Source organism: Paractinoplanes aksuensis (assembly GCF_024137025.1).
Taxonomy (GTDB): Bacteria; Actinomycetota; Actinomycetes; order Mycobacteriales; family Micromonosporaceae; genus Actinoplanes; species Actinoplanes aksuensis.
This window is the reverse complement of record NZ_JAMYJR010000062.1, coordinates 1-52,586: the sequence shown is the minus strand read 5'-3', so window position 1 is coordinate 52,586 and position 52,586 is coordinate 1. Positions and strand designations below refer to the sequence as shown.

Sequence of the window (52,586 nt, the reverse complement as noted above, 5' to 3'; positions counted from 1 at the left end):
TGGGGCGGGAAGGAGACGACCTGCTCGCGCATGTCGACCTTGCTGCGCACCGAGTCGACGAACGGCACCAGCAGGTTCAGGCCCGGGCTCAACGTCGTGCGGTACCGACCCAGTCGTTCCACCACGTCCATGCGCTGCTGGGGCACGATCTTGACGGCTTTGAGCAGGGTTATGACGATCAGAAGAGAAATTACGGCGACGACTGTGCCGACAACTGGGTCCATGCGTGTGCCACCCCTTACGAAGGAATTGGTCGATCGAGGCCGGAGCCGACGGCATCGCCGGGTAGGCCTTCACGCCACACCAACGCGGTGCCGTCACTGACATCGACGATGCGTACCCGCTCACCGGGTTCACACGTGCCCATTCCGTCGAGTGTGCGCGCCTGCCACAGTTCGCCGTCGATCCTCACCATGCCGCGGCCGGCGTCCACCTGCTCCACCACGACCGCCGAAGCACCCTGCATCGCCTCCATACCGATGCCAGGGCCGGCCGACCGGCTCAGCCGCCGCCGCAGCGCCGGCCGTACCGAAACGAGCGTGAGAGCCGAGACCGCGACGAAAACACCGGCTTGACCCCACACACAGGCGCACCCAGCCCGGCCGCGCCCGCCGCGGCAGCGGCTCCGGCGGCGAACATCAGCAGAAACAGGGTGGTCGTATAGATCTCAGCGACGGCGAACGCCACTCCGAGAACAATCCACACCACTACGTCCATAGTTCGATGGTCACCGTTTCAGTCGGCGGAAACCACGACAGTTTCATGACTATCCGGCGCGGCGATCACCCGCCCGCCACGACCGGCGCAGGGAAGATGGCAGCGGGCGGTAGACCGGATTCCTTCCCCGTTCACAGGGCTGCACCACGGGGAGAGTCCGTTCCGAGGGCACCGCACGGTTGAAGGAGCAGGGGGCGGGTACGCCGTCACGATGCCACTCGATCCCCAGCCGCGCGGCCGTCGCGGCACTGTTGGTCACGCGTACAGTCCGCTCAACCTACGCCTGGCGTTGGCCGCCTTCGGTCTGGTTGTATCCGTCGTGTTCGCCGTTCTGCTGCTACGAGCTGGTGCCGCGGTTTTCGGCTGGTTGTTCGTCGCGCTGGCCGTCGTCGCCGCGGTCGATCTGGTCGTGGTGCAGCTCCGGCGCCGGTCTCGCCGTCGCGCCGAGGGTGACGGACATTCGCTGTTCGAGTAACCGCCAGGCCGGTCGGTCGCGGCCCGGCAGCCGGCCCTGATTCGGGCTGATGGACCAGGCCGGGACTTCACATGTCCGTCGAAGCCGCCGGCGACGTCGGTCGAGGGAATACGACGGGACAGGTTCAGCCATCGCCGCGCTGGAGACAAGACTCATCGGTCTGACGGTGACTGGGGGTGGAGAGCCCGCAGGGCCTGATTCCGATCGCTGTACGTGGCGAAGGACCCATGGAGGCCGGCACCGGCCAGAGTTCGGCGCACCACAGCTGCGGGCGCCGCGAGACACATGCGACGGCCCCGGCGGTCGGCCAGCTCGTCGGCCTGAACCAGCGTCCCCAGCGACGCGCAGTCGATCAGTGTCACATCGGTAAGGTCGACGACCACGTCGGCGCCGCGCTCCAACCGGGAGGTGACGCAGTCGCGTAACTGCTCGACGACAGCCAGGTCGATATCGCCGTGGAGTTCGACCACCGCGGTGTCATCGTGTCCGGCGGCCGGCGTGACGATCTGATCGGCGGCTGTACCAACCAGGGTTGATGTACCCATCCTTCGCTCCACCTCTCCATCGTCGAACGACGTTCAGCGTCAGACTGACTCGCGGCGATGGCGGAATGCTTGCGGTGGCACGACAGGTCAGTGACAAGAAGTGACGGCGTCATGACCTTGGGGCCCTGGTCTATCGCACGAGGAGCAGATCGAACCTCGCCAGGCGACTGGCGAACTCCACGGAGCAACACAGCGGTCTCGCCGCACAGTGCTGCAGCACATCACGACCCTGCTTCCACGGTAAGCGCCCCATGACAGCGCAGCAGGACGGTTCCCATCGGACTCGTGCCGCATCGACGACCGGGCGGTGCCCTTGGCCGACACCGCCCGCGCCGGAACCGTGGAAGCAGAGCTGGGCGACGTTCCTGGTGCAGCACTGGCTCGCGCCGGAGGCCTGCCCCGCCGGTACGTCGACCGTCTTCCCGGCGACGGGTTCACCTCCCTCAACACGGTGTCGACGGTCGGCTCGCTCGAGTAGGCCACGTCGTCCCCGCCGTAACTGCATAACTTCGACCGGATCTTTCAGATCCGTTCCGATTGGCCGCTTCGTGAAGTTCCCCGAGATCGCCGCCGGACGCGAAAATCCCGGCGGCCCGCCCGAGGGCGGCGCCCGGCCGCTGTCGGAGGATTCGCACGGCAGCGCGCGTTACCGGGACGAATCCGGGAAGAGTGCGACTGATTCCTCGTGACCAGACCGTCCAGGTCGGCGGCTCCGAAGGCGGAGAAGATGCAGCCGCTCGGCCTGCCGGACGCCTGATCTCGAGGCCGGTTCCGCGAACGCACGCTCGGCCCAGCCCGGGGACTGGTCCGGTCCGGCCCCTGCCCGGTCGGGAGAATCGCCGGTCGTGACGTGGACGACCGTGCCGAGGCTCTCCCCGTCGGCGTCGACCACGCACATGCCGACGTGAACCTTCCCGATGGGACCGCGTCGCGCAAAGTGCCGTCCGCTTCGGTCCACGCTGACGGCCGGGTGTGGCACCGTCCGCGCGGCCCCATGACGGAGGCGTGACATCCCGGGCGAGCACCAGCGAACAGCGGCACCGTGCTGACACAGAACTGTCATGGGTAGGGCGGCACAGGGTGGGGATGACTTCCAGAGAGTTCGATCAGATGGAGGAAACCATGCCGAACATCCAACAGCCCGAGATGCGTCGAAGCGGTGAGACCCGCTTGGTCCAGGACAGCGACGGTCCCGACGGAACCACCGGTAAGAGCCCCCGCGCCGAGCATCGCAAGGTGCCGGCCGACCAGCAGTCGCCGTACGGTCCCGGCGCCACCACGGGCGGCAGTCCGCAGGAGCCCCGCGGACGCGAGGCCGAAGGCGAATAGACCCCGACCACACCTTGCCGGACCATCGAGAGGACCAGCACATGCAACTGGGAATGGTGGGGCTCGGGCGGATGGGGGCGAACCTCGTCCGCCGGCTGACCGCGGCCGGTCACGACTGTATCGTCTTCGACACCGACCCGGAGGCGGTCCAGGCGCTCGTCGCTGACGGCGCCACCGGGAGCAACTCGCTCGAGGACCTGGCTGATCGGCTCGAGCAGCCGCGAGCCGTCTGGGTGATGGTGCCTGCCGGGGACCCCACCAGCGCTGTCGTCGACCACCTGGCCCGCGTTCTGGCCCCCGGCGACACGGTGATCGACGGCGGCAACTCCTACTACCGGGACGACATCGCTCGCGCGGCGGCGCTGGCCGAGCGTGACATCGACTACCTCGACGTCGGCACCAGCGGTGGGGTGTGGGGCCGCGAGCGCGGCTACTGCCTGATGATCGGGGGCGACACCGCGGCGGTGCAGCGACTTGCCCCCGTGTTCGCCGCGATCGCCCCGGGCGTCGGCGCCGAGCCGCGTACCCCCGGACGGGGCCCCGAGCCGGTCGAAGCCGAACACGGCTATCTGCACTGCGGCCCCGCCGGTGCCGGACACTTCGTCAAGATGGTGCACAACGGCATCGAGTACGGCATCATGGCTGCCTACGCCGAAGGCCTCAATATTCTGCGCAACGCCGGCATCGGCGCCACCGCTCAACAGGCTGACGCTGAAACCGCGCCCATGACCGACCCTGAGTTCTACCGGTACGACCTCGACCTCCCGGCTGTGGCCGAGGTGTGGCGCCGGGGCAGTGTCATCTCTTCGTGGTTGCTCGACCTCACAGCAGCCGCCCTGGTCGAATCACCGGACCTCGAGGATTTCTCCGGTCGCGTGTCGGACTCCGGTGAGGGCCGCTGGACCGCGATCGCCGCGATCGAGGAGGGGGTCCCGGCCCCGGTGCTTCTGACCGCGCTCACCTCACGGTTCAGCTCCCGTGGGCTCGACCGGTTCGCCAGCAAGACCTTGTCCGCCATGCGCGAGCAGTTCGGCGGGCACGCCGAGAAGCCGGCATGAATCGCGCCCGTCCGGAGTCGTCGGCCCCGAGAGGGCCGGCGCGACGTCCGGTGGGTGCCGGGTGATCGGCGGTCCACCATGGCCGCTGCTGCCCAGCACGATCGCCCTGGTCGTGGCCCTGGCCGTGATCATGTCGGTTGGACGGCGGCTCGCCGGCCACGGCAGATGTTCTGGCCGACCGCACCGGCATGGGCGAGGCCGCGGCCGGGGCCTTGCTGCTCGGTGCGGTGACCTCGCTGCCGGGCATCGGTACCACTGTGGTGGGCTCGCTCGGCGGCGACGCCCAGTTCGCCTTGGCGAATCCGCTGGGCGGGATCGCTGTCCAGACCGTGTGGCTGGCCATCGCCGACCTGCTGTACCGGCGGTCGAACATCGAGCACGCGGCGGCCTCGCTGGAGAACGTGCTGCAGTCGCTGGTCCTCATCGCGCTACTGGCGATCCCGGTGGTGGCCTACGCCACGCCGACGCTGCGGCTGGGCTGGGTGCATCCGGCCAGCCTGGCCATCCCGCTGATCTATCTGTATGGGTTACGGCTGTTTAGACGGCTCCGGAAGGAGCCGATGTGGACGGCCAAGGAGACCCCCGACACCCGCCGGGACGAGCCGGACGAGGCGGGCGACCAGGCGAGTACGGCGATGCTGTGGTGGCGGCTGGCCGCGCTGGCCGCCGTCGTGGCCGGCACGGGCTTTCTCATCGGACAGGGTGGGCTCGGCGTCGTCGCAGCGACCGGACTACCCAGCGGCCTGGTCGGCTTCACCCTCACCACCGTCATCACCTCGTTGCCCGAACTTGTCACACTCATCGCCGCGGTCCGGATCGGTGCTCTGAACCTCGGCATCGGCAACATCATCGGCGGCAATGCCTTCGACGCCCTGATGATCTTCCTCGCGGACGCCTCGTACCTGCGGGGTTCGGTGTATTCGGACGCCTCTTCGGAAGCGCTGCTGCTCGCCGGGTCAACGACTCTGATGACCGTCGTCCTGACCGCCGGACTGATCATGCGAGACCGGCGCGGGATCGGGTTCGAGGGAGTGACGATCCCTGTCATCTACGTGGCCGCCGTGATCCTTCTCCTGGTCCGGGCGGCCTGATCAGATCCGGCGGCAGGCCTCTCCGCTCCGGCTCGAAGCGCTGGCGCCTCGTGCATGTCACCGTCGGCTTCCGGCGGGCCGCCGCGCTCGACTGCACGTCAGCGGAGACCTCGACAGCGACATTGCCCCGCAGCTGACCGGTGCGTTCACCACCGCGATGATGACGTTACCCGCCGTCGTAGAGATGAACCTGGCCGACGTGACCTTCTTCGACGCGGCTGGAGTCCGCTGCCTGCTGGCGTGCCGAGAAGCGACGGACTCGGCTGAAGCGGCCTTGCTGCTGTGCGATCGAGCGCAGTCAGATGATTTTCCGAACGGAACGGTGAGTACTGGTCAAGCCTGGCTGGTCGGTGGCAGTGCGGACAAGTTGCCTGCCTGCGCCGAGGAGATGACGCTGAAGCGGCCGTCGGTCTCGAGCACCACGGCGGCGACGTCGGTGAGGTCGCCGATGCCCTGCGATCGCACCGCCTGCCGGATCTCGCTGTCGGTCACCCGCTGTGCGCGCATCGCATCACGTAGCATCACACCACCGGAGAACAACACAGTCGGCTCGGACTTGAGCATCGCGCGCACCGTCCGGGATCGGATCGACAGCCACGTGGCCAGCAGCTGCAACAGGACGAGCAGGGCCAGCGCGATCAAGCCTTCGATCAGCGCAACGTCACGCGACAGCAAAATCGTGGCCAGGGTCGAGCCGATCGCCACCGTGACGACGAGGTCGAAGGCGTTCATCTTGGCCAGCGTCCGCTTCCCGGACACCCGGAGAACCGCGATCAGGTAGACGTACGTTATTGCTCCGACCACGGCGATCCGCCACAGATCGGTCCAGCTTTGAAAAAACATGCCGTAGGCGTACCCGCACCGGCGGCCGGCATTCGGCATCACCGATCACTGTAAATATGCGCCGTCAGTGCATTAACATCGCCGGATGGCTGTCGATCCGGACCGGGAGTTCCTCGCTACGTTTCTGGCCGACGAGCCGGACCATCCGGTCGTCATGCTGAACCTGCTGCGGTTCGCGCCCGGCGGCCGCGAGCTCTATCGGCAGTACTCGACCGCCTTCGCCGACAAGATCGCTCACCGCTTCGGAGTGCAGGTCGTCTACGCCGGCGACGGCCGCGAAGCGATCGTGGCCGAAACCGGTCAGCAATGGGACGCCGTCCTGCTCGTGGCCTATCCGAGCCGGCGAGCGCTCGCCGAGATGGTCACCGATCCTGAATACGTGAAGATCAGTCCACTGCGCTCGCGGTCCTTGAGCGAGGCGGTCCTGCAACCGACACGGCCGTGGGGGCGGCTGCTCCCACCCGTCCAACCGGAGCCATGACGGCAGCCGTCGTCACCGGGGCTGCGTGTGTTGCGCTCCGGGTCCGGCCGAGGTACGCGTGGCCGCGCCGCTGAGCAGCCGGGCCGAGTTGACCAGGCCGACCAGGCTGAACGCCTGCGGTGTGTTGCCGAGCTGGCGGCCGGCTACGGCATCGTACTCCTCCGCCAGCAAGCCGACGTCGTTGCGTAGTCTGAGCAGACGCTCGTACGTCTGCTCAGCCTCGGTGCGACGGCCGATCATGTGCAGGGCGTCGACCAGCCAGAACGAGCAGGCCAGGAAGGCCCCTTCGGCGCCGGGCAGGCCGTCGACGTCGTCGTGATCCGGGCGGTAGCGCAGAACGAGACCGTCCGCGCAGAGATCGTGTTGCACGGCGGCGACCGTGCCGGCGACCCGGGGGTCGTCGGCGGGCAGGAATCCGACGCGGGGAATGAGCAGCAAGGCGGCGTCCAGGGCGGTCGAGCCGTACGACTGGGTGAACGTGCCCAGGGCCGGGTCGTAGCCCTTCGCGCACACCTCGGCGTGGATGTCGTCGCGGATGGCCCGCCACCGGTCGGCGGGGCCATCGAGGCCGTGTTGCTCGACGGCGGTGACGGCACGGTCGAAGCCGGCCCACGCCATCACTTTGGAATGCACGAACTGCCGCCGGTCACCGCGGACCTCCCAGAGGCTGTTGTCCGGTTGCCGCCAGTTGCCCTCCAGGAAGTCGAGCAGCGCCCGTTGCAGGTCCCATCCCGCGTCGGTGGCGGCGATCCCGGCCTCCCGGGACAGGTGCATCCCGTCGAGCACCTCACCCCAGACGTCGAGTTGCAGCTGCCCGGCCGCGGCGTTGCCGACCCGGACCGGTCGCGATCCCTCGTACCCGCTCAGCCAGTCCGCCTGGTACTCCGGCAGGCGGCGGGTGCCGTCGAGCCCGTACATGATCTGCAGATCGGCCGGGTCGCCGGCGACGGCCCGGAGCAACCATTCGCGCCAGGCCCGTGCCTCGGCGACGTACCCGGTGCCCAGCAACGCCTGCAGGGTGAACGTGGCGTCGCGCAGCCAGCAGTACCGGTAGTCCCAGTTGCGTGGGCCGCCCAGTTGTTCGGGCAGGGAGGTGGTGGCGGCGGCGAGGATGCCACCGGTCGGGGCGTACGTCAGCGCCTTGAGCAGGATGAGCGAGCGGCGCACCGCTTCGGGCCAGCGGCCGTCGTAGTCGCACCGGCTCATCCAGTCGCCCCAGAACCGCTCCGTTTCGGCCAGTGCGCGGAAAGCGTCGACCGGCTTCGGCCGGGGCAGGTGGGACAGCTGATGGGTCAGGACGAACGGCACCCGTTCCCCCGCCCGGACGGTGAATTCCGCAGTCGTGACGCGGTCTCGTCCGTGCAAGGGGACGTCGGTGCGCAACCAGACCGCGTCCGGGCCGGCGACAGCTGCCAGGTCCCCGCTCCGGCGGCGTACCCAGGGCACGACGCGGCCGTAGTCGAAGCGCAGGACGAGTTCCATCCGCATCGGCACCGCGCCGGAGACGCCCTCCACGATGCGCACCACGTCGGCGGCCTCGCCGCGAACGGGCATGAAGTCGATCACCCGAACGGTCCCGTCGGGAGTCCGCCACTCAGTGCTCAGGATGAGCGAGTCACCCTGGTAATGGCGGGTCGTCGCGCCGCCGGCCCCGGCCGGCGCGATGCTCCACCGTCCCGCTTTCTCGTCGTCGACGAGCGCCGCGAAGCAGGCCGCCGAATCGAAGCGAGGCAGGCACAACCAGTCGATGGAACCGTCGCGGCCGACCAGCGCCGCCGATTGCAGGTCGCCGATCAGGGCGTAGTCCTCGATCCGTCCGGGCATGACGGCCCTCCTCAGGCGGTGAGGTCGAGGACGACTTTGATGTCGTCGGGCCGGGCGTCGAGGGCTTCGGCGAACCGGTCGAGCGGCACCCGCCGGGTGATCAGCCGGGACAACCACTCCACGTCGGCTTTGGCCAGCGCGTCCGCGGCGGCGGCGTAGTGACTGAGGTTCGCGTTCACCGAGCCCAGGACGACGTCGTTCTCCAGCACCATGTCCCGGTTGACCGCGCCCAGGTCCACGGAGATCTTGCGGCCGACCGGGGAGACGCCGGTCAGGCACACGATGCCGTACGACGCGGTGTTCGCCATGGCGTCGAACACCACCCGCGACGCCCCGGTCGCCTCGATGAGGATGTCAGGCTGGGCCCCGGCCACCACATCGCTGATGCCGGTGCTGTGGTACTGCGCGCCCAGCGCCGCTACGGCCTGCGGTTTCGGGCCGTCGGAAACCAGGTCGAGCACGTGCACCTCGAGGCCGCGTTGCACGCCCAGCAGGGCCGCGAGCAGCCCGATGGGCCCGGCGCCGGTCACCAGCACCCGCCGCGGCTCGAACCACGAGCGGGCCCCGACCCGCTCGATCTGCTCCCACGCTTTGGCCACTACGGTCGTGGGTTCCATCAGCACCCCGACGCCGGCCAGCGCGGGGTCCAGCTTTACCGCGTACGCCGTTTCGACCGTCCACAGCTCGCTGCCGTACCCGTCGATCTGTTTGATTCCGCGTTCGGTGTAACTGCCGTTGCGGCACATGTCGAACTCGCCGTGTGCGCAGGCGCCGCAGGGCACCGGGTCGGGGCGGCGCACCACCCCGACGACCAGATCACCGGGTGCGAAGCCGGAGTCCGCCGGAGCCGTCCGGACCCGGCCCAGGGACTCGTGGCCCAGCACCAGCCGGTCCCGGCCGGGTGGGGCCCAGCCGTAGTCGCCGGCCACGATCTCGCGGTCGGTGCCGCAGATGCCCAGGGCCAGCCCTTCGACCAGCATCTCACCCGGACCGGCCTGCGGATCCGGCACGTCACGGACGTCGGCCGAGCCGGACTCGAGCGGTTTCACGGTCACAGCACGCATGACAGGACTCCTCAGTGCGGCAGGTGGATCAGCTCGGGAGCGTCGGTGTCCAGCGGCACCGCCGGGCCCGGCACGAGGCTCAGCTGCACCGCGGGACGGGAGCCGAGAGCGGTGAACAGCCAGTCAGCCGCGGTGCGCCAGCGGTTCGCCGGCAGCGCGGTGAGGTGGTAGCCGCGGGTCACGACGCGAGCGGGCAGGCCCGACAGCGGCACGTGCAGCGGGTTCGCCGCGGCCTGCCACCCGCCGAGGTCCACGACGAAGCCGAGGTCGCGGTGGTCATACGCCCGGCGCCGGCCGACACCGTACGAGGCGGCGATGTTGTGGCCGGCCAGCCGGCCCTGCCGGACGGCGTGCTGGGCCGTCATCGGGGTGATGGCGCCAGGCTCGGCCGGGTCGGGCACCGCCGCGGCGTCGCCGCAGGCCAGGATCTCCGGACGTCCGGGGACGGCGAGGTATTCGTCCACCTGCAACCGGCCCTTCGTCATGGGCAGACCGGTGCTGCCCGCCAACGGGTCCGGCCGCACACCGACACACCAGACCAGGGTGCGCGACGCGACGAAACGGTCGTCGGTGAGCTTGACTCCGGTGGCCGTCGCCTCGGCCACCGACGTGCCCAGCTCCACTTCGACGCCCCGCTCGCGCAGCACGCGCTCAGCCGTCCTCGACAGCCGGTCGTCCATCCCGGGCAGCACCTGGTCGGCGGTGTCCAGCAGCAACCAGCGGGCGCGGACGTCCGCCAGCCGCGGATGCCGGCTCAGCACGTCGCGGGCCAGCAGCTGGATCTGCGCGACTACTTCCGTGCCCGTGTAGCCGGCGCCGACGACCACGAAGGTCAGCCGGGCCGCCCGCTCCTGCGGATCGTCGGCCGCGTCGGCCAGTTCGATCTGCCGGATGACGTGGTCGCGAAGGTGCAACGCCTCGGGGATGCCGCGGAAGCCGTGCGCGTTCTGCGCCACCCCGGGAATGGGCAGCAACTTGTTCACGCTCCCCGCCGCCAGCACCAGGCGGTGGTAGCCGAGCGTGCCCTGCTCGCCCTCCGGGCCCGACCACGACAGGGTCCGCGCGTCGATGTCGATGTTCTGCACCTGGCCGAGGACGAGCCGGGCCCCGGGCAGGTTGTCGCCGAGCGACACCGTCACCCGGCGTGGGTCCAGCACGCCGCCCGCGACCTCGGGCAACAGCGGAAGGTAGAGGAAGTAGTCGGTGGGATTGATCAGCACCACCTCGGCCGCCCCGCGGGCCTTACGGATCAGGGTCCGGGCCGCCTCGAAGCCGGCGAACCCGGCCCCCACGACAACGATTCTCGCGCGCGACATGGCGTCCTCCGGCCTGCGGTCCGATCCTTACCTTGGTCGCCTACCCCGACAAGAGAGCGGGAAACGAGGAAGAGGTCAGCGGCGAGGGCTGTGACGAAACACTCGGCTGTCAACGATCACGACACCAGCCAGGACCTCTTACTTTTGCCGACGGATGCGGCTCGGCTGGGAATAGGCCCGGACCGGGCTGCGCGGATGACGCTGGTTGTAGTACGTCTCGACGGCGACGGCAGCGGCCAGACAGACCAGGAGGACGACTCCCCAGCCCGCAGCCAGCCCGAGGACGGTCAACGCTGCCCACAGCGCTCCGGCGGCGGCGAAGAGCGCCGTCCGGACACCGCGCATGTGACCCCTCTCGTCCCGCGGCGTGGCCGCCATTTCCGCCTCGAGGCGGGCCGCGATCTCGTCGAACGCGAGCCTGTCCCGGTCGTCCGCGCTTGCGGAGGCCCTCCGCATCGCTTCGATGTCGGGGCCGGATCCGTCGTCTTGTGCCGGGGTCGTCGCCATGGTTCCGATCCATTCATCGTCGTGGGCCAGTCGAGATCGACGCCTTCACTCAGCGCGAACGAAGCGCCGAAACAAGCCATGGGATCGATGGTCGTACGTTCCGTTGGCGAGATGTCCGCGAGGAGATGACAGTCCCGTGACACCGCGCCGGGGTACCACCGGCCGGCCCCGGGTGGACAGGCAGTCATCGGACTGCGATGCTCCGGCCACCCGCGAGACTTCGCAGCCCTTCAGGAGCAGCACCGTGCCGACCGAAACCCATGACCAACGCGACGAGCCGGCCGAGCACGACGACTCGGTGCCCCGCCGCTGGCGCGCCGCCCTTGAGCACCTCGCCACCTCCACCCGGCAGATCCTGCGCAAGAAAGTCGTGCGTCGCGCCGGGCTCAGCGCGATGGTGGTCCTGGTCGCGTTCACCGGCATCTACGCCGGCCTACTGGCGGCCGGCCCGACCCGGTCGGATCTCGGCCCGTTCAGCGCCAGTTTCTCGCTCACACCGTCCTGGACCGGCGACACCGCCCTCGAAATTCCCCCGCTCGGCGCCATCGGCCTCGACAGCCACGACGGCCCCGCCCACCTGACCGTGCGGCTCGACGCGCTCGACCAGGACCGCACCTTCGCGCTGGCCAGCGACAGCAGCGGCCTCGAGACGGCGAGCCAGACCGCCGCCGCCGACGTCCGCCGCGGACTGATCGAACTGGGGCTACGGACCCTCGTCGCCGGGCTGCTGGGCACCCTGGTCGTCGCCACCCTCGCCTTCCGCAACTGGCGCCGGGTGCTGCTGAGCCTGGGGGCAGCCGTGGTCACCATGGTCGCGACCGGCTCGCTGGCCGCCACCACGTTCCGGGCCGACTCCATCAACGAGCCCACGTATCAGGGACTTCTCGTCAACGCACCGTCGGTGATCGGCGACGTCCAGCACATCGCCGCCCAGTTCACCCGCTACCGCGACCAACTGCAACGCATGGTCGGCAACATCAGCAAGGTGTACGCGACCCTCTCGACGCTGCCCGCCTACCAGGCGACCCCGGGGACGACCCGCGTGCTCCACGTCTCCGACCTGCACCTCAACCCGGCCGCCTGGGCCGTCATCGACGCCGTCGTCCGGCAGTACGACATCGACGTCGTAATCGACACCGGCGACATCAACGACTGGGGCAGCTCGATCGAATCGTCCTTCGTCGACCCGATCGGCTCCCTCGACGCCCCGTACGTCTACGTCCGCGGCAATCACGACTCGGAACTGACCGCGGCGGCCGTCGCCGCCGAGCCCAACGCCGTCGTCCTGGACAACCGGACCGCCACCGTCGCCGGCCTGACCATCGCCGGAATCGGAGATCCCCGCTTCACCCCTGACAAGCAGGGCGACAACGACTCCGCCGGCATGCTCGAGGCCTCCGGATCGGAGCTGGCCGCCACCATCGGAGCCGCCGGCGTCCCCGTGGACATCGCCCTGGTGCACGATCCCGCGTCGGCCGGACCGCTCAACGGAACCGTCCCCCTGGTCCTCGCCGGGCACCGGCACACGCGCGAGGTCAGCATCATGGACCCGATCCCGGAGCGGCCCCGGACCCGTCTCATGGTCGGCGGCTCCGCCGGCGGGGCCGGCCTGCGCGGGCTCGAAGGGGAGGCGCCGACCCCGCTGGAGATGTCGATCCTCTACCTCGGCCAGAGTCGCGTCCTGCAGGCGTACGACGAGATCACCATCGGCGGGACCGGGCAAGCCGAGGTCACCGTCAAGCGGCACATCGCCGATGACGACCTTCCGCCCCCGTCCAGTCCGCTCCCGACGGCCCCGGCAAGCCCGCCCGCGGAACCGGCCGTCAGCGCCCCGGTCAGCGCATCGCCGTCGTAACGCTCCGGGATGTCACACAACCGTCAAAGACCTGAAGCCTCGGTGCCGGGGACGGCGACCAGCTCAGGTCGGCGCTCATACACAACTGGCCGCGGTCAGACAGGAGCGCGACGCCATGACGACGACTACTTCCGACCGACTCGCACGGTGGTAACGAGCCAGCGGCCTGCCGTTGACGGCGATGTCCGTCGCGTTCCTCGCCGTCCACGCCATCCCCGTCCTCGCGCCCGGCCTCTCCGCCTCCGTACGACAAGCATGCGAGGTCGCCAACATCGTCATCTGGGCAGGGTTCGGGCTCGAATACCTCATTCGGCGCCCCGGCTGCCCTCGACGCCGAGCGGGGCGCACCCGACAGCTCCATCAACACCTACCCGGAGGCCCTGTGGTGGGCCGTCGTCACGATCACGACCGTCGGATACGGCGACTACTCCCCCGTCACCATCGAGGGCCGGCTGGTCGCGCTGACCATGATGATCGGCGGGATGGTCTCATCGGTTTCGTCACCGGCTCCCTGGCCGGCTGGATCGTCGGACGCATCGCGGCCGACGAGTCGACCGACCGGACGGCCGTGACCACGTCGGACCTGGCCGACCTGCGTGACGAGATCCGCCGGCTCCGAGCGGAGCTGGCCGGGCTTCGCGCCGAGCGTGATCCCGTCCCCGGTCCGGGCGATCCCTCGGCTGCTCCGGCCAGTCAGAGCTGAAAGACACGAACCTCTCACGCGAGCGGGCAGGTGCCGCGCGCAGTGATCGTCACAGCGGCCGGAGAGATTGAACGAAGACGTCGTGAGTCGCGGCCTCCCACCACCCACTACCACCACACCACACACACCGCACCCGAAAGGGCCTGTGTCGACTTCCTCCTCACGCCTATAGCTATAGACGGAGGATTCCCTGGGTCACCCCAGGGGTTTCCTGCTTCACAGGCGACTGCCCGTCCGGACATTCGTCCGTTGAGGTCTTACACCGCCTCCACAGGCAATCTCCGCCGGTCCACGCGGGTGGTGGGGTCAGCCGTCGTCGTACCGGTTGACCCTCATCATCAGCTGGTCCGCTTGCCGGGCGCCTCAGTTCAGCGGACCGTCCAGGCCGGCCGATTCCACACAGAAATCACGCCCGCGTTCGCAGGCGCGTCCTACATCATGCGCACCGACGGGGACGCCGCCTTCATGACGCCCCCTGACCGACCTCGACGCCGACTTGGCGGCATGCATACGGGAGGACCTCATGCATGCCGCCGAGAGCTGCCGACATCTCGTTGTCGACCTGAACGGCGTCGAGTTCATCGACTCCACCGCGCTAGGCATGCTGGTACGGGCGGCCCGGCAGGAGGCGTTGCCCGCGGTCCAGTCCATGCTCGGCCCGCCGCAGCGCTCACAACCGGCCGGTAAGGCGGGGCACGAAGTTTCGTTGACGGAGCCGCTCGGGATCGTCAACGCACTGAGACGGGACGGTGCACCAGCCGCACTACTGCCGGCGCACCTTCAGGAGTGAGGCTTCGCTCCGCAGAGCCTCGCTCCTGATCCCGGACACAGACAGGCGGTTCAGCAATGAGTGACAGTATGGACTTGGACATCACCCGCAACGGCAGCGTGCACATCGGAGTCGCCCAGCGCACGATCGGCACTTACGACGACTACTGGTCAGCCGTCGGCGATCTCGATCGGTTGCGGGGCAGTGACTTTCCCGTCGAACGGGTGACCATCGTGGCTGGCGGTCTGCACACTGTCGGTCAGGAGCAGGGGCAACTCTCGACGGCCGATGTGACGCGGCGCGGGGCCATCTCGGGAACTGTGATCGGCGCGGCGACGGGCTGGATGCTCGGACTGTTCGACCTGACCGAGACGTCACTGGGCCTGCCGTGGTTGATCGTCAACGCCGCGATCCTCGGAGCGGTCCTGGGCGCCGCCGTTGCGCTGCTCGGCTATGTCATCACGCGCGGGCGTCGCTCGTTCGTGGCGAACGTGCCGGTCCGCGCCGACCGGTACCACATCGTGGTGGACGCCGATCTCGCTGATCGCGCCGTCCGTATGTTACGCGAGGGCAAAGGCAAGCCGGACGAGTCGCCAGGCGCGTCCTCGCCGCGGACGGCCAGGGCCTGAACTGCCCACCGGCCAGGCCTCGTCACGGGCTCTGCTCTTACGTGAACCACGGAGGCGAACCCCTTGGGCCCGAATCACGTCGCCGCAGCCTTCTCCCGCATGGTCAACCTGAACCGCAGGAACGACAGGTACAGGGCGAAAGGACGGGCTATGAAGATCGCTAGCACGGCGAACAGCCAACCGGTCCAGAAGATGCCGGGGAGGCCCGCGGGATCGGTGCGCCGAACACCAGCAGCGCAGCCAGTTTGAACAACTCCGCGAGGTTCTCCGCGAAATACTCGAAAGCTTCCCATTGCCGATCAAGCCGGTGACTTTCCAATGCCTGACCGCCGTCGTCCGCGACGGGTATGAAATCGGCTTCCGAGTGTTTCGCCACCGCCGGCCTGAGCCGCGTCGCGGAAGCTGACGACTTGCGACGATCCACGGCGGCCGTCGTCACGGCTCTGTGATCCGGCTGCCGGACGCTCGCCATTCACCTCCGCAGAGACTCGGGTGAAAACCGCGCCAAGACACGACAGTTCTGCGACGCTGCCCCTCGCGCCACGACGACGCGGGTTTCATCCGATGACAGTTGCGTGACGCCCAGGGTTTCGCCGGACTGCCCGTCCGGAACGCGGGAACATCGTGGGAGACAGCCACACCGTGCCAACTCCGGAGTACACCGTCCGGGGAGATGGGGAGAGTGGTTCCCGTGCGAAATCGCCGTAGTCCGACGACCCTCGGCCGGGCACTGAGCGTGGTCGCGGTCGGCGGCCTGGGCATCGCGGGCTGTACCGTGCCCGCCGAAACGTCTGAATCCGCCGTAACCACACCGACTACGCGCCCCTCGGTCACCGCCTCCTTGATGACTCTGCGCAGCCTCGAGGTCGGCGACACCCTCACGACCACGGCTGCCGTCCAAACGATCCTGGCCGCATCGGCGTTCACCGTCGAGGACGCCGACCTGCCCGATCAGGGCATGCTGATCCTCGGCGAACGCCCGCAGGGCCTTCGCCCGCACAGTCTGGTCACCGTGAAGGGCACGATCGAGCGATTCGACTTCGAACGATTTTCCGGCACCTATCAACTCCCGTCGCCCGAGCCGTTCGAGAGGTTCGGCAACCGGAAGATCGTCGTCGCCGAGCGCATCCGCCTTTCCTGAGCCGCCGGCGGAAGAGGTTCCGGTAACCTGGGTCGTGGATCAGCGACGCCGAAATGTCGGACGAATACATCGCCGATGAGGGGCCTCATCGATCTCATGGTCGTGGTCTTCGCTCTGGTGCCGGTACTGTGGATCATTTCATTGTCGTTCAAGACGACCAGCACCCTGACCGATGGCCGGTTCATTCCGCAGGAATGGACCTTCGACAACTACCGGACGATATTTGCCACCGATCAGTTCGTGCGCGCTCTCGTCAATTTCATCGGCATCGCGCTCATCGCCACCTTCATCGCGGTTCTCTTGGGCATGCTCGCCGCGTACGCGATCTCGCGCCTGACCTTACCTCCGGGGCGCTGCGCATCGACGGGCAACGTGTCAACGACACGGCGCCCAAGGGCCGTGACATCGCCATGGTCTTCCAGTCGTACACGCTTCACCCGAACATGACTGTCGGCGAGAACATGGCGTTCCCGCTGAAGCTGGCGAAGATGCCGAAAGCGGAGATCGACTCCAAGGTGCGGGAGGCGGCGAAGGTCTTGGAGCTGACCGAGTTCCTGGATCGCAAGCCGGCCAATCTGTCCGGCGGGCAGCGCCAGCGGGTGGCGATGGGCCGGGCCATCATGCGTAGCCCCAAGGCCTTCCTGATGGACGAGCCGTTGTCCAACCTCGACGCCAAACTCCGCGTCCAGATGCGTACGCAGGTCTCGCGATTGCAGAAGCAGCGCGGCACGACCACCGTCTACGTGATGCACGATCAGACCGAGGCAATGACCCTGGGCGACCGCGTCGTGGTCATGCGCCGCGGCGTGGTACAAAGATCGGCGACCCGCAGGTCCTGTACGACGACCCGGTCAACTTGTTCGTGGCTGGCTTCATCGGTTCTCCATCGATGAATTTCCTCCCGGTCCAGGTCGAGGAGTCGGCACTGCGCACACCGCTGGGCGACCTGCCGTTGACCGAGCGCCTCCTCCGCCTGCTGTCGCAGGCCTACGCACCGCGGCAACTCATCCTGGGCGCGCGGCCGGAACACTTCGAGGACGCAACCGTCCGTTCCCCGGGCCGAACCCAGCCGGCGCTGCGCATCCTCTCCAGCCGATCCGTCACACTCGCCCTGAGCACCCGCTCTCAGTTGTCAACCGGCCGGACACAGTCAGGCGGGCCCGATGAGATCGGCGTAGTCGGAAGCCCTCAGCGGGTCCACGGCCAGGGTGCCATCGGCGCGGGGTACCTGCAGTCGCCTTCCGTCGCGGGTGAAGGCGACGCGCAGGACGTCAACCCGGGCGGTCAGAGTGCACACTATCTGCCCGTAGGCCAGCACTTCGTCGCTTCGGGCGCTGCCTTCATCAGGCTCTGTGACCTCTACGGTGACGGTCGATCCGGAACGATCCCTTGCGGCCAGATCCAGCCCCGACAAGGCGGTGGTCAGGCCTTGGTTCTGCTCGGCGCGGGTCGGGCCCGTGACGAGTTCGTCAAGTTGCTGTTGCACGCTCGGGAACGTGGCCACCCGGCGCACTGACTGGATCAGCCGGCCGTCCCGGACCATGCACACGACCTCACCGAATCCGCCCTGAGCGGCCTCGGGCGCCTGGTCGGCCGTGGGCTGCGCCAAAGGGTTGCGCGGCAGTTCCACGGCATGCGGCTCGTCCTGGGCCGGCACGCCGCACGCGGCAGACGATCCGATGACAAACAACGCGGTCAGCGCCAGCACCCGGATCCTCATCGCAGACACCCTTCGAGTTCGACGCGGAACCGTGCGCCACCTCCGGGCCGAGCACCGATCGTGACCTGGCCGCCGTGGGCGGAGGCATGCTGAGCGACGATCGCCAGCCCCAGTCCTGTTCCGTCGCCGTCACCACGGGAGTGCGCGGCCGGCCCGCGCACGAAACGATCGAAGATCGAGCTGCGGAACTCCTCGGGCACGCCGGGGCCGGCGTCGTCGACCTCGAGATAGCAGTCGTCGCTGTTGCCAAGACGACCACCGCGGATCGCGACCGGACCACCGCCGTAGCGGATCGCATTCTCCACCAGGTTGCACAACAACTGCTCCACCCGGCGCGGGTCCACGTACCACGAAGGCGGAGTGCCGGGGACGATCTCGACTATGCAGCCGACCACCGCACAGGACCGCGCGGCCCGCTCAGCGAGTGCGGCAATCTCGATCGTTTCGCGTTGCGCCGGCTGGTCACTACGGGCGAGCTCAAGAAGGTCGTTGACGAGAACCTGGAAGCGAGCGACCTCGGCGGCAATCATGTCGACTGCGGCCGCGGTGCGCTCGTCGAGGCCGTCGCGCCGGCGGTGGATCACGCTGACCGAGGCGGCCAGGGTCTGCAGGGGCGACCGTAGCTCATGGCTGACATCGGCGGCGAAGCGGCGGTCGCGTTGCATCCGGCGGTCCAGCTCGTCGGCCATGTGGTTGAACGACGTGGTCAGCCGGACCAGATCGGGTTCGGTGCGGGGATCGAGCCGGGCCTGCATGTCGCCGGCGCCGATCTCCTGAGCGGCGTCGGCCACCGCGGCCAGTGGTCGTAGCGCGTGACGGGTCACGTACCAGCCGACAGCGGCGCCACCGGCCGCGACCATGATCGCGACCGCCGTCAACACCAGGGCCAGCGCCTGCAGGGTGTTCTCCAGCTCCGCCAGTGACACGATCTCGTAGAAAACCGCTCCGTCGGCCAACGGCACCGCCACCACCAGGGCCGGGCCCTCGCCTCTGACGATGCGTTGCGCACCAGCCTGCCCGGCCGCGGCCATGTCCTGCGAGCCTCGCGGTACGGCCGCGCTCGCCGCCGGCTCCGCACTGCGGGAGTACCACTGACCGTCCCTGTACAGAAGCGCGTAGCGGTCGGCGCCGACGTCGACCGAGCGCAGCAGATCACCGACCTCGGGGTCAGCCCCCCGTAGGCCGGCGTTGACCACGGTGGCGTCGAAGTAGGTCGCTCGCACCGCCGTGCGTTCCCGTTCACGGAAAAGGGTGTTGCGACTGAGCTCGTACGACACCACCGTCACGCCCGCCGACAACACGAATGCTCCGACGGCGAAGGCTGCGCTCACCCGCGTCCGCAGGCCGACCGGTCTCACGGCAGCAGCTCGTAGCCAAGGCTCCGCACAATCACGGACCTCTCCCATCAGGTTGTCACGCATCCGTTGTATCGCTGCGCCGTAGTCGGTCCGGTCGCCGTCGTCGTCATCAGCGCCCGGCGAGAACGCCGGGGTGGACTACGTCAACGTAAAGGTGCCGACTCCGAGCCCGACCCGGAACCGCGGACGGGGCTCGATGAGCGCGATCGAGGTGCGCGATAACGTTAGAACCTCAGTTGCGCAGTGTTCACACAGACATGTGTCGGTTTCATGACCTCGCGCCGGGCCCGCCGCCGCCGGGCAAATATCACCAGCGACGAGACTTATGACAGTTCGTTGACAACCAGGCCGATCACCGCCCGCCACCGTTTTCCGGGCCCGCCGACGGGTAGGTCGTCCGGCAACGCCCTCGCGGTCGAGTAACCGAGGAGGTGACGAGGTGCGGATCCTGGGAGAGCGTTATCGCCTCGAGCGTGCGGTCGGATGCGGTGGCATGGCTGCCGTGTGGCAGGCGCAGGACCTCGTGCTGCACCGTAGGGTCGCGGTCAAGGTACTGGCACCGGGACTGACCGGGGACGCCGATCTGACACGGGCCGTCCTGGAGGAGGCGCGGGCCGCGGCCCGGCTTTCCCATCCCCGCCTCGCCGGGGTGCACGACTACGGCGAAACCACCGACGGTGATCGCCGGCAGCCGTTCGTCGTGATGGAGTTCATCGACGGGACGACGGTGGCTGATCACCTGGCGGCCGGCGGAGCGATGCCCTGGGCCGAGGCGCTGGCCGCCTGTGCCCAGGTCGCCGACGCGCTCACCGCCGCCCATCGGGCCGGCCTCGTGCACCGCGACGTGAAGCCGGGCAACGTCATGCTGACGCCGGACGGGGTCAAGCTCGTCGACTTCGGCCTCGCCGTCGCGGTCGGGCAGCTACCCGTCGATCCGTCCGGACGGCTGTGGGGTACCGCGCGTTACCTGCCGCCCGAGCAGCTCAGGCGTGAGCGTGCGGTCCCCGCCGGGGACGTGTACGCCCTGGGTCTTCTGTTGTTCGAATGTCTGGCCGGGAATCCGGCCTGGCCCGCTGACGGGATCGACGCGCTGCTGGCGCAACGACGTCGGACACCTGAGCCGATCCTGCCGGCGCCGGACGGGTTGCCCGCCGCCGTCGACGATCTCTATCGCTGGTGCCTGCGGGCGGATCCCGCCGACCGGCCGTCCGCGGCCGAGGTCGCGCGGCTCCTGCACGCGGCGGCACCGGCCGGCGCTTCGTCGCCGGCGACGACGGGGAGCCTTCGAGCCGAAGTCCCGGCCGTGCCGCCGACGCGGCCCCGACCCCCGCGCCGGTTCTCCCGGCGGATCGTGGCGATGACCGTCGCTCCGGCCGCCGTTCTGGCCGGTACGCTCGGCGCCAACCTCGTCACCTCGGCGGGTGAGGAGGCCGCGCAGGCCGGGGCCACCTCGGACGAGCAGGCGACCTTGTGCACGGCGAACTACTCGAGCAGCCGGCGCGCCGACGGTTCGTTCACCGCCCAGTTGCAGATGGCCAACACCGGTGAGGCACCGCTGACCGGCTGGTCTGCTCGTTTCACCGTCCCGGACGGCCACCACGTCACACGGATCTCCGGGCTCGAATGGAAACAACGCGCGGACCGAGTGACCGTGAGCGCGGACGACGTCTTGCGACCCGGTACCGCCGCCACTGTCACCGTCATGGGCACATTCGACCGCGCCGAGGACGCCACACCCACCGGATTCAGCCTCAATGGCTCGGAATGCGCGCGCGCCGTCACCCAGGTGCGCTCGTCGGACGACAACACCGTGGCGCCGGTAACGGCCGGACGCGACCGGCCCCGCGCCACAGAGGCTCGCTCGTCGAGGACCCGAGCTGCCGCCACCTCCTCACCCCGCACGAAGGCACCGGCCACGTCATCCACCGTTCCTGTCCGGCCGACGTCGCCCTCGCCGCTACCCACCTCGCCCGCACCGGCGACGAGCCGGCCGTCCGGCACAGCGCCGCCGTCGGCTCCCACCGGCGAGCCCCCGCGCGAAACCAGCGGCGAGCCGACGCCGACGCCGACGCCGAAGCACAGCGAACCGACCGAGCAGACACCGGACCCGACGCAGCCGACACCCGAGCCGACCATCGACCCGAGTGACGCCGATGCCGAGCCGACGACCACCGCGGACCCCTCGGACGGTTCGCTGGACCCGCCGGGCGAGATCGTCTGACCAGCCGCCGCGACGCTCAGGTCGGACGCGCGCGAGGTTGTGTGAGGCACCACCGATGTCGGCCATCATGGACGCGCTACCCGGCCGCATGGCCGGATAGCGCGTCACCGGTTTCGGTCAGGCCAGCCGGCGCCCCAGCGAGGCGGTCACCCGGTCCAGATAGATCGCCAGGACGACCACCGCGAGACCGCCCTCGACACCCCGGCCGATGTCGAGCTGGGTGATGGCCCGCACCACGACGGCGCCAAGGCCGCCCCCGCCGACCAGCCCGGCCACCACCACCATGGAGAGCGCCAGCATGATGGCCTGGTTCACACCGGCCATGATCGACGGAATGGCCAACGGTAGTTGGACATCGCGCAGGATCTGCCGGGGGCGGGCGCCAAAGGCCGTAGCAGCCTCGACCACCTCCGCCTCCACCTGCCGGATCCCCAGATCCGTCAGACGGACTGTCGGCGGCACCGCGAAGATGGTGGTGGCCACGACACCCGGCACCACGCCGATGCCGAAGAAAAAGACGGCCGGCAGCAGATAGACGAAGACCGGCATGGTCTGCATGAAGTCGAGCACCGGCCGCACCACCGTCCGCAGGCGGTCGCTGCGGGCGGTGAGGATGCCCAGCGGGATGCCGAGCGCCACCGCGACCGCCGAGGCCACCAGCACCACCGACAGGCTCTGCAACATCGGCGTCCACAGATCCATGGCCTGCACGAGAAGCAACCCGGCGGCCGCCACCGGCAGAGCCAGCCACCGGCGCAACGCCAGACCGGCCAGGGCGACCAGAATCGCGGTCAGCACCAGCGGATGCGGCAGCACCAGGACGTGGTACATGCCGTTGAGCAGCTGTCGCAGGAATTCCGCGACGGCGTCGAACAGACCAGCCAGGTGGGTCCGGAGCCAGTCGATGACGGAGGTCACCCACACGTCGATGGGAATGTCAGGCACCATGTCCGGTCCCGTCCGCGCGCAGGTCGGCGACGAACGCCGCCACGTAGTCGTCGGCTGGGTGGGACAGGATCTCCTCGCCGGTGCCGCTTTGTACGACCCGGCCGTCCCGCATGATCATAATGCGGGTCCCCAGCCGCAGGGCTTCGACCAGATCGTGCGTAACGAAAACGATCGTCCGGCGCTGTTCCGCCTGCAGGGACAGCAGCAACTCCTGCATCTCCCGGCGGATCAGCGGATCCAGAGCTGAGAACGGCTCGTCCATCAGCAGCACCTCGGACTCGGTAGCCAGGGCCCGGGCCAGGCCCACGCGCTGACGCTGGCCGCCGGAGAGCTCCGACGGGCGCGCGTCACCGCGATCCTGCAGTCCCACCTGGGCCAGCGCGGCGTCGGCCCGGGACAGTTGCTCCGCCTTGGCGGCCTTGCGTACGCGCAGCCCGTAAGCGGCGTTCTCCCGGACACTGCGGTGCTCGAAGAGACCGAAGTGCTGGAAGACCATGCCGACCGTACGGTTACGCAGCTCTCGCAGGGCGCTCGCGTCCATGTCCCTGATCGCCTGGCCACCGACGCTGATTCGTCCGGCGGTCGGCTCGATGAGCCGGTTCAGCATCCGCAGCACGGTGGACTTGCCGGATCCGGACAGCCCCATGACCACGAAGACCTCACCCCGCCTCACCTCGAAGCTCACGTCGTCGGCACCGAGGAAACCGCCCGCCGACCGGACAGCAGCCCGCCGGGCCTCGGCGTCGGCCCGGTTCCGTTCCACGAGCCCGGCCGCCTCGGCGTCGCGTAACCCGTACACCTTGGTGAGCTGGGAGACCTCGATCATGACTGGAGGACCGCGTCCGCCGCCGGGTCACCGGAGGTGGTCTTCACGCCGTTCAGCCAGGCCCGTACGGTGTCGGGATTGTCGGCGATCCAGGCCGACGCGATCTCCTCCGGCTTCTGCTTGTCCTTGTCGACCTGATCGATCCAGCGCGAGGCCGTCGCGGTGTCGACGGTGATCTGGGAGAGGAAGGTCTTGAGGTTGGCGTCGTCGCCGGCCAGACCGGCGCGGGTCAGCACCCTGATCTGGCCGGCGCCGGGCCAGACGTTGTCTGGATCGTCGAGGAAGGTGAGCTTCCACTCGATCGTCATCCAATGGGGACTCCAGCCCAGGAAGGCCACCGGCTGCTTCTTGGCGGCTCGCCGGTCGACCTCCGCGAGCATGGCCTCGGTGCTGGAGGGAGTGAGCTTCCAGTCACCCAGGCCGTACGCGTCGTCCTTGATGGCGTGCTGGATCGTCGCGTTGCCGGGGGCGCCGGGCTCGATGCCGAGGATTTCCCGGCCGAACTTGTCGCCGTGGGCGTCGAGGTCGGCCAGAGACTTGATGCCCAACTGCTCGGTCACGTACCCCGGCACGGCCGGCGCGTACTCCGTACCGGTCAGGATGGTCCCGGTCACCTCGGCCCGGCCGTCGTCGAGGATCGGCTGGAAGGTCTCCTTCTGGCTGGGCCACCAGTTGCCCAGGTAAGCGTCCGCCTGTCCAGTCGAGAGGGCCTCGGCCGCCAGCGGCACCGACACCTCCTGCGTGCTCGTCCGGTAACCGAGCCGATCGAGGATCTGCATGGCGATGCGGGTCTCGACCACCAGGTCCGCCCAGGGCTGCTGGACGAAACGGGCGACGTGCTCGCCCTCGGTCGTTCCTGCGAAGTCGTCGCCCGTCTCACCACTGCATCCGGCGGCGCCGCCCAGAAGCAGGGCAGCGGTCATCGCAGCGATAGCTTTCTTCCACATGTCTGGTCCACCCTCGGGGGATTCGATGACTACGGCGGCGGCCGGAGCACTGCCGGCCAGGCCACCGAGCGGGCGCCGCGCCCCCATGGCGGCACTGTTCAGACTTCGGCTGACCGGTGCGAACCTGGGGCTGCGGGCGCAGCCGCCTCCTTGTTTCTCGTCAGCTCCATGACATCACGCCACACAACACGAGCCAGTCATCGAACAGAGGTTTCCGCCCGCATAAAGGCGATATAAGCGGGCATTCTTGACACTGTTCTTCAGGTAAGTTGGCGCGAACGACTGGTAACAGTCATAAGATCGTCATATCGGACGTCGAATTACCGGCAGAGCTTCCGGCATGCGGCACCGGCATTCGTCGCTGGCAGCAGATAGGGTGCCCCGGTGAGCACCGGGTCCGACCGCTACCTCAGGGGAACCCTGCTCCCCTCGAGCCGGCCCAGCCCCGTACGAATCATGGGCATACGACTCGGGCTGGCGGTGGCTGCCGTCGTGGTCATGAGCGGCACCGTACTGCTGGACCGCGGGGGTTACACCGATAACCAGGACGGGCACGTCTCGGTGCTCGACGCGCTGTACTACGCGACGGTAAGCCTGTCCACGACGGGGTACGGCGACATCGTGCCGGTCTCGGTCACCGCGCGGGCGGTGAACGTGGCGGTGATCATGCCACTGCGGGTGTTCTTTCTGGTGCTGCTGGTCGGCACGACATTCGAGGTACTGACGGCCCGCACACGCCGGCAGTGGCAGCTGAGACGTTGGAGGAAACGGTTGCGCGAACACACCGTGGTCATCGGGTACGGCAACAAGGGACGCGCCGCCGTCAAGGCGATCCGCGAGGGCACCGAGGCCCAAGGTGAATTTGTCGTCATCGATACCGCGCCCCAGACGGCCGAGGAGGCCGCCGAAGACGGCCACGTCGCGGTGATCGGCGACGCCACGCGGGCCTTGATCCTGGGCCGTGCGGGAGTGGAGAGCGCGTCGCGCATCATCGTCGCGGCGGACCGCGACGACACGGCCGCCCTTGTCACTCTGAGCGTGCGCAAGCTGAACCGGGATGCCGTCATCGCTGTCGCCGTCCGCGCGTCGGAGAATGTGCCGCTGCTGCGGCAGAGCGGGGCCACGACCGTGATCACCTCCTCGGAGGCGGCGGGCCGTCTGCTGGGACTGGCCGCACAGAGCCCGGCCACGGGCGACGTGATCGGCGACCTGCTGATCCAGGGCCGGGGCCTGCACCTGATCGACCGACCGGTCCGGGCCGACGAGATCGGAACCACCCCCTCCGAGAGCGACGACCTGGTCCTGGCCGCCGTGCGCGCCGGCGAGGTGGTGCGCTACGACCGGATCGGCGTGTTCGCCGTCGGCGACCGGCTGATCCAGGTCAACACCCGCTCCTGACGGCGGTGAGGGTCGTGGTTCCGTGACAAGGTGATCGTCATGCCGTCGATTCGTCAGGGGTGGAATGTTGCCGCCGAGGTGTGGCGCACACAGCTGTGGCCTGTGCCCACATTGTGTGTCGTCCTCGCGGTGGGCCTGGGTGTCGTCCTGCCCCGCGTGGATGCCCGCATCGACGACGACCTGCCGGATGCACTGACCGCGTATCTGTTCAGCGGCGGCCCCGAGGCGGCCCGCACCGTGCTCTCCGCGGCCGCCGGTTCCCTGATCACGGTCACCTCCCTGACGTTCTCCCTGACCGTGGTGACGTTGCAGCTGGCCAGCAGCCAGTACTCGCCCCGGCTGCTGCGCACTTTCACCCGCGACCCCGTCGTGCACCTGTGTCTCGGCCTGTTGCTCGCGACGTTCACCTACGCACTGACCGTGCTGCGGACCGTCCGCGCCTCCTTGTCCGAGCAGACGGCCTTCGTGCCGCAGATCTCGGTCACGGTGGCCTTCGCGCTGACGCTGGCCAGCGTGCTGATCCTGGTCGGGTTCCTGGCTCACCTGTCGCGCCAGCTACGGGTGGAATGGATGCTGCGTCAAGTCCATGCCGAGACGAACGGAACCATCCGACGCGTGCTGCCCGGCAACGACGGCGACCCGGCGGCCCCGGCCGCACCGCCGAACGCTGCGCTGCTGTGTGCCACCAGTTCCGGGTTCCTGACCTCGATCGACGAACCCGGCGTGCTGGCCGCCGCGGCCCGGACCGGCACGGTGGTGGTGATCGACCGCAGGCCCGGCGACTCGCTCGTCGCCGGGACACCGATCGCCTCCGCGTGGCGCGACGACGGTCAGAACGTGAGCGAGGAGCAGAGGATCACTCTGACGACCTGCCTCGGCACGGCGGTACGCACCGGTTTCGAGCGGACCGCCACGCAGGACGTCGCCTTCGGAGTACGTCAGCTGGTCGACGTCGTCGTCAAAGCCCTGTCGCCCGGCGTCAACGACCCGACGACCGCGGTCCACGGGTTGGGCCACGTCGCAGCGGTGATGTGCGAGCTGGGGGTCAAGGACTTGGGGCCCCGACTGCTGCGGGACGACGAGGGGCAGGTCCGGGTGGTGTTAAGCCGACCGGACTTCGACGAGTTGCTGGAACTGGCGGTCGCGCAGCCGTGCCGCTACGGCGCCGCCGAGCCGGCCGTACTGTCCCGGTTGCTGGCCATGCTGCGCGAGATCGCCTGGACCACCACCGATCCGGCGCGCCGGGCGGCCGTCGGCCGGCAGCTCGACCGGCTGGCCGGCGTCGCCACCCGGCCGGACCTCGACCCGGCCGAGCGTGACCGGCTCGACGACCAGGCCCGGACCGTACGTGAAGCACTGGCCGGACGGTGGACCGCCTGACGCCGCTGCGCGCGAGGAGGTCCGCGGCGATTGGCGTAGCCATCGGTGAGCCCATAAATCGACGGTGAGGTGATGAGGCCCCGCGCTGCCCCGGCCGTCAGGTCGAAGGCGCGTCGCGGTAGCTGGCGGCGTAGTAGTCACCGACCTGCTCGCGATACTCCGGCGTGTCGAAGGTGCCCTTGTCGTACTCAGGAGAGTCCTTGATCTGGTCCTTGGTCCGGTCGACGTAGACCGCGCGGGCGTCGTGGTCGATGCGGTCGACCGTGCCGGCGGGCAGCAGCACCTTGCGGCCGAAGATCCACGGTCCGGTGTCGACCACCAGATAGGAGGAACCCACGTCGTACGTGGCCTCGTCGATCTTGCCGATACCGCCGTCGGTGGCCTCGACGTCGTAGCCGGCCAGGTCGGCGCTGGCCTGCTCGTCCGCACGGGCACTGTCGAGGCGGTCGGCATCGAGGGTGGGGTCACCGACGTCACGGGCGCCGGCCCCGCGGCCCGGGCTCACCGGGTCACGCCAGGTCCAAGGAACGAAAGCGAAAGGTCGCATGGCAGTCTCCTTCAGCAAGTGACGATGTACGTCTCCTTCGCGTACCCGTGCGCCCGCTGTCAAACCTCCGGGGCGGCGAGACCACGAACGTCACGACGGTGATTACACCGCAACCGTCGGGGTACGCCCCCGTGCCAGTCGTAGGCATGGGAGGACAGAAGTGACAGCGCATTCGCACGAGCCAGACGTGATCGAGCTGCTCAGGGCGCAGCACGGCGAGATGAGGTCCTTGCTCACCGAGGTGAAGGCAACCGAAGGCGAGCCGAAAGCGCAGGCCTTCGCGGAACTGGTGCGGCTGCTGGCGGTACATGGGAGTGCCGAAGAACAGGTCGTTCATCCCGCCGCCCGCAAACACGCCGGAGACGCCGTGGTCGACGCCCGCCTCCGCGAGGAGGACGACGTCAAGAACCTGCTGCACGAGCTGTACGATATGGGGCTCGAGGCCCACCGGTTCGAGACGCGATTCGCCGCCCTCGAGACTGCGTTGCTGAACCACTGTGCGCAGGAGGAGCAAATCGAATTCCCTGCACTCCGCGCCGGGTCGGACCCGGGCCGACTGCGGCACCTGGCTCTGGCGGTCCGCGCAGCCGAGGCCGTCGCGCCGAAGCGCCCTCATCCGGAGGCCGGCACCCGACCACTGATCAACCTGCTGACGGGGCCGCCGGTCGCGCTGTTCGACGAGGTGCGGGAGGCACTCGGTCGATGGCGGGAGTCGTCCAGATCCTGAAAGTTGGCTGCTGGCGCCGAAAGCCAAGGTGGTCGGCGAACAATAACGGACGTTCTTCGGCCGCCAGTTTCCCGTGCCGGTGTCGTTGACCGATGGCGAGCAGAACGCTGCCGAGGACATCGGTGGGGTGGCCTCGGACCCCCGGCACACCACGACCACTCGACGCAGCCACCCGGCCGTTGTTCGGCCTGTTCGCTATCTCAGGATGAAGTGCTTGGCGAGACTGGCTTCCGATTCCGCATCCAGAGTCGCGTCGTCGAGAGCAACGGCCGCCTGCTGGTCCAGATAGACGTTGACGCCGGGGACGGCGACATCGCTGTCCGCGGGTGCCGGCACGATCGACATGGCGTACTTGCGGTCATCGACTTTCTTGATGCTCAACCCGGCATCCGGGTAGGTCGCACTGTTGGTCATGCGCCGTAGCGCCTTGACGGTATTCGTGGTGACGGCAATCATGTCGGCTCCTTCTCGTCAACGAATGGCTTCTCTCTTCGCCACACAACGATGAGTTTCCGCATGCCCGTCATCCGCCCCGGCAATCTCGTTCTGGCCGGAAGTCACGGAAGCGTCATCGCATCGTCAAGACCGGGAGGTGTGCGAGCTGCTCCTTGACCACCACCGTTGCTGCCTGGAGCGCCAGCAGTCGCGCGCCTTCCCGTTGTCCTTCTACAACGACTTTCCGGTTGCCGGCTGGCACTGGGTGTCGCTTCTCGGGCCGTACAACGAGCGTCTGATGCGTGACTACGGCGCGACGAACCTCGCCCTGCTCGTGCTCACGGTCTGGGTGTGGCGCCGCCCGACCGCTGAGAAACTGTGCATGACCGGCAGCGCCTGGCTCGTCTACGCCGTCGTCCACTTCCTATGGCACCTGCTGCACCTCGAGGTCTTCACGACCTTGCACAAGGTCGGAAATGTGGTGAGCCTCGCCCTGATCCTGGGGTTCGCCGTAGCGCTGGTGCTGCCTGACCGCGCCGATGAGAACCGTGCGACCGCTGAAGCGTCGGCTGCGGCTCCTAGTCGAAATACAACCCGGTAGCACGCATCGAGGCTCCCACTGAGCCTGGCCGGTACTCGAGAACGCGGTCGTCTGTCGAGTGGTTGCTGGCCGAAGCGAGACGCGCTACACCACAATTTCCGGGCCGGGAGTCGTCGCCGACTGCGCGGGCGACGCGGCCAGCACCTCGCCGAGCTGAGCACGGCCGGTCACGCCGAGCCAAGGATAGATGCGGTAGAGATACGAGCTGACGGTGCGCGGTGACACGAAGAGCCGTTGTGCGATGTCGCGGTTGTTCAGCCCTTGGGCGGCGAGTGTGGCGATCTGCAACTCCGGCAGCGGCAAATGCCGAAACCCGCGGTCGCCTCCTTCGGTCAGCACCTGGCGCCGCAGAGCTGACTTTCCGACGCCGGCCGGTCCGTGCAGCAGGAGGGCCGAGCGCTGTGGATCTTTTCCCTTCCGCGACCACCCACCGACGGCCCTGTTCACCTATCGCACCAAAGACATCGACGCGCAGTTTCGCGGTGACCGCGCCGACGTGCTCACCGAGCGCTTCGCAGGTCTCGACGCCGGTGGCATCGTCACCGTAGCCCTCGACGACCTACGCCACGCCCCGCAGGCATTGTTCGACTCGGTCCATCAGGTGCGCATGCCCCGCTGGCATCGCGGCCGGGTCGCCCTCATCGGCGACGCCGCCTGGTGCCTGACGCTGTTCTCCGGCATGGGCGCGAGCTCCGGGATGATAGGAGCGGTGGCCCTCGGGGACGAACTGGACCGGGCACCCGGCTCGATCGAAGACGCCCTACAGGCGTACGACAAGAGAATGCGCCCCCTGGTACGCAAGCATCAGGGCTTGGCATACGTCAATGCCCAGCTCTTCGTCCCCTCCGGCGTCGCCGTCGCGAAACTCCGCGCCCTTATGCTGCGAACAGTGACGCGGCGACGGGTGCACTTGTGGTTGGGCCGTCCCGCCTGAGGCGCCGCGGACACAATCCGCCGGCGACGGCGAGTCTCTGATCGCCGGCGAGGGCGTTTCAGCGGCGAGCGCTCTGGCGAAATGCACGGACCACGGCGAGGGCGACACCGGCCACGACCGCTGCCATCGCAGTGACCCACACCCCTATCCAGGGTTCGGCGACAGTCACCAGATAGAGGCCACCCCACACACCTAGCGCGACCACAGCGAGCATCACGCGGATCGCTGTACGCCGCCGACGAGGACGAGCGTCGGCCACCAGCCGCGCGACGATCTCGTCGAATTCTCGATCACGCCTCTGGGTGTCCACTGGTCTCCTCCGTTCCGGCACGGCTGTTCCGGCTCCACAACTACTGTCCGTCCAGGGCGTCGACCGCTCTCTCCCATGACGGTTCCATGACAGCCGACGGCCACCGGAACCGGGCAGCATCGCCACCGCGTCTCAACACGATGAGCAGAAGAACTTTCTCCGTCTTGCTGGTCCTGGTCCTCGCGCTCGGTGGGGTAGCAAGCTGCGGCGACCCCGGAGCATCGCCTGCTACTGGTCCGTCGCCGCGCGCTTCGTCCGGCCCGGACATCTTGCCGTTGGACTTCACCCGTACAGGTGGTCTGGCCGGCGTCCAGGAACAGCTTCATATCGACGTCGACGGGACCGTCAACAGTTCCGCCCGGACGAGTTTCCGCCTTGACGCGGACCGCCTCACCGATCTGAGAAACGCGCTGTCCGACCCCGCATTGCTCGGCCCGGCACCCAGGTCCACCTCCGGGGCGGTGTGCTCCGACGGGTATCTCTACAGCGTCCGCACACCGACATGGGCAAGAACCACCGACGACTGCGCCGGGCCGCATCCGGCTTTCGACCGGGTCCTCCAGCTACTGATGGCGTGGGTTCATCCCAACCCCGCCGGCCCGTCGGACAGCGGTTCCCCATCTGCCGGGCGCCGCAGCCACGCCGATCTCAAATAGAGCGCGCCGGAGAACCCCGGCAGCGACGACGAGAACGGCACCAACGACGCGGCGTCCAACCTTTTCCGCCTGCGTGCCGACGCGAATCCCCCGATGTCACACAACCGTCAAGGTCCTGATGTCTCACTGCCACTGACGGCAAGCAACGTGAGCCGGTGACGCCGACTACCCGGAATCCTCTCGTACGGTGGGAGCGAGCCAGTGGCTTGCCCCTGACCGTGTTGTCCATCGCCTTCCTCGCTGTCTACGCCATCCCCATCCTGGCGCCCGGCCTGCCCAGCTCGGTGCGACAAGCGTGTGAAGTCGCCAACATCGTTATCTGGGCGGTTTTCGGCCTCGAGTACGTCATCCGGCTCGGCTTGAGCGGTAACCGGCCGGCTTTCGTGCGGACTCACTGGTTCGACCTGCTCGTACTCGTCCTGCCGTTGCTCCGGCCACTGCGCGCCCTCCGGCTGATCACCGCCCTGAAGGTGCTCAATCGCCGCACCCAGGCTCTGACCAGGGGACGTCTCGCCGTTTATGTGGCCGCCACCACGGTCTTGATCACGGTCGTCGGAGCTTTGGCGGCGCTCGACGCCGAGCGGGCCGCACCGGACAGCTCCATCAACACGTATCCCGAAGCGTTGTGGTGGGCCATCGTCACCATCACCACGGTCGGGTACGGCGACTACTCGCCGGTCACCGTCGAGGGACGCCTGGTCGCGCTGACCATGATGATCGGCGGCATCGGCCTCATCGGTTTTGTCACCGGTTCCCTGGCCAGCTGGATCGTGGAGCGGATCGCCGCCGACGAATCAGCCGACGACAACGAGACGACCGTGACCCGATCGGACCTCGCCGGCCTCCGCGACGAGATCCTCCAGTTGCGAACGGAACTCGCCGCTCTTCGTTCCACGTCCGCCGACGCGCAGGCTCCGCCTGATCGAGAGTGAACGGCATCTCTTTGTCACAGGAGCGTGCGGATGCCGCGCGGTGATCGTCACAGCGGCGGGCGACAGTGAAACGGAGACGCCGCGAATCGCGGCCGCCGCATCGAAGGGACTTGTGATGACCTACGTGATCAACACACACCGGCTGCCCGAGCAGACCATGGCGATCGCGATCGAACCGCAAGGCGAGATCGGTTCCGCGGAGGCGGCCGAGTTGTTGCGGGGGCGGTTCGGCATGGTCCTGGCGGCCACCGAGCCCGATCGCATCGTGGTCGACCTCAGCGCGGTCCCGTCCATCTCCGAGGCCGGGATCAAGGCCCTCGTCACTGGCTACGACAAAGCGTCGGAGCGATACGCGGACGTCGAGATCGTGCATGCCGCACCGCGGGTCCGTGAGCAACTCAGCCGGTCCGGCCTCCTCTCACTGATCAACTGACCGGCAAGCCACGGTCGTCATCGAATCGTCACGAGTCGGCGTGGCCGCTGCCATCTGGCCTGAGCAGATTGGGCGCGGTCACGTCACGTCAACTCGCTGGAGGAAACGCCGTGTTCACCGTGTCAGGCAGCGCCACCGCCGCCATCCGCCAGATCGTCACCCAGCCGGGTGTCCCTGAGGGTTCCGGGCTACGCATCGCGGTCGACGAGGGGCCGGGCTCGCTCAGCATCAGCGTGGCTCCGCTGCCGCAGCCGGGCGACACCGTTTTCGAGGCCGGCCGCGATGCGTCGCTGTTCATCGCCGAGGACGCCGGCGACATGCTCGCCGACAAAATCATGGACGCCCGCACCGAAAGCGACGGCCGAGTCCGCTTCGTGCTCGACTCGGCCGCAGCTTGATCGGCCTCGGATGAGTCAGCAACTCGGGCTGGAGATTGCCGTCCGGGCCTCGCGGGTGATGGGGTCAGCCGCTGTCGCAGCGGCTGACCCCCTGCCAGGCATCGGCTGGTGCACTGCCTTGGCCCGCAAGCCCTTCGCGTTGATCGCGGTCCGGGCCCTGACGATCGCGTACGCCGCCGATCGACTTCACTGCCGATGATGCGTTGCAGAGTCAGACGGTCTCGGAGCTCCGCAGCTGACGGCGCAGGATCTTGCCGGAAGCGGCCTTCGGCACAGCCTCGATGAACTCGACCTGCCGGACACGCTTATACGGCGCAACCATGGCACTGACGTAGCCCATCACATCGTCCGCCGAGAGTCCGGCGCCGGCCATCGGAACCGGCCGGATTCGCCCGCCCTGCCTTCCGCCTACTACCGTCTGTCTGCGCGATCGGTGGATCCACTGTGGCGAACGACAGTCGCAGCCGAGAGAGCAAACAATAACGCCGAATCGCCGCCCTCACTCGGCTGGGCCGTGCGGGCGAGCCGCAGTTCGCCCGGGATCGTCCGGCAGAAATTGCTCGTCCGTCATCTACTCGCCCATCCCGTGACCCTGCTGAGGCCCGATCGGGCTATGCGTGTCCTGCTGGCTGTCGTTACCTCCGGCCGTCACTCGCCCGGCAGCCGCACGGGTACGGATTCATCCTCCGGATGAATCCGAGCGGGTGGGCGGGTGGGCGTGCCACCATCGCCGGCGCCGCCACCGGATGCACTCGCCGGGTCGGCAGGCTACGCATTCGCTGCCCGGCCGATAATGCTCATGAGGTGCCCGGCCGTGCCCGCACAGGCACGAGACCGAGCGGACCGGGGTTAATTCCGTCGGTCCGGTCGGGACTTCGCGGATTCGCCAGCGCTCGCAAAAAAGCCGAGTTCATTTTGCTCCGGTCTTGATCGGAAATATTGGACGAACCCTTCTTCAGAGATCCTCCGCCTACGCCATTCATCTTCCGGATCAGGGCGGAGCCTTACCTGACGGAGACCTCAGGAAACCCTGAGGAAAACGCGCGCGGCCACAACCCGCATTAATACTACCGAAATGCTGATATCTGACAACGCGTGCGTTGACAACAACTCCGCCGTCGTCAAGTCGCCGGGTCGTCCGGCTGCCGGGTCACTGTCAGCTGATTGGAGACGTCGAACACCTCAGGCACCGCCCAGGCCACCACCGCTGCCGCTACGCGCACCTGCTCCGACTCCACTTCCCCCAGAAGGACGACCACGCGGTTCTGGACCAGCACCTCGAGATGACGTCCGCGCATCCGCGCGTCGCACCCGAGAGCAACGGCAGCGGCGTCGGCAATCCGGATGTCGGCCTCGATCGTCTCATGGGACGGGGTAATGATCGGATAGACCCATCGGTCGTCGGGATCCGGCTCGAGCGGCATCATCGGTCACCTCACCGGTCCTGGCGCCAGGACCGGGAGACAAGAATCATCACGCTGCGGGAACGACTCTGCACGGCTTCCCTTCCCATTGTCTCCGACTCGGTGAATCAGGTTGGTCCCGCCGTATCGCAGCTGTCCCGCCACTTCATGACTTTTTCGTGACACACGGCCAAGCCGACGTCCGGGGAACGGTGTTTGTCATTCGACTGTCACACGCTCGGGGACCATCCGCGTCCGGGCCCGGGCAAGCTGGGTCTTGCCACCGAATCAGTTCAGCGAAGGACCACCTTCATGACCGTCAGCAGTCTCTTCACTGCCGTCGCCGTCGGCATCGTCGTCGGCCTCGGCGGCCGGTGGATCGTGCCGGCCGGGCGCACCGTCCCCTTCTGGTTGCCGCTGTCGGTAGCGGTCGGCGCGGCTGTGTTCGCGACCGTGATCGCCCGCGCCCTCGGCGTCGACGCGTCCCAAGTATCGGCCGTCGAGGTGGTCATGCAGGTGGCCTTCGCGATCAGTGGCGTGGCCCTGGTGGCAACGACCGCGGACCAGCGGCGCGACGACGCGCGACGATCGAGATGACCGTCGTCCCGGCCGGCAACCGTGCCGCACTGCTGATCTGCAACCGGTGCGGCGCCGAAGAGACAGCTGCCAACACCAGCCACCACAGCGATCTCGTGTGGCCGATGGTTGCCCAGATGGGCTGGACGGGTTCGGCTTTCCCGACCGGCTCGCACAACTGCCCGGCCTGCAGCGGACCGGCCGAACCGGCCGACCACGCGCCAGATCCCGTCGTCCGCACCCACGGCGCGTCCTATGCGGTACGCCGGGGCGAGGACGCCACCTTCGTGACACCGCTGACCGACTTCGACGCCGCGCTCGCAGAGGTCCTCCGCGAGGACCTCATGCTGGCCGCCGAGAACCGCAGATACCTGATTGTCGACCTGCACAGCGTGGGCTTCATCGACTCCACTGCGCTGGGCCTGCTCGTACGGGCCCGTCAGGAGGTTCGACGGCATGGCGGGCGCCTCGGCCTGGTCGCACCGTCGCGTTTCGTCCGCACCGTCCTGCACACCATGCGACTCGATGCTGCCTTCCCGTGCTATCCCGACCAGGGAGCCGCGCTGCGGGGGATGCGGGCCACCGACGGCCAGGAGGACGACCTGCCCGATGACACGAGACTGTGATCCTACGGAGGAGCCCCCTCCACATTCGGACACAAGCGTCGGCCGAGGTCCTTGAACCTCGAGCCGATGAGGAGATCACTGCCGTGTTTACCCTTTCCCACGATGCTGTGCTGGCGATCCGCGAGCTGACCACCATGCCGGACGCTCCGGACGGAGCCAGTCTGCGTATCTCGGCCGGTGCCACCGCGGAGACGCTGCGCCTGTCGCTGACCGGGCAGCCCCACCCCGGAGACGAGGTGCACGAAGCCGCCGAGCAGGTGCAGGTGTTCGTCGCGCCGGAGGCAACCGCGCTGCTGGACGGCAAGACGCTCGACGCAAGCACCGACGACACCGGACGAGTCGAGTTCCGGCTCGACTCACCGCCGAACTGACCTCCCGGGCTTCGCGTCGCCGGCGTGCACGAAGCTCGCCGGCCCGGAGCCTGGGGAGATCTTCGCCGACCAGAGATGCCCCCGTCGCGCACCGCATCAGGGGTATGAGCCTGATGCGGTGCGGGTCAGCGGGTCTCGGTCCTGTCCGGCCGCCGCCAGGAGCGGCGCAGGGTACCGTGCCAGGCCGGGACTTCCGCCTGGTCGTCGAAGGCTCGGGCGACGACGACATCGGTCGAGGAATGCAGCACGATCGACAGCACGATGGTCAGGGCGACCAGGTGGAAAATCTGGTCGGCGGCGCCGATGCCGGACTCGAGGACGAGCAGGCCGTAGACCACCGAGGCGAATCCCTTCGGCCCGAACCACATCGCAGCCGCCTGTTCCCGCATGTCCAGCCCGGACCGCAAGAACGACAGATAAAGGGCAAGGGGACGGGCGGCGAAGATCGCCAGCACCGCGAACAGCCAGCCGGTCCAGGAGATCTCCCCCAGGAACGCCGGGGAGATGAGCGCGCCGAAGACCAGCAGCGCGGCCAGCTTGAACAGCTCGGCGATATTCTCGCCGAAGTGCTCGAAGGCCACCCGCTGGCGTGGGCCGAACGTCGCCACGGTGATCCCGGCGGCGAAGGCGGCCAGGAACAGGTTGGCGTGGGTCGCCTGGGCCAGGGCCAGCACCAGCAATCCGATGGCCAGTCCGTTGAGCGGCTCGTAGGCCGTTGACGCCGAGAAGAACCGGGACTTCTCCAGCAGGAGCGCGGCGACCGGCACCAGCACGCCGATGGCCAGTCCGCTGACGATCTCGAGGCCGAGTTCGCCCAGGTGCAGATCCTGCGATCCTTGCGCCACTGCCAGGAAGACGATCACGAAGGGCAACGCCAGGCCGTCGTTGACACCGGACTCGACGTTGAGCAGGTGCCGCAACCGAGCTGGCACCTTCTCGTTGCCGACCAGAGCCGAGGCGAACACCGGGTCGGTCGGGCTGAGAATCGCACCGATCAGCAGCGACTCGGCCCAGCCGAGCCCCACGATCCAGTGCGCGGCCGCCGCCGTGGCGACCAGGGTGAGCGGCAGACCCCAGCCGAGGGCCCGGCCGGGTAGGCGCCACGCCGAGCGCAGATCGGCCCACCCGACTCGCATCCCATCGGTGAACAGCACGGCGAACAGAGCGAGTTCGGCCAGCGTTCCCACGATCGGGGCGTCGGCGTGCACGTCGAGCACGCCGGTGACTCCCTCACCGAGAACGAATCCGGCGAGCAGAAACAGCACCGCGGTCGACAGGATCGTCCGCTTCGCGAGCGCGGATATAAGCACCGCGGCGAGCAGGACGGCGGCAAACGCCAGCAACAGCATGCATTCTCCGGATCATCGGAAGTCGTGTTACGCCGGCGCGCGGGCGTCAGGTGGTGCGGTCTCCTGCCTGTGATGCTCCACCATTGCGGGTCAGCCGGACGGCGACGACGAATCCGGCGACGACGATCGGCACCGTGACCAGTACGCCGCGCCAGCCCCACACGACCATGAGGACCGACAACCCAGCCCAGCCCAGCGCTGCGACCACCAGCAGCAGCACACGGGCCAGAGCGTCCCAGGCGAGCGGGGTGCGCGTCGCCGTTTCGAAGGACGGGTCGTCGGCGACCAGTTTGGTGACAATCTCGTCGAACTGCGCATTCCGGCGCTCTGCATCCATGTGTGCTCACCGTCCTCGATACGGCTGTGTCGCCTCAGGGCTACCCGCCGACGATGGCACTGCACCCGCTCTTTCATGACAGTCTCATGACGGATTCCGGTGTCATGGAAGTGTCATGTCGTTGAGGAAGACCCGCCAACTCGGCCACCCACGATGGCATGTGGTCTCAGCTGAGAGGAGGGCCACATGGTGCAACCGCTCCCCGACGACGCGTTCCTGGCGCAACAGCGTCGGCGGGATCCCGTGACCGCCTCGCGGGAGACCCGGCTGGCTCTGGCCGCGGTCTGCGGACTGGCCGAGGATCACCGGACAAGACACGAGCCGATCCGGGTGAGCGTGCAGAATGACGTGGTCGTTCTGGCCGGGGTCGTCCGGTCATCGACCGTCCGGGTCACGGCCGGCGCGGTCGCCCGTTCAGTGCCGGGCGCGCGCGACGTGTGCAACACCCTCGTAGCGCCCCCGCCTGCGGCCGACGCGTTCGAGGCGATCGTCGCCGAGCTGCGCGGCGAGAGCACCGACAGTCCCCGGAACCGCAGCGACGAACAGGAACCGGTCGGCCCGTTCACCTTCATGTCCCTGATCGCGCTCTGGCTCGCGCTGCCCGTGACCACCGTTGCCTTGGGTGTTTCCTCCGTCACCGCCTTGGTCATCACGCTTGCGGGCACGGTCATCGTGCTGCCGGTACGCCATGCGCTCCGATGGCTTTCGTCACATAGACGTCTTTGACGGAAGAGTTAGTTATCGCCGATTCCGGTCATAATGGACTTTGTGCACGCCTTGTCTGTTTCGCGAAGGGTAATTGCATGCCTCTGCTGGCCGGACGCTATCGAGTCGGGGCTGTCGTCGGGCGCGGAGGAAGCGCCGCCGTGCACCGCGGGTTCGATTGCTCCTTACGACGTCCGGTTGCCATCAAGATCATGCACGGGCCGGACGGGGCTGGGGTGAGCACGCCGCTGGCCGAGGCCCGTACGGCAGCAAGCCTCAGTCATCCGAACGTCGCCCGCATCTATGACTTCGGCGCGGCCGTCGTAGACGGGTCGAAAGCGCCATTCCTCGTCATGGAATATCTTCCAGACGGAACGCTCGCCGACCTCCTGAAAAGGAACGGCCCGCTCTCCTTGGCCGAAGCGGCAGCCGTCGGGGCCGACGTCGCAGCCGCCTTGGCCTCCGCCCACGAACGCGGAATTGTGCACCGCGACGTCAAACCGAAGAACGTGATGCTGGCCCGGGGCGGGGCGAAACTCGTCGACTTCGGCGTGGCCACCTCCTCCCATGAGAAGCCGGTCGACGCCGACGGACGGGTATGGGGCACCCCAGCCTACTCAGCGCCGGAACAACTCATGGGCGAACGCTCGCTGCCGGCGGCCGACGTCTACGCCCTCGGCGTCCTGTTGCACGAGTGCCTCACCGCCACCCCACCCTGGCAGGGCTGCTCTCCCGAGCAGGTCCTGATCGATCGGCACCTCAGACCAGTGCCGACACTGCCGAGCCCCCAGGACCACCCGCCCGAGTTCGTCGACCTCTACGAGCGGTGCCTGTCGCCGCGACCGGGCAAACGCCCGAGCGCCGCCGAGGCTGCCCAGGCGTTGCGCCGAGTGGCCCGTGGCCGACCCCTGCCGAGCCGACCCGTCGTTCACCGCGCGACGAAGCCGCTTGCCTTGGCGGCGGCCTGTGCGGCAGTGGCCGCGTTGATTGCCGGCCTGCTGGTCACCCAGAACGTCTCGGACGGCCCTGGGGAGGCAGGCTGGAGATCGCCGGACGTGGCGGCCACCGTCGCTGACGACGCGTCGTCTCATCCGGACAGCGCCCAAGCGTGAGCCGGGCGGCCGGAAGGCGGTCGATACGATCCCGGCCATGGCTGACCGATTCATGACGGCGTTACGCGGCTACGACATGAACCAGGTGGACGCTGCCCTGAGGCAGGCCGACGAGGCGCTGGCCTCCGGCAGCGAGACCCTTCGGGTCGCAGCGCAGAAAATGCTCGAGAACGTCGCCTTCAGGCAACGCCTGCGGGGCTACGCCCGCGATCAGGTGGATCGCGCCGTCCGCGAGCGGCTCAGCCAACTCGGCTGACACGTATTCGTTTCAAAATTTAGTGCACGGGTGAACCTTTCTCGGGCGGTGTTCGTACTGGCTGACGACGCCCGCCGATCTCGTGGAGGTTCAGTTGCTTCGCCGTACGCACATCCGTCGCACCGCGGCAACGGTGCTGGTTGCTGTCGCCGCGGCGCTGGTCGCGACGCCCGGCCCGGCGGCCGCCGACCCCGGATCGGGCTTCCCGACCCAGCTCAACGCGGCCGACATGCTGCTGCTCAACGGCGTACGCCAGGCCGGTCTGTGGGAGATCCCGGCCGGGCAGATGGCCGCACAGCGCGGCAGCCCCAAGGTGCGCAAGGTCGGCACGATGATCGCCGACCAGCACGTTCAGCTCGATCAGCTGGTCGTCGACGCCGCCAACAAGCTCGGCGCCGCCATTCCCTCGACGCCGACCGCGGAGCAACAAGGCTGGCTCAACGAGATGCAGAAGGCCAAGGGCGTCCAGTTCGACCAGATCTTCGTGACCCGGCTGCGCGCCGCCCACGGCAAAATCTTCCCAGTGATCGGCGCCGTCCGCTCGTCGACCCGCGACCCGATCGTCCGCAAGCTGGCCGACGACGCCAACATCTTCGTCATGAACCACATGAAGATGCTGGAGAGCACCGGGCTGGTGCAGTACGAACGGCTGCCCCCGGCGGCCCTGCCGCCCGCCCAGGACACCTCCGCCCTCGCGATCGCCCAGGCCAACGCGGGCCTCCGGGGGCCGGTCAGCACCACCGTTCTCGTCGGCGTGCTGATCGTCATGCTCGGTGTGGCCTCGGTGACCGTGATCCGCATGGTGCGCTCACGCGGGTGAGCGCACCATGTGAAAGTGTCCAGGTGACTTCGCAGCCGACCCTGTCCCCCGGTGAACAAGAAGTGGTCGGGGCCCTGCTCGCGCTGAGCCGGGCCTTCGTGGGCCTGGCCGCGCGATCGCTGGCCGACCTCGACGAGGAGGTCACCCTCCCCCAATACCGTACGCTGGTCTTTCTCGTCTCCCACGGCCCGCAGCGCATCGTCGACCTCGCCCACGAACTCCAGGTCACCTCGTCCACCGCCACCCGGATGTGCAACCGCCTGGTCCGCAAAAACCTGGTCGCCCGCCAGGAACGCCCCGACGACCGGCGCGCCGCCTGGATCACCCTGACCCCCGCCGGCCGCGACCTGGTCGGCGAGGTCATGCGCAGGCGCCGCACCGCACTCTCCACCCTGATCGCCGAGCTGTCCCTGACCCGGCCCCTCGGCTTCGCGGCCGTCCTCAACGCCTTGGTCGAGGTGACCGGCGAGCTACCCGACGCTCAGTGGTGGACCCGGTGGGAGTCGGCGTCGTCATAGCGGCACGCTAAGGTAGGCCGTCGCAAGATACGTGCATTACTGCACCCTTCCGACGGAGGATGATGACAGCGGACGACCAGATCGAACTTCTTCTCGTCCAGGACGACCCGGCCGACCGGGTACTGACTCTCGACGACCTGACCGACCACAAACTGGTCAATCACCTCGAGGCGGTCTCCGACGTGGCCACCGCAATGGCCTACCTGCTCGGCGCCGCGCCGTACGAGACCCCGCACGTACCCGACCTTGTTCTGCTCGACCTCAACCTGCCCCGCCATGACGGCCGCACCCTGCTGAAACGGCTCCGCGAGACGCCGGCCACCGCACCCGTTCCGGTCATCCTGCTGGTGAACTCACCAGCCGCCGAGCACATTCTGCGGGCCCAGGACCTGCCGGTGCAGGGCTACGCCGTCAAACCGGTGACCTTCGAACACCTCGCCGCCGTCGTGCGGGACCTGCACGAGCTCGGCTTCCGGGTGATCCGCCATCGCCGGGCGACATCCTGATCGTGCAGCGTGACAGTTTGCGTCGGTCAGTCGTCACGGCTTTGTGATCCGGACGCCGAACTGTCGCCATGCCCTCCACCGAAACTCGGATGAGTTCGTCACCTGGAGGAAGTGTGAAAATCGGAGCAGGAGCGCCGCCGTGCCCGTCAGCCTGATCATGGCCGTCGCGGTCGGCACGGCCGTCGGCGTCGGTACGCGCCGGCTCGTGCCGACGTGGCAGGCGTTACCCTGGTGGGTCTGCGCCCTGATCTGCTCGGCCGCCGCCGCGGGCGGCGATATGGCAGTGCAAGCAGCGACCGGCGACACCCTCAGCCGCCTGCAAGAACTCATCATGCAGGTCTTGTTCGCCGGCATCGGTGGCTTGACGATGACCGCCGCCCTGCAGCGGAAAGCTCGGACGAACGAGCAGCACGATCCCTCACGGCGCTGACGTGTCCGCCGCCCGCTGTTCACCCCCGTACCGCATGGGGGCCGCGTGGTTCCTGTTCTCCAGCCGCCTCCGCGGCCCGCAGCAACCGTTGAGGCGCGGCTGCCAGGTCGCGGCGGGCCACCGCCGGCGTCCCCGCGCCTGAAGCGCCGCCCTACCTTGCGACGACGAGGTCCCGCGGCTCGCATTGTTCGTCCGATCCCTCAGCGGTCGCATCGAGGACGAACTGCATCCGACCGGCTTCACTGCGCCGCACCATCAGAATCTGATCGCCGACGCGCTCAGCCACCTCGGCCGCGACCAGCAGAGCCGGCCGGCCGTCGATATCGAAGACGAGATCGCCCGGGCACGGCGAACTGACCAGCAGAACACGAAGCCGGTTCCGACCAGCGGCCATCTGAATGCGCAGGCAAGATCCCGCGGGTACCCCGGGCCGAGCCAGAAGCCCTTGCACAGCAACGGCCGCGCCACTCGAAACAGTAAGCATGATCGCCTCCTCGAACCGAAACGTTGACCTTCGTCGACGAAACCTCGCGGATGTGGAGAAAGTCGCGCCGAAAGGTGACAGTCCAACGACGCTGTCATGACTGCACTGCCGTTTGGCGGGTCGCCTTCCCCTGAGGCGTGCCCACGCGTACGGTGATGGAAGGTGCGCCGGGAAGTCTGGTCGGCAAGTAGCGTCCGCTCTTGCCCAGGAGGCTTTGATGAGCATGCCCGCCGTCCGCACCGAACACCTGACCAAACGCTTTGGGCGGCTTCGCGCCGTCGATCGCCTCGACCTGAGCGTCGAATCGGGAGAGGTATTCGGGTTCCTCGGCCCCAACGGCGCCGGTAAGTCGACCACGATCCGCCTGCTGCTCGGTCTGGCCCGTGCCACTGCCGGAAGTGCCGAGATCTTCGGGATTCCGGCGGCCGACATCAGAGCCGCCCACGAGAAGCTCGCGTACGTGCCCGCCGACGTGGCCTTGTGGCCGCGGCTCACCGGCGCCGAGATTCTGGAACTACTCGCGCGCACCGGCCCCGGGGTCGATCACGCGTATCAGAGCGACCTCGTTGAACAGCTCGACCTCGACCTGCGCAAGCGGGCCGGCACTTACTCGACCGGGAACCGGCAGAAGGTCGCCTTGGTGGCCGCGTTCGCGACCAGGGCACCGTTGTTGATCCTGGACGAACCCACCAGCGGGCTCGACCCGTTGATGGAACGGGTCTTCCGCACCGCTGTGCTGGAAGCTCGTCGGCGCGGCCAGACCGTGTTCCTCAGCTCGCACCAATTGGCCGAGGTCGAGGCCGTTTGTGACCGGGTGGCCATCCTGCGCAGCGGCCGGCTGGCCGACATTGCCACCGTCACCGACCTGCGACGGCTGTACCGCACCGAGGTCGAGATCGGCTACACGGGTCCCCCACCGGATCTGAGCACCGTCAGCGGCATCGACGATGTCGAGCCGGTCGGCCCCGGGCGGTTACGGCTGGCGTTGACCGGCCCACCCGCGCCGGTGCTGCGAGCTCTCGCAGCAGCCGAGGTGACCACCTTGGCCGTACGTGAGCCCAGCCTTGAGGAGATCTTCCTCGCCTACTACGGCGAGGCGAACCGATGACCGCCGTGCAGGCACCGACGCGGCCGGTTCGCCCCTACCGCTCCGGTACACCGGAGCGGGCTGTGACAAGCCTGGTCGTCCGCCAAGTCCACCGGGGCGCGCTCAGCGCCATCGTTCTTGCCGTCGGAGTCTCGGCGCTCGTGCCGGCCACCCACGCCAGCGTGGTGTCCAGCCCAGCGCAGGCCCAGTCCCTGGCGGCCCTGGCCAACAACCCGGCCATCCGCACACTGTTCGGTGAGCCCGGAGATCTCGGCGATCCGGGCAGTTTCACGGTCTGGCGCACCGGCGTGTTCCTCTCGGTGCTGCTCGGAGCCTGGTGCCTGCTGGCCACGACCCGCATCACCCGAGGTGAGGAAGAAGCCGGCCGCACCGACTTGCTGCTCGCTGGGCTCCTCACGCCCGAGCGGCTACTGGCCCGCCAACTCGCGGTCCTGTTGACGGCAGCGGCCGCCACCGGGCTCGCGGTCACCGTTGCTCTGTCTGCTGTGGGCACCGACTTCCCAGGTGCGGCCGTCCACGGCGTCGGATTGGCGCTGATCGGCATGTTCTTCATCGCCACGGCGGCGTTGGCCGCGCAGGTCTTCCCGACTCGATCCGCGGCGACCGGGTCCGCGGCTGCCGTGTTGGCGGCGGGGCTGATGCTGCGCATGGTTGGCGAGGGTGTCGATACCCTCGGCTGGGTCCGGTGGTTGACACCGTTCGGTCTGGGTGCGCTGACCCGCCCTTACGACACCAATCGCTGGCTGCCTTTGCTGGTGCTCGCGGTAACCACCGTTGCGGTGATCACTGCCGCGGCGGCAGCGAGCAGCCGCGACATTCGCAGCGGCTGGCTGGTACCGCCGGCCGGTCGGGACCCGAACATGGCGCTGCTAGGTTCGGTCCCGGCCTTCGCCGCCCGCCGGACCATCCGGCCATTGCTGGGCTGGGCCACCGGGATTGCTGCCTACTACCTGCTGGTCGGGCTCATCGCTGCATCCATGATCAGCTTCCTGTCCGACAATCCCGACTTCGCAGCCATGGCCGGTCAGGCCGGCTTCGGCGGCCTGGACGCCGTCGAAGGCTACGCGGCCACGTTGTTCGCCCTGGTCGCCATGCCGGTCAGCGGATTCGCCACCGCCCGCATCACCGCGCTGTTCGCCGACGAAAGCAGCGGACGCCTGACACTGCTCTTCTCAGGACCCCGGACCCGATCGGGAGTAGCCGGCGCCGAAACAGCCTCCGCCGCGACCGGCGCCGTCCTGCTCCTGGCGGTCGCCGGCCTCGCAGCCTGGGCCGGAACCGCCATCTCCGGAGCCGACCTCGGTCTGACCGGCGCGCTGGGCGGAGCCATGAACCTCGTTCCTGTAGTAGCTCTCGGTCTCGGAGCCTCCGTTCTCGCTTTGGGGGTGGCACCACGAGCTATCAGCTGGTTCGGTGCGCTGCCGACCATCGGCGGCTTCCTGCTGCTGGTCATCGCCGACAGCGTCGACGCACCGGCCTGGGTAAGCAGCCTTTCTCCGTACGCACACATCGCCCGGGTACCGATGGAAAGCCCCCAGTGGGGTGCCGTCGCCATCATGATGTCCATTGCCGTACTGGCTTGTGCCGGCGGACTCGCTGGCTACTCACGCCGTGACCTTCGGCTATAACGCATGCTTATCACCAACGCAGCGAAGCACCGGTGTGCCCAGCGCGGGCCGGGCACACCGATGTGGTTGCTCTACTTTGTCAGCTGAGGCGGCTGACCACCCGGGCCGCCACGGCGTCCCCACTCGACACACCGAAGTCGGCATCCCATTGATAGTGAACACCCAGGTAGACCCGGCTACGGGCGTTCTCGACCGCCGCGGACGAGAACGTGCTGTAGGTCCGATACTGCTGCTCGTTGGGGTCGACGCTGTCGACACGGAAGGTCACGTTGTCGGTGCCGAAGTAACGCTTCATGACGCCCGCCCACGCCCCGGCGAAGGTCGCGTGGCCCGAGGTGTAAGCCGGGAAGGGTGGCGAGAAGCGTACGCCGTTCCGGTCGACTGACAGCGGCTGCCAGGTGGGATCGGCCACGGTGGCCGCGTTGCCGTCGGTGTCGGCGAGCCGGATCGCGGTCTCCGGCCGCCACAGGTCGATGGCGGTGCGGTATTTGGCGTCCCACGCGACGATGGCGGCGTCGGCCATGGCCAGGGCGACCATCGTGTAGAGACGGGCGGCCGCACCGACCTCGAGGTTGCGGTCGAAGGCGAGGATGGAGGTGTGCCGCAGCAACTGTCCCGGGGGCTTGTACGTGCCGGCGACATCGTTAGCCCAGAAGAAGGCGATGCGCGTCTGCTCGGCGGTCCGCGTAGTGGAGTTGACCGCGCCGAGCGATTTGACCTCGTTGACCTGAGCGGCGTACTCGGGGCTGGCCAGCAATGCGGTCAGTGAGCTGAACCCGCCGGGCAGCGGTGGCCGGAACTGCGAGCCCGAGGTCAGAGTCCACGGGGTGACCCCGCCCCAGTTCGGTGTGGCCGGGGCGCCCGAGCCGGTCTGCCGCCATTGGCCCGGAGCAGTACTTTCGACGTACGGAGTGTTGTTGGTGGAACCGTCGTTGGCGCGGGCGGCCAGAATCCGCTCAGCGACGGCCACGCCGACCGAGGTGCTCCAGCCCTCGGGCCCGGGATTGCCGACCGGCTTGTACTTGGCCGCCTCCGTGTAATAGGCGGTGAAGTCCACGGTCGGGAAGATCTGCGGCAGAACAGTGCGCGCAGCCGCGTCGATGTTGGACACGACGTCGTAGTTGAAGTTGGGCTCCCGAGACACCGTTCCCAGGTACGGCCGGTAGCCGCTCGACAAGGAGGCGACCGTGTCGTAGAGCGCCGCGTTGAGGATGGCTGCGCGCCGCGTCAGGGGCCCTGGCGCCATGTCGGTTCGGGCAAAGGCGTACCGCAGTGCCTCGTTCCACAGCACGACGTGGTCGGTTCCAGCAGGTATCGCCGCAGCCGGGGCGGCGCTTGTCGCCACGGTCGCGCCGGTCGCCGTGGTAGCGAGACCGAGCGCGAGACCGGTTCGGAGCATGGTTCGTCGTTTCAACGTATTCCTCCGGATCGACGGATCGAGGCCAGGGTGGGCTCGAACCTCGCAGCGGCCGACGGAATCTCCTTCGACCGTGTGCCACCTGCCGCCGGAACGTACGTCTTGTGTCTCGACAAGATTGCGCGCATCGACCGTGCCTCCCGTCCCCCGACAGCAAGATGCCCAGACAAACGGAGGACAGTCGGCCGCGCACTGCGGCCGCGATGCCGGAACCCCCGTTCGACGTAGAGATTCTGCGCACCTATTCGACACATGTCAATGAGTCACGACTTGGTCGCGCTACGACAGCGTCAACATGATGTCTACTCCGCTCGACGCTGGATGCAGACCTGCCGACAATCGCCGCGTCGGCCATCACCCCCGACCTCGACGCGGCCGGACACGCCGGCCCGCCGGGTCAGGTCGCCGCCGGCGACCGCGACAAGCACATCGCGAACGGACGGCCGGCCGGCCGGCGGGAGATTACGACTGTCGTCTGCGTGCACCGGCGCGATATGCAGCAGAAACAGTTCGCGTTTAGCGTGGGCGCGGTCCGGGCCGCTACGGAAGGTACGTCATGAGACTTCTCCTGCTGACAGACCGTCACCTCGACGTCCTGCCCGTACTGGATCTGTTGCCGTTCGACGTCCAGATCTCGCCCCAGGACACATGGGCCGAGGCCGTCCGGGATTCCCACCTTTCCGCCGTCCTCGTAGACGCCTCCGGCGAGTTGAGCCAAGCCCGTACCACCTGCCGCAACCTCCGCGCGCACGGGCTCAACATCCCCGTGATCGTCCTGGTCCGTGAAGCAGGCCTGGCCGCGGTCGGAGCCGACTGGTGCGTCGACGACTTCGTACTGACCACCGCGGGCCCGGCCGAGGTGGCAGCCCGCCTGACCCTGATCGCGGACCGGCGCGCACTCGGCGGCGAGGCGGCAGACGAACTGATCAGCATCGGCGACCTGACGTTTGACCCCCACAGCTACACCATCAGGCTCCGTGGAGAGCTCCTGCCGCTGACCTACAAAGAGTTCGAGCTACTGAAATACCTGGCCCAGCAGCCCGGCCGGGTGTTCAGCCGCGACCAGCTGCTGCGCGAGGTCTGGGGCTACGACTACTTCGGCGGTACCCGAACCGTCGACGTGCACGTGCGCCGGATCCGGGCCAAGCGCGGCCCTCGCTGCGAGTCGATGATCGGCACCGTCCGGCAGGTCGGCTACAAGTTCATCGCGCCGGCGAACAGCGACTCGGAGCTGACCGCGCCGGCCCGACGGGCGGACCGGGCGATCCGGCGTCCTGGTCGCGCGCGGCGGGAGGTCGCCGCCGCAGTCACGTGATCGATAAGCCGGGGCACTTCACCTATTCGAATCTGCAGGACCGGCCGTCCACTGCCGGGCGCAACCTGTCGGATCCAGGTCCGCCCGTGCTCGGACTGACAGCGGTCAGCCCGCGGCGGCGAGGTCGGCGCGCGTCTCACCTCGCGGAGATGAGGCGCACTGCCTCGACGATCGCTTCGCGCTCCGCTTGCCGGTCCGTGTCGCGGGGCTCGAGGACGGGCGTGACGCCTGTTCCGGCGAGGCTGAGGTGGACGACCAGGCTCAGCAGCTGCCGCGCGGGGATGGCCGGGTTGACGTGGCCGTCGTGTTGCGCTTGTTCCAGCTGGGTGAGTTTGGACGTGAGTGAGTCGACGGCCGATGGCGGAAGTTCGTCGTTGCCGCGTTCGAGTTGATACCACGCGGCCAGCCCGACCAGCTCCGGACCGGTCTCGTAGGAGTCGAACAGGCGGCCGGCGTAGCCGGGCAGGTCGAGCGGATCGAACGGGACCGCGTCGACCGAAGCGGTCGCCAAGGCCTCGAAGGCCGCGACCGTAATGGACCTCGCGGGCCTGCGGATTTAGCCGATGAGCGGATGTCCGGCTACTTCTGGTGAAGCGCCTCTAGGTACGCTCCCGACGTGAACTCCGACCGGCTGAGTCCTCGGTTCCGCCGGATCATCGCGGGCATCGTGACGGTCGCAGCCCTCGGTGCCATCATCGTACGAGCCTTTATTCTCGGGGACCAGAGTGGTTGGAACCTGGCACTCTTGGCGGTGCAAGGCCTCGCGATGATGATCCTATGGATTCTGTGGGGTACGTTCCGACAATCTCGCGACCGGCAAGGCGTTGATATGAAGGCCAAACGTCTGTACTGGTAGCTGTATACGGCCAGCAGATGCCGAATGCACCAACAGTCAGGCGTCGCCGGTAACTGGTTGCCCCTGTCGGGGCAACACCACCGACACAAGTATCACGAAAGCGATCGTCGCCCACACCAGGTCCGCGCTGGCAAGCTTGGCCAGACCGCGGTCACGCACGGCCCGGACTGTGGCGTTCAAGGAAGTTGAAGCGGGTAAGACCTCCTCGTAGGTACCCCGGAGATTCATCAGCCAATCCGCGTTTGACCACCCGCGCCCGTGTCGCGGCCTCCGTCATACTGGCCAGAGACACATGACGCCGGTCCGCCGACCGGTCGTACCGACGACAAGGTAGGTGAAGGTGGCCGCTGGCGGACACCGTGCCGTCACGTCGCTGCCCGGCCACGACGGCGTAGTGCAAGGCGGCTCCGAAGCCGATGCCTCGGTGGCCGGCTTCGTCATCCTGCTGATCGAGGACGACCTCGGTGACGCCGTGCTGGTGCGCGAGTATCTCGCCGACGGCGACCTCGGCGGCCGCCTGCAGCATGTCGAGAGCCTGCGCCAGGCGCAGGAATTCACCGGCGCGCCGGAGTGCATCCTGCTGGATCTGCACTTGCCTGATGCCCACGGACTTGACGGGCTACGACAGGTACTGCAGCGCTGGCCCCACGCCGCGGTGGTGGTGCTGACCGGCCTCAACGACGCCTCGACCGGCTCGGCGGCGGTCGCCGCCGGGGCCCAGGACTACTTGGTCAAGGATCAGGTCGACGAGTCCGTGCTGGCCCGTACCATCCGCTACGCGGTGCAGCGCAAACGCGTGCAGACCGCTGAACGCCGGCTCGGCGACAGCCGGTTGCAGGCCGACGAGAATACCCGTTTGCAGCGTGGTCTGCTGCCGAAACCGCTGCTGGATGACACGACGGTGAGCGTGGCCAGCCGCTACCTGCCCGGGCAGCAACGCTCGCTGCTCGGCGGGGACTTCTACGACGTCGTCCAAACCACCGACGGCATCGTGCACGCGCTCATCGGCGATGTCTGCGGCAACGGACCGGACGAAGCCGCGCTCGGCGTGGGGCTCTGGTACGGTTGGCGCACCCTGACTCTGGCCGGGCTGCGCAAAGCCGATCGGATGCGACTGCTGGAACAGGTTTTCGTCGCCGAACGACCGCACAGCGGCCTGTTCGCCACCGCTTGCACCGTCGGCATCACCCCGGGTCGCGGCGAGGTGATCCTGCTCAGCGCCGGACATCCCGCTCCCCTGGTCATCACTGCGGATCGCGCTTACCCGGCCGAGGTCTCCTACGGGCCGGGTTTGGGAATGGCTCCGGGATGGCCCGGTGGCGCGAGTCGAGGATCACCGTGCCTGCCGGTGCGGGGCTGCTGCTGTTCACCGACGGCGTCATCGAGAGTTTCGCTGGGGACGGCACTCGGCTCGGCGAGGAACGCTTCCTCGAGATCGCCGGCCGGATGGCCACCATCGACGACCCGGACGAGTACGTCGACGCCCTGCTGGCCGACATTCAGCGGCTCGACGCGGGGCGCCACAGCGACGACACCGCCGTGCTGTACTTGCGATGGCCCACGTCAATGAACGACTGATCAGACAGTGGGGTCCAGGTGGCCGCGCATTTTGGCCAGCGCCTTGGCCAGCAGACGCGACACGTGCATCTGCGAGATGCCGACCTGCTCAGCGATCTGCTGCTGGGTCAGGTTGCCATAGAACCGCAGGCTGACAATCTTCTGCTCCCGCTCGTCGAGCGCGGCCAGCGCCGGGGCCAGCGCCAGACGGTTTTCGGCGATCTCGTACTCCTGGTCCTCACCGCCGAGGGTTTCGCCCAGTTCGGTGTTTCCGTCGGCGCTGACGGGTGTGGACAGGCTGGCCGCGTTGTACGCGCGTGCGCCCTCGAGACCTTCCAGGACCTCTTCCTCGCTGATCTGCAGATGCCCGGCGATGTCGGCGACCGTCGGGGACCGGCCCAGCGTGTGGCTCAGCGCGGTGTTGGCGCCGGTGATCGCCAGGCGCAACTCCTGCAGCCGGCGCGGCACCCGGATCGACCAGGTGCGGTCGCGGAAGTGCCGCTTGAGCTCACCCACGATGGTGGGGATGGCGAAGCCGGCGAACTCGACACCGCGGTCGGCGTCGAACCGATCGACCGACTTGATGAGGCCGACCAGCGCCACCTGGAACAGGTCGTCGCTCGGCTCGCCGCGCCCGGTGTAGCGATTGGCCAGGTGCCGGGCCAGCGGCATCCACGCCTCGATCGCCCGGTCCCGCACCGCCGGTCGTGACGGGTGCCCGGCGGGCAGTGCCGCCAGGGCGGTGATCAGTTCGCCCGCCTGATCGGTTGTCGTCGGCTCGTCGACCGTCTTGACGGTGCTGGGGGTCGGGCTGGCGACAACTGTCATGGAGCAAACTCCTCGTGTGGTGTATGCCCAGCTCGCTGGCCCACTTAAACTCACCCGATCGACTTGATGCTTGCATCCGAACGGTCTATCACGGGGATCGGCGACGCGGTGGCTCTATACGGCGGCTCCGGCAGGCTCACGGGCCGGCATGGTCAGGCGGGCCCAGACCGCCTTTCCCGACGTTCCCGGTCGCACGCCCCACGCGCTCGTGATGCCGGCGACGAGCAACAGCCCTCGGCCGCCGAGGCGATGCGCGTCCGGCGGCTGCACCTCAGGAAGCACTGGGCTGTGGTCGCGGACCTCGATGGTGATTCCACTATCGTCGGTGATGAGCACGAGTTCCCCGCCGCCGCTGGTGTGCTGGGTGACATTCTGCACCAGCTCCGAAATGACCACCATGGCGTCGTCGAGGTCGTCCGATGTCAGCCGCGGGGCGAGGGCGGCATGAGCGCACCGGCGTAGCGGCCCAGCCGGTTCACCGTGGGTGAAGGACCAGCGCGTCACTTTCACTGCTCCTGGCACCCCCGTGTCGCCGTGTCCGACGTCCATGATGCCTTACCTGGTTGATCTCGACTGCCGCGGCGTTGCCGTATCAAGCTCAGCCGGTGGTATTTCGAGAGGCGTTCGATTTCTGTGGGTAAAGGTGACCCAGGCCGACCTGCTGCCTTGTCACGGTGTGAGCCGTTGCAGCAGCACGCGGCCGCTGGTTGCGACCGTATCTCTTGCCTCGACGATGATCAGGCCTGCTCCGGGTCGCCGGCACAGCGTGAGTTCCCCCCGCTTTGACGGAGCGGTGGTTACCTGCTTCCGGTCGGGGCAGGGGTGAGGTTATCTGGCTCGGTCTGGGCGTGCCAGGCCGCCTCATATTCGTCCGGGCTGAGGTAGCCAAGCTCCTTCTGGATGCGGCGGGTGTTGTACCAGCCGTCGATGTATTCGAAGATCGCGTTCTCGGCCTCGTCGCGGGTCCGCCACGACGTGCGGTAGACCAGTTCGATCTTCAGGGTGGACCAGAAGTTCTCCATCAGCGCGTTATCGTAGGAGTCACCGACCGACCCCATCGAGGGCCGGATTCCGTTGTCCTGTAAGCGTTGTGAGAAGCGGAAGCTCGTGTAGTTCCCGGTTTCAACCGGTCGTCGCAACATCACTACCTTGAGTGGACAGTAGCAGTTCGTTCATGGCTTCGGCGGGTGTTCTCCAGCCGAGTGTCTTTCGTGGTCGGGTATTGAGGGTCGCGGCGACGGCGTCGAGGTCGTCACGGTCCCAGCG

The 52,586-nt window shown here is 68.2% G+C and carries 62 protein-coding genes and 5 pseudogenes; 39 read left to right on the top strand and 28 right to left on the bottom strand.

What is annotated here, in order from left to right; all coding sequences use genetic code 11:
* The coding region (locus M1L60_RS44680; protein WP_369077259.1) for an SPFH domain-containing protein at window positions 1-224 on the bottom strand (224 nt) is incomplete at its 3' end.
* A 14-nt stretch (window positions 225-238) separates the two neighbouring features.
* Window positions 239-717, bottom strand: a pseudogene (locus M1L60_RS44675) (NfeD family protein).
* Window positions 718-928: 211 nt separating this feature from the next.
* On the opposite strand from M1L60_RS44675, the gene M1L60_RS44670 reads away from it, so the two are divergent.
* A complete protein-coding gene (locus M1L60_RS44670) occupies window positions 929-1,192 on the top strand; it encodes a DUF6343 family protein (RefSeq protein ID WP_253243697.1) in 264 nt (87 codons plus the stop codon).
* 152 nt (window positions 1,193-1,344) lie between these two features.
* Here M1L60_RS44670 and M1L60_RS44665 read toward each other — a convergent pair whose 3' ends face one another.
* Window positions 1,345-1,749: an STAS domain-containing protein gene (locus M1L60_RS44665; protein ID WP_253243696.1), complete on the bottom strand. Its 405-nt coding sequence runs from the start codon at window positions 1,747-1,749 to the stop codon at window positions 1,345-1,347.
* A gap of 295 nt (window positions 1,750-2,044) precedes the next feature.
* Between M1L60_RS44665 and M1L60_RS48610 the strand changes: the two genes are divergently transcribed.
* The 4 genes from M1L60_RS48610 (at window position 2,045) to M1L60_RS44645 (ending at window position 5,215) form a co-directional block, all read left to right on the top strand.
* Entirely contained in the window at window positions 2,045-2,215 is a 171-nt protein-coding gene (locus tag M1L60_RS48610) for a heme-copper oxidase family protein (protein WP_253243700.1), read from the top strand.
* A 644-nt stretch (window positions 2,216-2,859) separates the two neighbouring features.
* Window positions 2,860-3,066, top strand: a complete 207-nt coding sequence (locus tag M1L60_RS44655) for a hypothetical protein (RefSeq protein WP_253243695.1) — start codon at window positions 2,860-2,862, stop codon at window positions 3,064-3,066.
* Window positions 3,067-3,080: 14 nt separating this feature from the next.
* The gene (gene gnd, locus M1L60_RS44650) at window positions 3,081-4,124 is read left to right on the top strand and encodes a phosphogluconate dehydrogenase (NAD(+)-dependent, decarboxylating) (RefSeq protein ID WP_369077258.1); all 1,044 of its coding nucleotides are present in this window, start codon (window positions 3,081-3,083) and stop codon (window positions 4,122-4,124) included.
* Between the two features lie 137 nt (window positions 4,125-4,261).
* Window positions 4,262-5,215: a sodium:calcium antiporter gene (locus M1L60_RS44645; RefSeq protein WP_253243693.1), complete on the top strand. Its 954-nt coding sequence runs from the start codon at window positions 4,262-4,264 to the stop codon at window positions 5,213-5,215.
* A 333-nt stretch (window positions 5,216-5,548) separates the two neighbouring features.
* Here M1L60_RS44645 and M1L60_RS44640 read toward each other — a convergent pair whose 3' ends face one another.
* Window positions 5,549-6,097 carry a DUF421 domain-containing protein gene (locus M1L60_RS44640; RefSeq protein ID WP_253243692.1) on the bottom strand — a complete coding sequence of 183 codons (549 nt, stop codon included), beginning with the start codon at window positions 6,095-6,097 and terminating at the stop codon, window positions 5,549-5,551.
* 46 nt (window positions 6,098-6,143) lie between these two features.
* On the opposite strand from M1L60_RS44640, the gene M1L60_RS44635 reads away from it, so the two are divergent.
* Window positions 6,144-6,539, top strand: coding sequence for a DUF1330 domain-containing protein (locus M1L60_RS44635; RefSeq protein ID WP_253243691.1), 396 nt, complete (start codon window positions 6,144-6,146; stop codon window positions 6,537-6,539).
* Between the two features lie 12 nt (window positions 6,540-6,551).
* On the opposite strand, the gene M1L60_RS44630 is transcribed toward M1L60_RS44635, so the two are convergent.
* The 4 genes from M1L60_RS44630 to M1L60_RS44615 all read right to left on the bottom strand — a co-directional run bounded on the left by M1L60_RS44630 (window position 6,552) and on the right by M1L60_RS44615 (window position 11,250).
* Window positions 6,552-8,363, bottom strand: a complete 1,812-nt coding sequence (locus tag M1L60_RS44630; RefSeq protein ID WP_253243690.1) for a glycoside hydrolase family 15 protein — start codon at window positions 8,361-8,363, stop codon at window positions 6,552-6,554.
* 11 nt (window positions 8,364-8,374) lie between these two features.
* Window positions 8,375-9,427, bottom strand: coding sequence for a glucose 1-dehydrogenase (locus tag M1L60_RS44625; protein ID WP_253243689.1), 1,053 nt, complete (start codon window positions 9,425-9,427; stop codon window positions 8,375-8,377).
* Between the two features lie 11 nt (window positions 9,428-9,438).
* The gene (locus M1L60_RS44620; protein WP_253243688.1) at window positions 9,439-10,743 is read right to left on the bottom strand and encodes an NAD(P)/FAD-dependent oxidoreductase; all 1,305 of its coding nucleotides are present in this window, start codon (window positions 10,741-10,743) and stop codon (window positions 9,439-9,441) included.
* A gap of 138 nt (window positions 10,744-10,881) precedes the next feature.
* Window positions 10,882-11,250, bottom strand: a complete 369-nt coding sequence (locus M1L60_RS44615; protein ID WP_253243687.1) for a hypothetical protein — start codon at window positions 11,248-11,250, stop codon at window positions 10,882-10,884.
* Window positions 11,251-11,494: 244 nt separating this feature from the next.
* On the opposite strand from M1L60_RS44615, the gene M1L60_RS48170 reads away from it, so the two are divergent.
* The 4 genes and pseudogenes from M1L60_RS48170 (at window position 11,495) to M1L60_RS44595 (ending at window position 15,206) form a co-directional block, all read left to right on the top strand.
* Window positions 11,495-13,105 (top strand): metallophosphoesterase family protein, encoded by a 1,611-nt coding sequence (locus tag M1L60_RS48170; RefSeq protein WP_253243686.1) that lies wholly within the window; start codon window positions 11,495-11,497, stop codon window positions 13,103-13,105.
* A 154-nt stretch (window positions 13,106-13,259) separates the two neighbouring features.
* Window positions 13,260-13,808, top strand: a pseudogene (locus M1L60_RS48605) (ion channel); the annotation flags it as partial.
* 475 nt (window positions 13,809-14,283) lie between these two features.
* On the top strand, window positions 14,284-14,598 hold the full coding sequence (locus M1L60_RS44600) for an STAS domain-containing protein (protein ID WP_256518677.1): 315 nt from the start codon (window positions 14,284-14,286) through the stop codon (window positions 14,596-14,598).
* A gap of 74 nt (window positions 14,599-14,672) precedes the next feature.
* Window positions 14,673-15,206: a general stress protein gene (locus tag M1L60_RS44595; protein ID WP_253243684.1), complete on the top strand. Its 534-nt coding sequence runs from the start codon at window positions 14,673-14,675 to the stop codon at window positions 15,204-15,206.
* 160 nt (window positions 15,207-15,366) lie between these two features.
* Here M1L60_RS44595 and M1L60_RS48600 read toward each other — a convergent pair whose 3' ends face one another.
* Entirely contained in the window at window positions 15,367-15,645 is a 279-nt protein-coding gene (locus M1L60_RS48600; protein WP_438862222.1) for a hypothetical protein, read from the bottom strand.
* A gap of 297 nt (window positions 15,646-15,942) precedes the next feature.
* Here M1L60_RS48600 and M1L60_RS44585 point away from each other — a divergent pair, with 297 nt between their 5' ends.
* The 4 genes and pseudogenes from M1L60_RS44585 to M1L60_RS48595 all read left to right on the top strand — a co-directional run.
* Window positions 15,943-16,347: a hypothetical protein gene (locus M1L60_RS44585; protein WP_253243683.1), complete on the top strand. Its 405-nt coding sequence runs from the start codon at window positions 15,943-15,945 to the stop codon at window positions 16,345-16,347.
* Between the two features lie 75 nt (window positions 16,348-16,422).
* On the top strand, window positions 16,423-16,794 hold the full coding sequence (locus M1L60_RS48165; RefSeq protein ID WP_438862224.1) for a hypothetical protein: 372 nt from the start codon (window positions 16,423-16,425) through the stop codon (window positions 16,792-16,794).
* Window positions 16,701-17,240 (top strand): ABC transporter ATP-binding protein, encoded by a 540-nt coding sequence (locus tag M1L60_RS44575; protein ID WP_438862223.1) that lies wholly within the window; start codon window positions 16,701-16,703, stop codon window positions 17,238-17,240. Before M1L60_RS48165 ends, M1L60_RS44575 begins: the two co-directional genes overlap by 94 nt.
* Window positions 17,237-17,320: pseudogene (locus M1L60_RS48595) on the top strand (hypothetical protein); the annotation flags it as partial. The gene M1L60_RS44575 and the pseudogene M1L60_RS48595, both read left to right, overlap by 4 nt.
* 177 nt (window positions 17,321-17,497) lie before the next feature.
* Here M1L60_RS48595 and M1L60_RS44570 read toward each other — a convergent pair.
* Window positions 17,498-18,067 carry a GerMN domain-containing protein gene (locus M1L60_RS44570; RefSeq protein ID WP_253243682.1) on the bottom strand — a complete coding sequence of 190 codons (570 nt, stop codon included), beginning with the start codon at window positions 18,065-18,067 and terminating at the stop codon, window positions 17,498-17,500.
* The gene (locus M1L60_RS44565; protein WP_253243698.1) at window positions 18,064-19,398 is read right to left on the bottom strand and encodes a sensor histidine kinase; all 1,335 of its coding nucleotides are present in this window, start codon (window positions 19,396-19,398) and stop codon (window positions 18,064-18,066) included. Before M1L60_RS44565 ends, M1L60_RS44570 begins: the two co-directional genes overlap by 4 nt.
* Before the next feature lie 466 nt (window positions 19,399-19,864).
* Here M1L60_RS44565 and M1L60_RS44560 point away from each other — a divergent pair, with 466 nt between their 5' ends.
* Window positions 19,865-21,646 (top strand): protein kinase domain-containing protein, encoded by a 1,782-nt coding sequence (locus tag M1L60_RS44560; RefSeq protein WP_253243681.1) that lies wholly within the window; start codon window positions 19,865-19,867, stop codon window positions 21,644-21,646.
* Window positions 21,647-21,763: 117 nt separating this feature from the next.
* Here the strand turns inward: M1L60_RS44560 and M1L60_RS44555 are convergent, their stop codons facing one another.
* Genes M1L60_RS44555 through M1L60_RS44545 form a run of 3 tightly spaced genes read right to left on the bottom strand, consistent with a single transcriptional unit; the run spans window position 21,764 to window position 24,367 of the window.
* Entirely contained in the window at window positions 21,764-22,594 is an 831-nt protein-coding gene (locus M1L60_RS44555; protein WP_253243680.1) for an ABC transporter permease, read from the bottom strand.
* Window positions 22,584-23,420, bottom strand: a complete 837-nt coding sequence (locus tag M1L60_RS44550) for an ATP-binding cassette domain-containing protein (protein WP_253243679.1) — start codon at window positions 23,418-23,420, stop codon at window positions 22,584-22,586. The genes M1L60_RS44555 and M1L60_RS44550 overlap by 11 nt, the downstream gene beginning before the upstream one ends.
* Entirely contained in the window at window positions 23,417-24,367 is a 951-nt protein-coding gene (locus tag M1L60_RS44545) for an ABC transporter substrate-binding protein (RefSeq protein WP_253243678.1), read from the bottom strand. Before M1L60_RS44545 ends, M1L60_RS44550 begins: the two co-directional genes overlap by 4 nt.
* A 384-nt stretch (window positions 24,368-24,751) precedes the next feature.
* On the opposite strand from M1L60_RS44545, the gene M1L60_RS44540 reads away from it, so the two are divergent.
* Together M1L60_RS44540 and M1L60_RS44535 are read left to right on the top strand one after the other, a co-directional pair.
* A complete protein-coding gene (locus tag M1L60_RS44540; protein ID WP_253243677.1) occupies window positions 24,752-25,765 on the top strand; it encodes a potassium channel family protein in 1,014 nt (337 codons plus the stop codon).
* Between the two features lie 39 nt (window positions 25,766-25,804).
* Complete coding sequence (locus M1L60_RS44535) at window positions 25,805-27,145, top strand: DUF2254 domain-containing protein (protein WP_253243676.1); 1,341 nt, start codon at window positions 25,805-25,807, stop codon at window positions 27,143-27,145.
* A gap of 97 nt (window positions 27,146-27,242) precedes the next feature.
* Here M1L60_RS44535 and M1L60_RS44530 read toward each other — a convergent pair whose 3' ends face one another.
* Window positions 27,243-27,692: a PRC-barrel domain-containing protein gene (locus M1L60_RS44530; RefSeq protein ID WP_253243675.1), complete on the bottom strand. Its 450-nt coding sequence runs from the start codon at window positions 27,690-27,692 to the stop codon at window positions 27,243-27,245.
* Between the two features lie 187 nt (window positions 27,693-27,879).
* Here M1L60_RS44530 and M1L60_RS44525 point away from each other — a divergent pair, with 187 nt between their 5' ends.
* Window positions 27,880-28,419 carry a hemerythrin domain-containing protein gene (locus tag M1L60_RS44525; RefSeq protein ID WP_253243674.1) on the top strand — a complete coding sequence of 180 codons (540 nt, stop codon included), beginning with the start codon at window positions 27,880-27,882 and terminating at the stop codon, window positions 28,417-28,419.
* A 195-nt stretch (window positions 28,420-28,614) separates the two neighbouring features.
* Here the strand turns inward: M1L60_RS44525 and M1L60_RS44520 are convergent, their stop codons facing one another.
* Window positions 28,615-28,875: a hypothetical protein gene (locus M1L60_RS44520; protein ID WP_253243673.1), complete on the bottom strand. Its 261-nt coding sequence runs from the start codon at window positions 28,873-28,875 to the stop codon at window positions 28,615-28,617.
* A gap of 136 nt (window positions 28,876-29,011) precedes the next feature.
* Between M1L60_RS44520 and M1L60_RS44515 the strand changes: the two genes are divergently transcribed.
* Window positions 29,012-29,455, top strand: a complete 444-nt coding sequence (locus M1L60_RS44515) for a hypothetical protein (protein WP_253243672.1) — start codon at window positions 29,012-29,014, stop codon at window positions 29,453-29,455.
* A gap of 84 nt (window positions 29,456-29,539) precedes the next feature.
* Here M1L60_RS44515 and M1L60_RS48160 read toward each other — a convergent pair whose 3' ends face one another.
* On the bottom strand, window positions 29,540-29,902 hold the full coding sequence (locus tag M1L60_RS48160; protein WP_253243671.1) for a response regulator transcription factor: 363 nt from the start codon (window positions 29,900-29,902) through the stop codon (window positions 29,540-29,542).
* 49 nt (window positions 29,903-29,951) lie between these two features.
* Between M1L60_RS48160 and M1L60_RS44505 the strand changes: the two genes are divergently transcribed.
* Complete coding sequence (locus M1L60_RS44505; protein WP_253243670.1) at window positions 29,952-30,389, top strand: FAD-dependent monooxygenase; 438 nt, start codon at window positions 29,952-29,954, stop codon at window positions 30,387-30,389.
* 58 nt (window positions 30,390-30,447) lie between these two features.
* Here M1L60_RS44505 and M1L60_RS44500 read toward each other — a convergent pair whose 3' ends face one another.
* Entirely contained in the window at window positions 30,448-30,699 is a 252-nt protein-coding gene (locus tag M1L60_RS44500; RefSeq protein WP_253243669.1) for a hypothetical protein, read from the bottom strand.
* A gap of 275 nt (window positions 30,700-30,974) precedes the next feature.
* Here M1L60_RS44500 and M1L60_RS44495 point away from each other — a divergent pair, with 275 nt between their 5' ends.
* The 4 genes from M1L60_RS44495 to M1L60_RS44480 all read left to right on the top strand — a co-directional run bounded on the left by M1L60_RS44495 (window position 30,975) and on the right by M1L60_RS44480 (window position 33,118).
* Window positions 30,975-31,355 (top strand): hypothetical protein, encoded by a 381-nt coding sequence (locus tag M1L60_RS44495; protein WP_253243668.1) that lies wholly within the window; start codon window positions 30,975-30,977, stop codon window positions 31,353-31,355.
* 155 nt (window positions 31,356-31,510) lie between these two features.
* Complete coding sequence (locus M1L60_RS44490) at window positions 31,511-32,287, top strand: potassium channel family protein (RefSeq protein WP_438862221.1); 777 nt, start codon at window positions 31,511-31,513, stop codon at window positions 32,285-32,287.
* A 40-nt stretch (window positions 32,288-32,327) separates the two neighbouring features.
* Window positions 32,328-32,720 (top strand): STAS domain-containing protein, encoded by a 393-nt coding sequence (locus tag M1L60_RS44485; RefSeq protein ID WP_253243666.1) that lies wholly within the window; start codon window positions 32,328-32,330, stop codon window positions 32,718-32,720.
* A gap of 110 nt (window positions 32,721-32,830) precedes the next feature.
* Window positions 32,831-33,118, top strand: a complete 288-nt coding sequence (locus M1L60_RS44480; protein ID WP_253243665.1) for a hypothetical protein — start codon at window positions 32,831-32,833, stop codon at window positions 33,116-33,118.
* 1,121 nt (window positions 33,119-34,239) lie between these two features.
* Here the strand turns inward: M1L60_RS44480 and M1L60_RS44475 are convergent.
* Window positions 34,240-34,545: a BON domain-containing protein gene (locus tag M1L60_RS44475; RefSeq protein ID WP_253243664.1), complete on the bottom strand. Its 306-nt coding sequence runs from the start codon at window positions 34,543-34,545 to the stop codon at window positions 34,240-34,242.
* Window positions 34,546-34,833: 288 nt separating this feature from the next.
* Here M1L60_RS44475 and M1L60_RS44470 point away from each other — a divergent pair, with 288 nt between their 5' ends.
* The 3 genes from M1L60_RS44470 to M1L60_RS44460 all read left to right on the top strand — a co-directional run bounded on the left by M1L60_RS44470 (window position 34,834) and on the right by M1L60_RS44460 (window position 36,094).
* Window positions 34,834-35,118, top strand: coding sequence for a GlsB/YeaQ/YmgE family stress response membrane protein (locus M1L60_RS44470; RefSeq protein WP_253243663.1), 285 nt, complete (start codon window positions 34,834-34,836; stop codon window positions 35,116-35,118).
* Entirely contained in the window at window positions 35,115-35,723 is a 609-nt protein-coding gene (locus M1L60_RS44465; RefSeq protein ID WP_253243662.1) for an STAS domain-containing protein, read from the top strand. The genes M1L60_RS44470 and M1L60_RS44465 overlap by 4 nt, the downstream gene beginning before the upstream one ends.
* Before the next feature lie 107 nt (window positions 35,724-35,830).
* On the top strand, window positions 35,831-36,094 hold the full coding sequence (locus M1L60_RS44460; RefSeq protein ID WP_253243661.1) for a hypothetical protein: 264 nt from the start codon (window positions 35,831-35,833) through the stop codon (window positions 36,092-36,094).
* A gap of 125 nt (window positions 36,095-36,219) precedes the next feature.
* Here the strand turns inward: M1L60_RS44460 and M1L60_RS44455 are convergent, their stop codons facing one another.
* Window positions 36,220-37,443, bottom strand: a complete 1,224-nt coding sequence (locus M1L60_RS44455) for a cation:proton antiporter (protein WP_253243660.1) — start codon at window positions 37,441-37,443, stop codon at window positions 36,220-36,222.
* A gap of 46 nt (window positions 37,444-37,489) precedes the next feature.
* Window positions 37,490-37,780 (bottom strand): DUF3040 domain-containing protein, encoded by a 291-nt coding sequence (locus tag M1L60_RS44450; RefSeq protein ID WP_253243659.1) that lies wholly within the window; start codon window positions 37,778-37,780, stop codon window positions 37,490-37,492.
* Window positions 37,781-37,966: 186 nt separating this feature from the next.
* Between M1L60_RS44450 and M1L60_RS44445 the strand changes: the two genes are divergently transcribed.
* From M1L60_RS44445 to M1L60_RS44415, 7 genes are all read left to right on the top strand, one after another.
* Complete coding sequence (locus M1L60_RS44445) at window positions 37,967-38,506, top strand: BON domain-containing protein (protein ID WP_253243658.1); 540 nt, start codon at window positions 37,967-37,969, stop codon at window positions 38,504-38,506.
* A gap of 77 nt (window positions 38,507-38,583) precedes the next feature.
* Entirely contained in the window at window positions 38,584-39,597 is a 1,014-nt protein-coding gene (locus tag M1L60_RS44440) for a serine/threonine-protein kinase (RefSeq protein ID WP_253243657.1), read from the top strand.
* 37 nt (window positions 39,598-39,634) lie between these two features.
* Window positions 39,635-39,853, top strand: a complete 219-nt coding sequence (locus M1L60_RS44435) for a DivIVA domain-containing protein (protein WP_253243656.1) — start codon at window positions 39,635-39,637, stop codon at window positions 39,851-39,853.
* Window positions 39,854-39,986: 133 nt separating this feature from the next.
* Window positions 39,987-40,673: a DUF4142 domain-containing protein gene (locus tag M1L60_RS44430; protein WP_253243655.1), complete on the top strand. Its 687-nt coding sequence runs from the start codon at window positions 39,987-39,989 to the stop codon at window positions 40,671-40,673.
* Window positions 40,674-40,696: 23 nt separating this feature from the next.
* The gene (locus tag M1L60_RS44425) at window positions 40,697-41,191 is read left to right on the top strand and encodes a MarR family winged helix-turn-helix transcriptional regulator (RefSeq protein ID WP_253243654.1); all 495 of its coding nucleotides are present in this window, start codon (window positions 40,697-40,699) and stop codon (window positions 41,189-41,191) included.
* A 62-nt stretch (window positions 41,192-41,253) separates the two neighbouring features.
* Complete coding sequence (locus tag M1L60_RS44420) at window positions 41,254-41,697, top strand: response regulator (protein ID WP_253243653.1); 444 nt, start codon at window positions 41,254-41,256, stop codon at window positions 41,695-41,697.
* Window positions 41,698-41,836: 139 nt separating this feature from the next.
* Window positions 41,837-42,127 (top strand): hypothetical protein, encoded by a 291-nt coding sequence (locus tag M1L60_RS44415; protein ID WP_253243652.1) that lies wholly within the window; start codon window positions 41,837-41,839, stop codon window positions 42,125-42,127.
* Window positions 42,128-42,278: 151 nt separating this feature from the next.
* On the opposite strand, the gene M1L60_RS44410 is transcribed toward M1L60_RS44415, so the two are convergent.
* The gene (locus tag M1L60_RS44410) at window positions 42,279-42,611 is read right to left on the bottom strand and encodes a hypothetical protein (RefSeq protein ID WP_253243651.1); all 333 of its coding nucleotides are present in this window, start codon (window positions 42,609-42,611) and stop codon (window positions 42,279-42,281) included.
* Window positions 42,612-42,828: 217 nt separating this feature from the next.
* Here M1L60_RS44410 and M1L60_RS44405 point away from each other — a divergent pair, with 217 nt between their 5' ends.
* The gene (locus tag M1L60_RS44405) at window positions 42,829-43,719 is read left to right on the top strand and encodes an ABC transporter ATP-binding protein (RefSeq protein WP_253243650.1); all 891 of its coding nucleotides are present in this window, start codon (window positions 42,829-42,831) and stop codon (window positions 43,717-43,719) included.
* On the top strand, window positions 43,716-45,347 hold the full coding sequence (locus M1L60_RS44400; protein WP_253243649.1) for an ABC transporter permease: 1,632 nt from the start codon (window positions 43,716-43,718) through the stop codon (window positions 45,345-45,347). Before M1L60_RS44405 ends, M1L60_RS44400 begins: the two co-directional genes overlap by 4 nt.
* Window positions 45,348-45,426: 79 nt before the next feature.
* Here M1L60_RS44400 and M1L60_RS44395 read toward each other — a convergent pair whose 3' ends face one another.
* On the bottom strand, window positions 45,427-46,746 hold the full coding sequence (locus tag M1L60_RS44395) for a vanadium-dependent haloperoxidase (protein ID WP_253243648.1): 1,320 nt from the start codon (window positions 46,744-46,746) through the stop codon (window positions 45,427-45,429).
* A 574-nt stretch (window positions 46,747-47,320) separates the two neighbouring features.
* Between M1L60_RS44395 and M1L60_RS44390 the strand changes: the two genes are divergently transcribed.
* Entirely contained in the window at window positions 47,321-48,079 is a 759-nt protein-coding gene (locus tag M1L60_RS44390; RefSeq protein ID WP_253243647.1) for a winged helix-turn-helix transcriptional regulator, read from the top strand.
* A gap of 136 nt (window positions 48,080-48,215) precedes the next feature.
* Here the strand turns inward: M1L60_RS44390 and M1L60_RS44385 are convergent, their stop codons facing one another.
* On the bottom strand, window positions 48,216-48,590 hold the full coding sequence (locus M1L60_RS44385) for a hypothetical protein (protein WP_253243646.1): 375 nt from the start codon (window positions 48,588-48,590) through the stop codon (window positions 48,216-48,218).
* A 105-nt stretch (window positions 48,591-48,695) separates the two neighbouring features.
* On the opposite strand from M1L60_RS44385, the gene M1L60_RS44380 reads away from it, so the two are divergent.
* Window positions 48,696-48,935 (top strand): hypothetical protein, encoded by a 240-nt coding sequence (locus M1L60_RS44380; RefSeq protein WP_253243645.1) that lies wholly within the window; start codon window positions 48,696-48,698, stop codon window positions 48,933-48,935.
* A gap of 334 nt (window positions 48,936-49,269) precedes the next feature.
* A pseudogene (locus M1L60_RS44375) lies at window positions 49,270-50,513 on the top strand (PP2C family protein-serine/threonine phosphatase).
* Here M1L60_RS44375 and M1L60_RS44370 read toward each other — a convergent pair.
* The 4 genes and pseudogenes from M1L60_RS44370 to M1L60_RS44355 all read right to left on the bottom strand — a co-directional run.
* Entirely contained in the window at window positions 50,514-51,320 is an 807-nt protein-coding gene (locus M1L60_RS44370; protein ID WP_253243643.1) for a SigB/SigF/SigG family RNA polymerase sigma factor, read from the bottom strand.
* A gap of 114 nt (window positions 51,321-51,434) precedes the next feature.
* On the bottom strand, window positions 51,435-51,824 hold the full coding sequence (locus M1L60_RS44365; protein ID WP_253243642.1) for an ATP-binding protein: 390 nt from the start codon (window positions 51,822-51,824) through the stop codon (window positions 51,435-51,437).
* A 293-nt stretch (window positions 51,825-52,117) separates the two neighbouring features.
* The gene (locus M1L60_RS44360) at window positions 52,118-52,462 is read right to left on the bottom strand and encodes an IS3 family transposase (protein WP_256518665.1); all 345 of its coding nucleotides are present in this window, start codon (window positions 52,460-52,462) and stop codon (window positions 52,118-52,120) included.
* A pseudogene (locus tag M1L60_RS44355) lies at window positions 52,443-52,586 on the bottom strand (IS30 family transposase); the annotation flags it as partial. The gene M1L60_RS44360 and the pseudogene M1L60_RS44355, both read right to left, overlap by 20 nt.

Excerpts from the sequence above, each read along its gene's own strand:
- M1L60_RS44420 (WP_253243653.1), top strand. The coding sequence starts at position 41,254 with ATGACAGCGGACGACCAGATCGAACTTCTTCTCGTCCAGGACGACCCG.
- M1L60_RS44655 (WP_253243695.1), top strand. The coding sequence starts at position 2,860 with ATGCCGAACATCCAACAGCCCGAGATGCGTCGAAGCGGTGAGACCCGC.
- M1L60_RS44470 (WP_253243663.1), top strand. The coding sequence starts at position 34,834 with ATGACCGTCAGCAGTCTCTTCACTGCCGTCGCCGTCGGCATCGTCGTC.
- M1L60_RS44410 (WP_253243651.1), bottom strand. The coding sequence starts at position 42,611 with ATGCTTACTGTTTCGAGTGGCGCGGCCGTTGCTGTGCAAGGGCTTCTG.
- M1L60_RS48165 (WP_438862224.1), top strand. The coding sequence starts at position 16,423 with ATGAGGGGCCTCATCGATCTCATGGTCGTGGTCTTCGCTCTGGTGCCG.
- M1L60_RS44465 (WP_253243662.1), top strand. The coding sequence starts at position 35,115 with ATGACCGTCGTCCCGGCCGGCAACCGTGCCGCACTGCTGATCTGCAAC.
- M1L60_RS44550 (WP_253243679.1), bottom strand. The coding sequence starts at position 23,420 with ATGATCGAGGTCTCCCAGCTCACCAAGGTGTACGGGTTACGCGACGCC.
- M1L60_RS44670 (WP_253243697.1), top strand. The coding sequence starts at position 929 with ATGCCACTCGATCCCCAGCCGCGCGGCCGTCGCGGCACTGTTGGTCAC.
- M1L60_RS44615 (WP_253243687.1), bottom strand. The coding sequence starts at position 11,250 with ATGGCGACGACCCCGGCACAAGACGACGGATCCGGCCCCGACATCGAA.
- M1L60_RS44440 (WP_253243657.1), top strand. The coding sequence starts at position 38,584 with ATGCCTCTGCTGGCCGGACGCTATCGAGTCGGGGCTGTCGTCGGGCGC.
- M1L60_RS44535 (WP_253243676.1), top strand. The coding sequence starts at position 25,805 with ATGCCGTCGATTCGTCAGGGGTGGAATGTTGCCGCCGAGGTGTGGCGC.
- M1L60_RS44545 (WP_253243678.1), bottom strand. The coding sequence starts at position 24,367 with ATGTGGAAGAAAGCTATCGCTGCGATGACCGCTGCCCTGCTTCTGGGC.
- M1L60_RS44395 (WP_253243648.1), bottom strand. The coding sequence starts at position 46,746 with ATGCTCCGAACCGGTCTCGCGCTCGGTCTCGCTACCACGGCGACCGGC.
- M1L60_RS44450 (WP_253243659.1), bottom strand. The coding sequence starts at position 37,780 with ATGGATGCAGAGCGCCGGAATGCGCAGTTCGACGAGATTGTCACCAAA.
- M1L60_RS44630 (WP_253243690.1), bottom strand. The coding sequence starts at position 8,363 with ATGCCCGGACGGATCGAGGACTACGCCCTGATCGGCGACCTGCAATCG.
- M1L60_RS44635 (WP_253243691.1), top strand. The coding sequence starts at position 6,144 with ATGGCTGTCGATCCGGACCGGGAGTTCCTCGCTACGTTTCTGGCCGAC.
- M1L60_RS44555 (WP_253243680.1), bottom strand. The coding sequence starts at position 22,594 with ATGGTGCCTGACATTCCCATCGACGTGTGGGTGACCTCCGTCATCGAC.
- M1L60_RS44640 (WP_253243692.1), bottom strand. The coding sequence starts at position 6,097 with ATGCCGAATGCCGGCCGCCGGTGCGGGTACGCCTACGGCATGTTTTTT.
- M1L60_RS44520 (WP_253243673.1), bottom strand. The coding sequence starts at position 28,875 with ATGATTGCCGTCACCACGAATACCGTCAAGGCGCTACGGCGCATGACC.
- M1L60_RS44620 (WP_253243688.1), bottom strand. The coding sequence starts at position 10,743 with ATGTCGCGCGCGAGAATCGTTGTCGTGGGGGCCGGGTTCGCCGGCTTC.
- M1L60_RS44370 (WP_253243643.1), bottom strand. The coding sequence starts at position 51,320 with ATGACAGTTGTCGCCAGCCCGACCCCCAGCACCGTCAAGACGGTCGAC.
- M1L60_RS44570 (WP_253243682.1), bottom strand. The coding sequence starts at position 18,067 with ATGAGGATCCGGGTGCTGGCGCTGACCGCGTTGTTTGTCATCGGATCG.
- M1L60_RS44455 (WP_253243660.1), bottom strand. The coding sequence starts at position 37,443 with ATGCTGTTGCTGGCGTTTGCCGCCGTCCTGCTCGCCGCGGTGCTTATA.
- M1L60_RS44390 (WP_253243647.1), top strand. The coding sequence starts at position 47,321 with ATGAGACTTCTCCTGCTGACAGACCGTCACCTCGACGTCCTGCCCGTA.
- M1L60_RS44445 (WP_253243658.1), top strand. The coding sequence starts at position 37,967 with ATGGTGCAACCGCTCCCCGACGACGCGTTCCTGGCGCAACAGCGTCGG.
- M1L60_RS44400 (WP_253243649.1), top strand. The coding sequence starts at position 43,716 with ATGACCGCCGTGCAGGCACCGACGCGGCCGGTTCGCCCCTACCGCTCC.
- M1L60_RS44625 (WP_253243689.1), bottom strand. The coding sequence starts at position 9,427 with ATGCGTGCTGTGACCGTGAAACCGCTCGAGTCCGGCTCGGCCGACGTC.
- M1L60_RS44530 (WP_253243675.1), bottom strand. The coding sequence starts at position 27,692 with ATGCGACCTTTCGCTTTCGTTCCTTGGACCTGGCGTGACCCGGTGAGC.
- M1L60_RS44405 (WP_253243650.1), top strand. The coding sequence starts at position 42,829 with ATGAGCATGCCCGCCGTCCGCACCGAACACCTGACCAAACGCTTTGGG.
- M1L60_RS44435 (WP_253243656.1), top strand. The coding sequence starts at position 39,635 with ATGGCTGACCGATTCATGACGGCGTTACGCGGCTACGACATGAACCAG.
- M1L60_RS44475 (WP_253243664.1), bottom strand. The coding sequence starts at position 34,545 with ATGATGCCGCTCGAGCCGGATCCCGACGACCGATGGGTCTATCCGATC.
- M1L60_RS44360 (WP_256518665.1), bottom strand. The coding sequence starts at position 52,462 with ATGTTGCGACGACCGGTTGAAACCGGGAACTACACGAGCTTCCGCTTC.